General features: G+C 69.3%; 53 protein-coding genes and 2 pseudogenes (2 of these 55 only partly in view). 18 read left to right on the top strand and 37 right to left on the bottom strand.

The window, feature by feature from the left end; translation table 11 throughout:
* From OG507_RS34055 to OG507_RS34040, 4 genes are all read right to left on the bottom strand, one after another.
* Window positions 1-784 carry the 5' end (the start) of a KedN5 family methylcobalamin-dependent radical SAM C-methyltransferase gene (locus OG507_RS34055; RefSeq protein WP_327370948.1) on the bottom strand. The gene continues 1148 nt to the left of window position 1, outside the view, so 784 of the gene's 1932 nt are visible here — the first part of the coding sequence; it begins with the start codon at window positions 782-784; its stop codon lies beyond the left edge, outside the window.
* Window positions 785-1163: 379 nt separating this feature from the next.
* Window positions 1164-1859 carry an IS3 family transposase gene (locus OG507_RS34050; protein ID WP_327370947.1) on the bottom strand — a complete coding sequence of 232 codons (696 nt, stop codon included), beginning with the start codon at window positions 1857-1859 and terminating at the stop codon, window positions 1164-1166.
* Window positions 1810-2133, bottom strand: coding sequence for an IS3 family transposase (locus OG507_RS34045; RefSeq protein WP_327370946.1), 324 nt, complete (start codon window positions 2131-2133; stop codon window positions 1810-1812). Before OG507_RS34045 ends, OG507_RS34050 begins: the two co-directional genes overlap by 50 nt.
* A 13-nt stretch (window positions 2134-2146) precedes the next feature.
* The gene (locus OG507_RS34040) at window positions 2147-2914 is read right to left on the bottom strand and encodes a hypothetical protein (protein WP_327370945.1); all 768 of its coding nucleotides are present in this window, start codon (window positions 2912-2914) and stop codon (window positions 2147-2149) included.
* 454 nt (window positions 2915-3368) lie between these two features.
* Here OG507_RS34040 and OG507_RS34035 point away from each other — a divergent pair, with 454 nt between their 5' ends.
* The 3 genes and pseudogenes from OG507_RS34035 (at window position 3369) to OG507_RS34025 (ending at window position 6785) form a co-directional block, all read left to right on the top strand.
* Window positions 3369-4403: a hypothetical protein gene (locus tag OG507_RS34035; protein WP_327370944.1), complete on the top strand. Its 1035-nt coding sequence runs from the start codon at window positions 3369-3371 to the stop codon at window positions 4401-4403.
* A 461-nt stretch (window positions 4404-4864) separates the two neighbouring features.
* Window positions 4865-5973 (top strand): annotated as a pseudogene (locus OG507_RS34030) (histidinol-phosphate transaminase).
* A complete protein-coding gene (locus OG507_RS34025; RefSeq protein ID WP_327370943.1) occupies window positions 5970-6785 on the top strand; it encodes an alpha/beta fold hydrolase in 816 nt (271 codons plus the stop codon). The pseudogene OG507_RS34030 and the gene OG507_RS34025 overlap by 4 nt, the downstream one beginning before the upstream one ends.
* A gap of 15 nt (window positions 6786-6800) precedes the next feature.
* On the opposite strand, the gene OG507_RS34020 is transcribed toward OG507_RS34025, so the two are convergent.
* From OG507_RS34020 to OG507_RS33975, 10 genes are all read right to left on the bottom strand, one after another.
* Window positions 6801-7676 carry a fumarylacetoacetate hydrolase family protein gene (locus OG507_RS34020; RefSeq protein WP_327370942.1) on the bottom strand — a complete coding sequence of 292 codons (876 nt, stop codon included), beginning with the start codon at window positions 7674-7676 and terminating at the stop codon, window positions 6801-6803.
* A 27-nt stretch (window positions 7677-7703) separates the two neighbouring features.
* Window positions 7704-9134, bottom strand: a complete 1431-nt coding sequence (locus OG507_RS34015; protein ID WP_327370941.1) for a helix-turn-helix domain-containing protein — start codon at window positions 9132-9134, stop codon at window positions 7704-7706.
* A 92-nt stretch (window positions 9135-9226) separates the two neighbouring features.
* On the bottom strand, window positions 9227-9817 hold the full coding sequence (gene folE / locus OG507_RS34010) for a GTP cyclohydrolase I (RefSeq protein ID WP_327370940.1): 591 nt from the start codon (window positions 9815-9817) through the stop codon (window positions 9227-9229).
* Window positions 9818-9916: 99 nt separating this feature from the next.
* On the bottom strand, window positions 9917-10279 hold the full coding sequence (locus OG507_RS34005; RefSeq protein WP_327370939.1) for a 6-pyruvoyl trahydropterin synthase family protein: 363 nt from the start codon (window positions 10277-10279) through the stop codon (window positions 9917-9919).
* Window positions 10280-10318: 39 nt separating this feature from the next.
* Window positions 10319-11032, bottom strand: coding sequence for a 7-carboxy-7-deazaguanine synthase QueE (locus OG507_RS34000; protein ID WP_327370938.1), 714 nt, complete (start codon window positions 11030-11032; stop codon window positions 10319-10321).
* Window positions 11033-11081: 49 nt separating this feature from the next.
* A complete protein-coding gene (locus OG507_RS33995; protein ID WP_327370937.1) occupies window positions 11082-11762 on the bottom strand; it encodes a 7-cyano-7-deazaguanine synthase in 681 nt (226 codons plus the stop codon).
* Between the two features lie 3 nt (window positions 11763-11765).
* Window positions 11766-12761 (bottom strand): isopenicillin N synthase family dioxygenase, encoded by a 996-nt coding sequence (locus OG507_RS33990; RefSeq protein ID WP_327370936.1) that lies wholly within the window; start codon window positions 12759-12761, stop codon window positions 11766-11768.
* A gap of 12 nt (window positions 12762-12773) precedes the next feature.
* A complete protein-coding gene (ectB, locus tag OG507_RS33985) occupies window positions 12774-14033 on the bottom strand; it encodes a diaminobutyrate--2-oxoglutarate transaminase (protein WP_327370935.1) in 1260 nt (419 codons plus the stop codon).
* Between the two features lie 609 nt (window positions 14034-14642).
* Window positions 14643-14810 carry a hypothetical protein gene (locus tag OG507_RS33980; RefSeq protein WP_327370934.1) on the bottom strand — a complete coding sequence of 56 codons (168 nt, stop codon included), beginning with the start codon at window positions 14808-14810 and terminating at the stop codon, window positions 14643-14645.
* 223 nt (window positions 14811-15033) lie between these two features.
* A complete protein-coding gene (locus OG507_RS33975; protein ID WP_327370933.1) occupies window positions 15034-15306 on the bottom strand; it encodes a hypothetical protein in 273 nt (90 codons plus the stop codon).
* 11 nt (window positions 15307-15317) lie between these two features.
* Between OG507_RS33975 and OG507_RS33970 the strand changes: the two genes are divergently transcribed.
* The 3 genes from OG507_RS33970 to OG507_RS33960 all read left to right on the top strand — a co-directional run bounded on the left by OG507_RS33970 (window position 15318) and on the right by OG507_RS33960 (window position 17384).
* A protein-coding gene (locus OG507_RS33970) for an IS5 family transposase (RefSeq protein ID WP_442810986.1) occupies window positions 15318-16135 on the top strand; the annotation gives its coding sequence in 2 pieces (ribosomal slippage) (window positions 15318-15660 and window positions 15660-16135; 819 coding nt in all).
* Between the two features lie 23 nt (window positions 16136-16158).
* Window positions 16159-16476, top strand: coding sequence for a transposase (locus OG507_RS33965; protein WP_327370932.1), 318 nt, complete (start codon window positions 16159-16161; stop codon window positions 16474-16476).
* Complete coding sequence (locus tag OG507_RS33960) at window positions 16473-17384, top strand: IS3 family transposase (protein WP_327370931.1); 912 nt, start codon at window positions 16473-16475, stop codon at window positions 17382-17384. Before OG507_RS33965 ends, OG507_RS33960 begins: the two co-directional genes overlap by 4 nt.
* A gap of 427 nt (window positions 17385-17811) precedes the next feature.
* Here OG507_RS33960 and OG507_RS33955 read toward each other — a convergent pair.
* The 5 genes and pseudogenes from OG507_RS33955 to OG507_RS33935 form a co-directional block, all read right to left on the bottom strand.
* Window positions 17812-17952: pseudogene (locus tag OG507_RS33955) on the bottom strand (IS5/IS1182 family transposase); the annotation flags it as partial.
* A gap of 73 nt (window positions 17953-18025) precedes the next feature.
* On the bottom strand, window positions 18026-19435 hold the full coding sequence (locus tag OG507_RS33950; RefSeq protein WP_327370930.1) for an IS4 family transposase: 1410 nt from the start codon (window positions 19433-19435) through the stop codon (window positions 18026-18028).
* A 105-nt stretch (window positions 19436-19540) separates the two neighbouring features.
* Entirely contained in the window at window positions 19541-20380 is an 840-nt protein-coding gene (locus OG507_RS33945) for an IS5 family transposase (RefSeq protein WP_327370929.1), read from the bottom strand.
* Between the two features lie 322 nt (window positions 20381-20702).
* The gene (locus tag OG507_RS33940; protein WP_327372193.1) at window positions 20703-21446 is read right to left on the bottom strand and encodes a class I SAM-dependent methyltransferase; all 744 of its coding nucleotides are present in this window, start codon (window positions 21444-21446) and stop codon (window positions 20703-20705) included.
* Between the two features lie 73 nt (window positions 21447-21519).
* A complete protein-coding gene (locus tag OG507_RS33935; RefSeq protein ID WP_327370928.1) occupies window positions 21520-22320 on the bottom strand; it encodes a phytanoyl-CoA dioxygenase family protein in 801 nt (266 codons plus the stop codon).
* 377 nt (window positions 22321-22697) lie between these two features.
* On the opposite strand from OG507_RS33935, the gene OG507_RS33930 reads away from it, so the two are divergent.
* Entirely contained in the window at window positions 22698-23348 is a 651-nt protein-coding gene (locus tag OG507_RS33930) for a response regulator transcription factor (RefSeq protein ID WP_327370927.1), read from the top strand.
* Window positions 23349-23437: 89 nt separating this feature from the next.
* On the opposite strand, the gene OG507_RS33925 is transcribed toward OG507_RS33930, so the two are convergent.
* The 4 genes from OG507_RS33925 to OG507_RS33910 form a co-directional block, all read right to left on the bottom strand.
* Window positions 23438-25828, bottom strand: coding sequence for an excinuclease ABC subunit UvrA (locus OG507_RS33925; protein WP_327370926.1), 2391 nt, complete (start codon window positions 25826-25828; stop codon window positions 23438-23440).
* Between the two features lie 74 nt (window positions 25829-25902).
* Window positions 25903-26313 (bottom strand): VOC family protein, encoded by a 411-nt coding sequence (locus tag OG507_RS33920; protein WP_327370925.1) that lies wholly within the window; start codon window positions 26311-26313, stop codon window positions 25903-25905.
* Between the two features lie 10 nt (window positions 26314-26323).
* A complete protein-coding gene (locus OG507_RS33915) occupies window positions 26324-26767 on the bottom strand; it encodes a helix-turn-helix transcriptional regulator (RefSeq protein WP_327370924.1) in 444 nt (147 codons plus the stop codon).
* Window positions 26768-26839: 72 nt separating this feature from the next.
* Window positions 26840-27991 (bottom strand): winged helix DNA-binding domain-containing protein, encoded by a 1152-nt coding sequence (locus OG507_RS33910; RefSeq protein WP_327370923.1) that lies wholly within the window; start codon window positions 27989-27991, stop codon window positions 26840-26842.
* Between the two features lie 144 nt (window positions 27992-28135).
* Between OG507_RS33910 and OG507_RS33905 the strand changes: the two genes are divergently transcribed.
* Together OG507_RS33905 and OG507_RS33900 are read left to right on the top strand one after the other, a co-directional pair.
* A complete protein-coding gene (locus OG507_RS33905; RefSeq protein ID WP_327370922.1) occupies window positions 28136-29011 on the top strand; it encodes a DMT family transporter in 876 nt (291 codons plus the stop codon).
* A gap of 151 nt (window positions 29012-29162) precedes the next feature.
* Window positions 29163-29588: a cold-shock protein gene (locus OG507_RS33900; RefSeq protein ID WP_327370921.1), complete on the top strand. Its 426-nt coding sequence runs from the start codon at window positions 29163-29165 to the stop codon at window positions 29586-29588.
* 82 nt (window positions 29589-29670) lie between these two features.
* On the opposite strand, the gene OG507_RS33895 is transcribed toward OG507_RS33900, so the two are convergent.
* On the bottom strand, window positions 29671-29901 hold the full coding sequence (locus OG507_RS33895) for a DUF6296 family protein (protein WP_327370920.1): 231 nt from the start codon (window positions 29899-29901) through the stop codon (window positions 29671-29673).
* A gap of 243 nt (window positions 29902-30144) precedes the next feature.
* Here OG507_RS33895 and OG507_RS33890 point away from each other — a divergent pair, with 243 nt between their 5' ends.
* Together OG507_RS33890 and OG507_RS33885 are read left to right on the top strand one after the other, a co-directional pair.
* Window positions 30145-30600: a DUF5709 domain-containing protein gene (locus tag OG507_RS33890; RefSeq protein ID WP_327370919.1), complete on the top strand. Its 456-nt coding sequence runs from the start codon at window positions 30145-30147 to the stop codon at window positions 30598-30600.
* A gap of 180 nt (window positions 30601-30780) precedes the next feature.
* Window positions 30781-31149 carry a nuclear transport factor 2 family protein gene (locus OG507_RS33885; RefSeq protein WP_327370918.1) on the top strand — a complete coding sequence of 123 codons (369 nt, stop codon included), beginning with the start codon at window positions 30781-30783 and terminating at the stop codon, window positions 31147-31149.
* A 30-nt stretch (window positions 31150-31179) separates the two neighbouring features.
* Here the strand turns inward: OG507_RS33885 and OG507_RS33880 are convergent, their stop codons facing one another.
* A complete protein-coding gene (locus tag OG507_RS33880; protein ID WP_327370917.1) occupies window positions 31180-31680 on the bottom strand; it encodes an SRPBCC family protein in 501 nt (166 codons plus the stop codon).
* 188 nt (window positions 31681-31868) lie between these two features.
* Between OG507_RS33880 and OG507_RS33875 the strand changes: the two genes are divergently transcribed.
* Entirely contained in the window at window positions 31869-34289 is a 2421-nt protein-coding gene (locus OG507_RS33875) for an endonuclease/exonuclease/phosphatase family protein (RefSeq protein WP_327370916.1), read from the top strand.
* 89 nt (window positions 34290-34378) lie between these two features.
* Here the strand turns inward: OG507_RS33875 and OG507_RS33870 are convergent, their stop codons facing one another.
* Genes OG507_RS33870 through OG507_RS33860 form a run of 3 tightly spaced genes read right to left on the bottom strand, consistent with a single transcriptional unit; the run spans window position 34379 to window position 36778 of the window.
* Window positions 34379-35278, bottom strand: coding sequence for an alpha/beta fold hydrolase (locus tag OG507_RS33870; RefSeq protein ID WP_327370915.1), 900 nt, complete (start codon window positions 35276-35278; stop codon window positions 34379-34381).
* A 19-nt stretch (window positions 35279-35297) separates the two neighbouring features.
* Window positions 35298-36548, bottom strand: a complete 1251-nt coding sequence (locus OG507_RS33865; RefSeq protein ID WP_327370914.1) for a beta-ketoacyl-[acyl-carrier-protein] synthase family protein — start codon at window positions 36546-36548, stop codon at window positions 35298-35300.
* Window positions 36545-36778: an acyl carrier protein gene (locus OG507_RS33860; protein ID WP_327370913.1), complete on the bottom strand. Its 234-nt coding sequence runs from the start codon at window positions 36776-36778 to the stop codon at window positions 36545-36547. The genes OG507_RS33865 and OG507_RS33860 overlap by 4 nt, the downstream gene beginning before the upstream one ends.
* Before the next feature lie 297 nt (window positions 36779-37075).
* Between OG507_RS33860 and OG507_RS33855 the strand changes: the two genes are divergently transcribed.
* The 6 genes from OG507_RS33855 to OG507_RS33830 all read left to right on the top strand — a co-directional run bounded on the left by OG507_RS33855 (window position 37076) and on the right by OG507_RS33830 (window position 44940).
* Window positions 37076-37777 (top strand): IclR family transcriptional regulator, encoded by a 702-nt coding sequence (locus OG507_RS33855; protein WP_327370912.1) that lies wholly within the window; start codon window positions 37076-37078, stop codon window positions 37775-37777.
* A 183-nt stretch (window positions 37778-37960) separates the two neighbouring features.
* Window positions 37961-39703, top strand: a complete 1743-nt coding sequence (locus OG507_RS33850; RefSeq protein ID WP_327370911.1) for a bifunctional 3-(3-hydroxy-phenyl)propionate/3-hydroxycinnamic acid hydroxylase — start codon at window positions 37961-37963, stop codon at window positions 39701-39703.
* Complete coding sequence (locus tag OG507_RS33845) at window positions 39639-40604, top strand: 3-carboxyethylcatechol 2,3-dioxygenase (protein WP_327370910.1); 966 nt, start codon at window positions 39639-39641, stop codon at window positions 40602-40604. Before OG507_RS33850 ends, OG507_RS33845 begins: the two co-directional genes overlap by 65 nt.
* Window positions 40605-40616: 12 nt before the next feature.
* Window positions 40617-41495, top strand: coding sequence for an alpha/beta fold hydrolase (locus OG507_RS33840; protein WP_327370909.1), 879 nt, complete (start codon window positions 40617-40619; stop codon window positions 41493-41495).
* Between the two features lie 289 nt (window positions 41496-41784).
* On the top strand, window positions 41785-43338 hold the full coding sequence (locus OG507_RS33835; protein ID WP_327370908.1) for a peptidoglycan-binding protein: 1554 nt from the start codon (window positions 41785-41787) through the stop codon (window positions 43336-43338).
* Between the two features lie 237 nt (window positions 43339-43575).
* Window positions 43576-44940, top strand: coding sequence for an MFS transporter (locus OG507_RS33830; protein WP_327370907.1), 1365 nt, complete (start codon window positions 43576-43578; stop codon window positions 44938-44940).
* A 4-nt stretch (window positions 44941-44944) separates the two neighbouring features.
* Here OG507_RS33830 and OG507_RS33825 read toward each other — a convergent pair whose 3' ends face one another.
* From OG507_RS33825 to OG507_RS33785, 9 genes are all read right to left on the bottom strand, one after another.
* Window positions 44945-45361, bottom strand: coding sequence for a nuclear transport factor 2 family protein (locus OG507_RS33825; protein ID WP_327370906.1), 417 nt, complete (start codon window positions 45359-45361; stop codon window positions 44945-44947).
* 87 nt (window positions 45362-45448) lie between these two features.
* Entirely contained in the window at window positions 45449-46027 is a 579-nt protein-coding gene (locus tag OG507_RS33820; protein ID WP_327370905.1) for a dihydrofolate reductase family protein, read from the bottom strand.
* A 104-nt stretch (window positions 46028-46131) separates the two neighbouring features.
* Window positions 46132-46647, bottom strand: a complete 516-nt coding sequence (locus tag OG507_RS33815) for a DinB family protein (RefSeq protein ID WP_327370904.1) — start codon at window positions 46645-46647, stop codon at window positions 46132-46134.
* 97 nt (window positions 46648-46744) lie between these two features.
* Window positions 46745-50506, bottom strand: a complete 3762-nt coding sequence (locus tag OG507_RS33810; RefSeq protein WP_327370903.1) for a S8 family peptidase — start codon at window positions 50504-50506, stop codon at window positions 46745-46747.
* 105 nt (window positions 50507-50611) lie between these two features.
* Complete coding sequence (locus tag OG507_RS33805) at window positions 50612-51763, bottom strand: XdhC family protein (RefSeq protein WP_327370902.1); 1152 nt, start codon at window positions 51761-51763, stop codon at window positions 50612-50614.
* A gap of 57 nt (window positions 51764-51820) precedes the next feature.
* Window positions 51821-53272 (bottom strand): NCS2 family permease, encoded by a 1452-nt coding sequence (locus OG507_RS33800; protein ID WP_327370901.1) that lies wholly within the window; start codon window positions 53270-53272, stop codon window positions 51821-51823.
* Window positions 53273-53508: 236 nt separating this feature from the next.
* Window positions 53509-55893, bottom strand: a complete 2385-nt coding sequence (locus OG507_RS33795; protein ID WP_327370900.1) for a xanthine dehydrogenase family protein molybdopterin-binding subunit — start codon at window positions 55891-55893, stop codon at window positions 53509-53511.
* A 2-nt stretch (window positions 55894-55895) separates the two neighbouring features.
* Window positions 55896-56489 (bottom strand): (2Fe-2S)-binding protein, encoded by a 594-nt coding sequence (locus tag OG507_RS33790; protein WP_327370899.1) that lies wholly within the window; start codon window positions 56487-56489, stop codon window positions 55896-55898.
* A gap of 2 nt (window positions 56490-56491) precedes the next feature.
* On the bottom strand, window positions 56492-57077 hold the 3' portion of the coding sequence (locus tag OG507_RS33785) for an FAD binding domain-containing protein (RefSeq protein WP_327370898.1). The gene runs 305 nt beyond the window's last position; 586 of the gene's 891 nt are visible here — the last part of the coding sequence; its start codon lies off the right edge, out of view; the stop codon is at window positions 56492-56494.

Genomic DNA, 57077 nt, shown 5'->3' with positions numbered 1-57077 from the left:
CCTCCACCAGTTCCAGATCGATCGGCATCATCCCGAAGTTGGCATCGCAGGCGACGACGGTGTGGACCTTGAGCTCGGCGAAGAGCTCCAGTTCGGCGCGGAGCCGGGAGCGGGAGAAGGCGCGGACCCGCTGCCCCACCGCCCCTCCCCAGTAGCAGAAGGCACACTTGTAGGGGCAGCCACGGTTGGTCTCGACGAGCGCCACGTCGTAGAGGAACACACCGTTCTCGTCGACGAGGTCGATGGCCCCGGTCAGGAAAGGGGACGGGATGATGTCCAGGTCCTCGATACGGGGCCGGTCCGCCGTCGTGACCGGTGTGCCGCTGGGCGACCGGTAGGAGATCCCCTCGACATCGGCCAACGCGGTACGGTCGCAGCCGTTCACGTGCGCCCTGACCAGTTCCCGGAAGGTGATCTCGCCCTCGCCGTTGACGATGACGTCGACCGCCGGGTTCTCGCGGAACACCCGCTCCGCCTGCTGGGTGACATGCGTTCCGCCGAACACCACCCATCCTTCCGGGTTGAGCTGCTTGAAGGTCTCGGCGAGCGCGCCGAAGGCCCGCACGTTCCAGCCGAGCACCGAGAACGCCAGGACGTCGGGCAGCTGACCGGAGAAGAGTCTCCGGGCCATTTCACCTTGGGTTACACCACCACGGAAATTGACTATGTCGACCCTTGTCTGGGCGCTCAGCTCCGAATCATCGAGAATCATCGCCTTGAGATAGCCGGAGGCCAACGGCATGGATTCCAGCGGCATATCCCAGACACCCTGCTGAACCAGCATCACAGTAGCTTCTGACACGAGTTTTCATCCCTCTGCAAAGGTGGACTCGGTCTTCTCGTTCCGGGGTCCCGTTCACATTTCTCCCCCCACCCGTGAGTGTGGAATCGGAATGAGCGGCGACCAGCACCACGGACAGCAGTGCGTCGGCGGCTGCACCGAATGAACTCGACAGTGTCAACAGGGGCCGAACCGGCACTAGTAACGAGAAATGCCGAAAACGCCACCAGTCTGAGTTAGTTCAAGAATGAGCTTCGCAGTCAATGGCTCGGACGCACAAGTGAATGTGGGCGGCACTCGGAGGAGGTTTGATCTGCCGTTCGGCGCTTTCTTCTGCCGGTGCTCTGCCGCGCCGCCGGCCGGTTTTTCGCGCCCGATGATTCTATCCTCCGCGCGCGCAGGCCCGTTCGCGCGAATGCGGGGAAGACGGGCGCTGAAGTTTCCCCGTGATCTCGGACACGTGATCGTTATGCCGCGAGGGCGTGCTGCTGACGTTGCCTGGTCTCGGCCGGGTGAGGTAGCCGAACGCGCGGTGCTTGCGTAGGCGGCGGTTGTAGAAGGTCTCGATGAAGGAGAAGACCTCGGCGCGGGCGGTGGCCCGGTCGGGCCACGTACGGGTGCCGATCTCTTCCTTGAGCAGCGCCCAGAAGCTCTCCGCGGCGGCGTTGTCGAAACATGATCCGGTGCGTCCGCAGCTCTGCCGCAGCCCCAACTTCCCTATGCATTCACGGAATTGGGTCGAAATGTATTCGCTGCCGCGATCGCTGTGAACCACGCAGCCGGGCTCGAGGCCGCCCCGGCCGTGGGCCATGTCGAGAGCGTCGACCACCAGCTCGGCGCGGTGGTGGTCGGCCATGGCGTAGCCGACGACCTCGCGGGTGGCCAGGTCCAGCCAGCAGGCGAGGTAGAGCCAGCCCTCGGCGGTGGGCAGGTAAGTGATGTCACCGACCAGCTTGGTCCCGGGGCGTTCGGCATGGAAGTCGCGGCCGATCAGGTCCGGGACGGCCTTGCTTTCGCGTCCGGCCGGGTCAGCGAGCGCCTTGTCTGCGCCGGGTGACGCCGCGAATGTCGCGTTCACGCATCACGCGGGCGATGCGCTTGCGGTTCACGCGTCGGCCCAGGCGGCGCAGTTCGGCGTGGATGCGCGGGACGCCGTAGGTGTGCCGGGAAGCGATGTGCACCACGGTGATCTCGTGGGCGAGAGCGTCGTCGGCGGCCCGCCTGGCGTGGCGGGCCGCCTCGCCCTCGCACCAGGCGTAGTAGGAGGACCGGGCCACGCGCAGGACCCGGCACAGCAGGACGATCGAATAGTTCGCCTTCTCCGTGTGGATCAACCGGTACAGCTCGCTCACCGGTCGTTCTCCTTCACGAAGAAGGCGTGGTGGGATCAAGGGTCGGTGCAACATCCCAGGTAGACCGGTTGCTGGAGGTGTTGCCGGGTGGCGAGGGTCGGGCGTCCGGGGTTGTCGGACGAGCAGAAGCGCGAAGTGTGGCGGCGATGGCGGGACGGACAGTCGCTGAGTGAGATCGGGCGGGCGCTGGGCAAGGTGCCCGGCTCGATCCACGGGGTGATTGCGGCGAACGGCGGGTACGTCCCGGCGGTGAGACGATCCCGAGCAGCGCGTTGAGGCCCTTGACCTTGCTGTATCCGTAACCCGCTCCCTGCTTGGCGTAGCCGTAGGTGCGGCGGATCGTGTCATCGATGTCCACATAGGCGACCGATTCGGCGCCGGACAGCAGCCCGGCATGCGCGGCCAGTTCGGGCAGGAACCTCCGTGCCACCGCATGCAGTTGCTTCACGTGCCCGTGGGTGAAGGAACGCAGGAACGAGCCCAGCGTGGACGGCGCCCGCACCCCGACGAACAGGCGCGGCAGAGCGCCGTGCCGCAACCGGTCCATGTCATCGATGCTGTCCGCGCCCGCGACCATGCCGCCCACCAGCGACATCAGCTTCGCCGCGGGGAAAGCACCCGTGCCGTCCTTCGAGACCGGCAACCGGACGTGTTCGTTGGCCAGCGCGGGCAGTCCGCACCGCTCGGCCAGGCGCACCACCGGCTCCAGCCCGCCGTACCCGACCAGATTCGGATCATCGAACCGTGCGGAGACCTTCGCGGCGGCATGGGAAGATTGCATCTCGGAAGTGCCTTGTCGATCGTGCCTGATGTGGTCCTAGAGAAACCCCATCATCGCAGGTCACAAGGCACTTTCTCGTTTCCGCGAGAGTCATCACAGACATCAAGCCGGTGGATCCGGGTTGAGACCGCCCCGAAGTGCTCTTTTGCAGACCGAGGGAGACACTCCCGGGGTCCTGGCCCACGTCCCATGAAGCTCCTCCGTGCGGCTCATGGGTGTCTTCTATGGATCGACCTGCGGTTATTACTTTGCGCATTCGACATTACTAGGAGTTACCACCGGATGTGAGACAGAGCCGTTAGTTTTTACACTCCCCCTCTTCGCCGCCCCGGGAAGGCAGTGGGCCCACGAAACACCCGCTGTTCTGCCGGGTTTCTGCCGCTGGTGTGCGTGCATTTCCTGGCTAATGTCGAGACACCTGTTCACGCCCATACTCCGCCGCTTGAGGTGTTCAATGCCAAAGACAGCGCTGACGGTCGCCGAGGACCAGCGGTCACCCGACGTCGACATACTGGACTGCACACTCCGCGACGGCAGTTACTCCGTGGACTTCCAGTTCACCGAAGACACGATCAGGAAGGTCCTGAGCGGTCTCGAAGAATCAGGCGTCCGCTTCATCGAGTTGGGCCACGGCCTGGGCCTCAACGCCGCCGAACGCACGCCTCACCCCACCCTCGTCTCCGACGCCCGGTGCTTCGACATCGCCTCCCACACGCTGACCACCGCGAGCTGGGGCATGTTCTGCATCCCGGGCATCGCCGATCCGGATCACCTCCGGCAGGCCGTGGCCGCCGGCATGCAGTTCGTCCGCATCGGCGTGGACATCAACGCCGTCGCAGCCGCCAGGCAATTCGTCGCACTCGCCAAAGAGCTCGGCATCACCGCGTTCACCAACCTCATGAAAACGAACGTCCTCGACGCCGACGGCGTCGCGGAAGCGGTCCGACAGTGCGAGGAATACGGCGCCGACGTCGTCTACCTCGTGGACTCGGTCGGCGGCTACCTGCCCTCCCAGGTCACCGAACTGTTCGAGAAGGTCGGCCAGTCCGCGACGGCCCCCCTCGGCTTCCACGGACACGACAACCTTAGCCTGGCCAACGCCAACTCCCTCGCGGCGGCGACAAGCGGAGCACGCTTCGTGGACACCACGCTCGACGGCATCGGCCGCGGAGCCGGCAACACCGTCACCGAAGCGTTCGCGGCCACCCTCTACGCCCAGGGAGACCACAGCACGTACGACTTCCGCGCCCTCGCCGAACTGAGCGAGGCCGTCGTCCGCCCCCTGGAACGCCTGCACGACGACCGCACCTACCAGCTCGTCGGCGGCATCACCCGAACGCACTCAAGCTTCTTCCCCCTCATCAGCCGATGCGCCGAAACCGCCAACGTCGACGTCTTCGACCTCATGGCCGCGGTCGCCGACATCGACCGCGTCCACCCCGCCGAGGACACGGTGCTTCAAGCCGCCCACGCCATGACCGCACGCTGAACTGCCCGCCCTCACTCGCCCGCCCCACCGCTACCACGCCTGACAGGAGATAAGTTCCTGTGGAGCCAAGAGACCCCGTGATCCTGCTGATCGACCCAGCCAACAGCAGGAACGGACGCAGGTACAAGACCGCCGTACACGATCTGGGATTCGGTCACCACGAACCTGTCCCCCTGTTCTCCGGGCCGCCCGCCCATGCAAGGAAGGGTGCGGCTCCGGTCTCGTCCGCAACGACGACGCCCCGACACTCCGGCGGACCGCGGTCCGGCCATCCGCTGTGCCTCGACCGTTCCGGACAGCGCCCCGGAGCCCGGCTCCGAACGGGCGACCGCACTGCGTGCCACGGGCGAGGGGTTGTGCAAGGGCCGCCGCGACCGCTCGGGCACGGCCGGTGTTCGCCGGCCACACATGGACAATGCGGCGATCGAGGAGCGGTCCGGCTGGAAGGTACCGACGAGTAGGTGAACACGGGAATCGACGATCTCCCCGTCCGCCCCGAACTGCGTGGTAGGTCGCCCTACGGCGCGCCCCGTTTGGACGTGCCGGTGCGGCTCAACACCAACGAGAACCCCTACCCGCTGACTGGACCCCTGGTCGACAGGATCGCCGAACTGGTGCGGGAGACAGTCCCGGGCCTGAACCGCTACCCGGACCGGGATGCCGTGGCGCTGCGCACCGGGCTGGCCGCCTACCTGACCAGGATTGGGGGCCACCCGGTCGACACGGGGAACGTCTGGGCGGCCAACGGTCCAACGAGGTCATCCAGCAGGTGCTTCAGGCCTTCGGCGGTCCCGGCCGCACGGCGATCGGCTTCGAGCCCTCCTACTCGATGCACACCCTGATCGCCCGCAGTACCGGCACGGGCTGGATCTCCGGTCCGCGGGCCGAGGACTTCGCCATCGACCTGCCCGCGGCCGAGCGGGCGATCGCGGAGCACCGCCCGGAGGTCGTCTTTGTCACCACCCCCAACAACCCGACCGGCAACGCGGTTCCGCGCGAGACCGTCCTCGCCCTGTACGAGGCCGCGCAGGCGGCGAAACCCTCCATTGTCGTCGTGGACGAGGCCTACGTCGAGTTCTCCAAGGGCGCCTCGGTGCTGCCGCTGCTCGACGGCCGGCCGCATCTCGTCGTCTCGCGGACGATGTCGAAGGCCTTCGGCGTGGCCGGACTGCGCCTCGGCTACCTCGCCGCCCACACGGCGGTGGTGGACGCGGTCCAGCTCGTCCGACTGCCGTACCACCTCTCCGCGGTCACCCAGGCGATGGCTGTCGCCGCCCTGGAGCACACCGACGCCCTGCTGGAGAACGTCGAACGGCTGAAGGCGGAGCGTGACCGGCTGATGGACGAACTGCGGGCCGCCGGGTACGAGGTGGTCCCCTCGGATGCCAACTTCGTCCAGTTCGGTCGGTTTGCGGACGCGCACACGGTTTGGCGGAGCATCCTCGACCGGGGCGTCCAGGTGCGGGACAACGGCATTCCCGGGTGGTTGCGCGTCAGCGTTGGAACTCCCGAGGAGAACGACGCGTTCCTCGATGCGGTACGTGAGCTGAGGAAGGAGCGGAGCGCATGACGGTCTCCTCGACAGCGCAGGGCCGCGACGGCGTGCGCATCGCCTACCAGTGCACCGGGGTCGGCCCGCCGCTGGTGCTGCTGGCGGGCCAGGCCAACAACCACCACTGGTGGGACGCCGTCCGCGAGGACTTCTGCGACGTCCGCACGACGGTCACGATCGACTACCGGGGCACCGGGGACAGCGACCGGCCAGCCCGGGGCTACAGCACCAAGACGTTCGCCGAGGACGTCGTGGCGGTGCTGGACGACCTCGGAATCGACCGCGCCGACGTGTACGGCACCTCTATGGGCGGACGGGTCGCGCAGTGGCTAGCCGCACGGCACGCGCGGCGGGTGCGCGCGCTGGTGCTGGGCTGCACCTCGCCCGGCGGAGAGCACGGGATCGAGCGGGACGCCAACGTACGAAGGTCGCTGGCCCAGTCGGACCAGGCCGCCTCCCGGCGGGCCGTGGAGGAGCTGATGTACACGCCGGCCTATCTGGCCGCGCACCCCGGTCCGCACTCCACGCTGGGCGACCCGACGATGCCGGCGCACGCACGGCGAGGGCATCGTCGCGCCAGCGACGGCCACGACGGCTGGCCGCTGCTGCCGGCGATCACGGCGCCGACGCTGGTGATGCACGGCACGGACGACCGGCTGAACCCAACGGCCAACGCCCCGTTGCTCGCCGGCCGCATCCCGTTCGCGCGGATGCGGTTGATCTCGGGCGCCCGGCACGCCTACTTCGAGGAGTTCCGAGCCGTCGCTGGCCCGCTGGTGCTCGACTTCCTGACTGACCGTCCGGACGCGGTGGCCGCGTCCGCCGGTTGAGCCCGTCGGCCGTGCTCAGGAGTGGGCAACGGGGCGCGGCCGCGCGAGCCGGACGGTGTTGCGCAGGTCGCCGACGCCTTCGACGCGGGCTTCCACGGTGTCCCCGTCCTCGATGACGCCCGCACCGGGGGTTCCCGTGGCGATCACGGTGCCGGCTTCGAGGACCATGCCGCCGGAGAAGTAGCCGACCAGCCAGTAGGGGTCGTACATCATGGAGGATACCTGGTTGGAGGCGATCGTCTCCCCGTTGACGACGGTGGAGATGCGCACGGCCGACAGGTCCGGGATCTCGTCTGGGGTGACGACCCAGGGACCGATGCTGCAGAAGGTGTCGAAGGCCTTCGCCCAGGGGATGTGCCGGGGGTTGATGCGTATCACGTCTTCGGCGGTCATGTCCAGGACGGTCGTGTAGCCGAAGATGACGGACGGGGCGTTCTCGGGTGCCACGTCGCGGCAGGTCGTGCCGATGACCACGCCGAGTTCGGCTTCGGCCGTCACGCGCTGCGACTGGCTGGGCAGCAGGATGTCGTCGCCGTAGCCGATGACCGTGGACGGCGGACGCAGGTAGGACCCGGGGGCGTCGTTGGGCTGGCGCACTCCCAGGTCGTCGGCGTGGCGCCGGTAGTTCAGGCCGACGCCCCACAGCTTTGGCGGGTACTGGTACAGCGGTCCGAAGTCCGGGCCGGCCAGGACGTCCGGCACCTCAAGGTCGGGCAGGGAGGCGATCGTCGCCGCGAGGGCGGCGGCCTCGCCCTTTCGGATGACGTCCAGCAGGGTGGGGCCGTAGTGGGTGCCGGCAGTCGCGTTGACGAGGCTCAGTCCGGCGATCCCGCCGGGTACCGAAACGCCGACGTCTTCACCGGTCTCGGTGCGGAGAGTGCACAGTCGCACTGTTTCGTCCTTCCTGTGGTTGCCAGTTCAGGCGGCTGCCCGCTGTCCGGCGATGCTGACGATATTGAGCACCCGGAACATCGCCACGTCGTCATGTTCGACGCGGCGGAGGATGCCGAAGATGAGGAGGTGGTAGATGTCGTCGGCGCATTCCGCAGCGGTCAGGCCCATCGTGTCCGCCACCTCCTGCACCGACCAGTAACCGTCCCTGGTGCGGGACGTTCTCCCAGACATGACCGAGAGCAGTTCGCGCTGGCGGCTATTCAGCGTGGCGATCGTGTGGTGGATCGACGCGTAGGCATCGGACTGCTGGGGGCCGCTGCGGGGTCGGCGCGCGAGGGCGAGCGGCTCGGTGGTGAGTTGGTGGGCGAGCTGCCGCAGGGAGTAGATCAGACTCCAGTGGGCGGCGGACTCGAGTGCGGCGGGGAGGCCGTCGAGCGCGCGGCAGATCCGGGCCACGTTGGTGAGCACCTGGGGGTCGGGACGGAAGGACGGCTGGAACCGCTTGGCCTGGGTGAGCAACAGCGCCACCGACGCCACTTTCTCGAGGTCCGCCCACTCCGTGTCGTACGCGGGGACCTGGAGTGGTGCGAGGGGGAAGATCGTGTCGAGGGGCATGCCGACGTGGTTCCTCGTCGTGACGATGATCCGCAGCCGGGGGCACACGGCCAGAAGTTCGGCCGCGACGTCCGCCGCCTCGTCCTCGGGACACGCACCGTCGAGGACAAGCAGGCCGTCCGCCTCCCCGACGGTCTCGGCGAGGCGCCGGCGGCTGTCGGGTCCGAAGCGCGCGGCTCCACGCAACCACCTGGGCGGCGACGGCGTCCCCGTCGGTGCCCGTCCGTCGCTGCGCAGGTCGTCGTGGAGGGGCAGCCAGAAGACGGCCGTGTGCTCGGCAGTCTTGAGCGCGTGCGCCACCTCCCGCGCGAGCCGTGTCTTGCCGACGCCCTCGATGCCGGTGATCGTGACCAGGCGGTGGCGTTCGGCGCCGAGCATGGTCGTCAGCGCCGCCAACTCCTGGTCTCGGCCGAGGAACGGACCGCTCACGGCTGGCTCGGCCTCCTCCGCCGGGAAGCCGGGCGCATGGTCGTTCGCCAGCCGGCTCATCTGGAGGGTGCTGAGGCCGAGGGCGTCGGCGAGGAGGCGCAGGGAGTCCGCCCGCGGGTGCCGCACCCTCCCGTTCTCCAGGTCGCGTATGGCCCGTACGCTGAGCGTACTGGAGCGTGCCAGCTGCGTCTGGGACAGTCCGACCTGCAACCGCAGGTCGCGCAGTCGCCGACCGAAGGGCGCGACCCCTGTTCCCTCGCTGTCGGCCCAGCCCGGGCGGAAGCCCTCCGGGACGCCCTGTCCGATCGACTCACCGGCGGCGGTCGGCTGGCGGTGCAGGGTCACCGGCGTCTCCCGCTGCGAGGGCCGGGGGGAGATCCGGCTGATGCCTGACACCAAAGATGTTTTCATGGCACATGCTCCTCGGGGCCGCTGCCACGACACCGGATCGGCATGCGGGGCCGTGGCAGCGGCCTCGGATGGGTTTCGGGGGCGGGTCGGCTTCAGGAACGCAGCAGGTTGAACAGCTCGCCCCGCAGTTCGGCGTTCTCGCTGAAGGCGCCGCGGTACGCCGTCGAGGTCATCTCCGCCGCCGCCTTGATGCCGCGCATCGTCATGCACAGGTGCTCGCCCTTGGCGATGACGGCCACGTCCTCCGTCCCGCTGAGCATGGCGATGTCCTCGGCGATCTCGGAGACCAAGCGCTCCTGGACCTGGAGCTTGTGCGCGTGCCGGTGGGCAATCCGGGCGAACTTCGACAGACCGAGGAGCCGGTCGGTCGGCCGGTAAGCGATCGTCACCGAGCAGTTGAACGGCAGCAGGTGGTGTTCGCAGAGGGACCAGACCTGTATGTCCGAGACGACCACAAGCTGCTGGGTGCCGACCGACTCGAACAGAGTCCCGACCGACCCCGCTTCGTAGTTGATGAACTCACGCCACCAGCGGGCGAACCGCGTCGGCGTGTCGCGGAGCCCGTCGCGGTCGGGATCCTCTCCGATCTCCTTCAGGAGCTGCCGGGCGAGTCCCACCAGCGGGTCTTCCTCCTGCAGCTTCTCCGACTCGATGTCGCCTTCTTGCACCCATGTCGTAGCCATTGGGGCACCTCTCCAGTCCGACCGGCACGGCCTTTGCTCGATTGCGGTGTACGGGTGTGAGCCAGGCCGGCTGTCGTCGGCCGACGGCATGTCAGGGACTCAGGGCCGGTACTCGGCCCAGGTCTTGGGGGTCTCGGAGATGCGCACGGACGTCAGCTCCGGGAGTTCCTTGGTCCAGCGTTCGTAGAGCCACACCGCCAGGTTCTCGGCGGTCGGGTTGCTGTCCACCAGGTCGTTGAGGTGCCGGTGGTCGAGCGTCCGGTCGAGCCACGACTTGAAGGTGGACAGCTCGCCGTAGTCACGGACGAATCCCGTCGGCGTCAGCTCCGTCAGGTCGGCGCTCAGCTCCAGCTCCACCACGTAGTTATGGCCGTGCAGCCGAGCGCACTGATGGTCCTCGGCCAGGCCGGACAGCTGATGGCTGGCAGAGAACTCGAACTTCTTCGTAATGCGCAGCGTCATGTCTCCAATGCACCTTTCTCGGTCGGTCCAGTCACGCGATCAGACGCCTCGCGTGTCGCCCCACAACAAGGTGTGCAGGCGTGTGGTCAAGTTCCAGCCTCGTGCGATCACCGCGTCAACCAGTTCGGTCATGTGTCGGCTCACCTCGGCGCCGGTCTGCCCCTTCGGCATAATCCAGACCGAACGGAGCCCAAACTCCTCGACCAGCACTGCCACCTCGTCCAAATCGCCGACGTCACGGCAGACGAACTTGAACGTGGCGCCCTCCGTCGCTGCGAGGGCCTTCAGCGCGGCCGGCACGATCCGCCGGTGGGCGGGATCGCCGGAGTGGGCCAGCTTCGGCGAGACATTGAAGCGGACTCCGGCGGCCACCAGGGCCGGGTCGGCGGCGTGTGTGCCATTGGTCTCGATCTCGATCTCCAGGCCGTGCGCCGTGAGCAGCTCGACCAGGGGGACCAGCCGGTTCTGCTGGCCGAGTGGCTCTCCTCCGGAGATGACGATCAACTCGACGCCGAAGGCGAGGAGTTCCTGGGCCACCTCGCGGACGGGACGGCGGTGCAGCTCCTCACGGGGCTCGTACTTGATGCCGGAGTCACCCGCCCCCGTCCAGTCCCACGTGTACGGCGTGTCGCACCAGGTGCACGACAGGTTGCAGCCGCCAAGCCTCAGGAACGCGCACCTGCGCCCCAGGGACCGGCCTTCGCCCTGGACGGTAGGGCCGAAGATCTCGTTGACTACCAGTTCCGCTTCCACGCTGCGTCTCCTTCCCTGTCGAGGCCACCGGTGCGGCGGCCAGCGTCCGTCACCGCGGCGTGCACGGTTCGCGATAGGGCATCGGGTCCGTGATGCCCAGGTCAGCGAAGGCTCCGCGGCGCTCCACACACGCCGCACAGGCGCCGCAGTGGATGTCCTCGCCACGGAAGCAGGTCCACGTCTGCTCCCAGGGCACGCCGAGCTTCTGACCGAGGGCGACGACTCCGGTCTTCGGCAGCTCGATCAGCGGCGCGAGCAGCTCGACATCGGGCGCGAGCGACCCCTTGGTCGCCGCCCGCTCCATGTCGAGGAAGAGCCGTAGGAACTCCGGGGAGGTATCGGACGGGCCGACGTCCTCGGCCATGACGCCGAAGGCGACGGCGTCGGCCTGCACGCTGACGGCGAGCGCGAAGGCCACCGACAGCAGTACGGCATTCCGGTTCGGCACGATGTTCGGGTTGCCCCAGGCGGGGCGGCCCGGACGGGGCACGGCCACGGCCGGATCCGTCAGCGACGATCCGCGCATGACGTTTCGCACCGAGCCGAGATCGACCTCTTCGTACGTTGCGCCGAGCCGGTCCGCGGCAGCGGCGGCGAACACGAGTTCCTTGCGGTGGCGCTGACCGTAGTCGACGGCCAGCAAGTGGAGGTCGTGACCCTCGGCAGCGAGGTGGTGCGCCATAGTGACCGAGTCGATCCCACCGGACACCACACCAACGATTCTGCTCATGGTTCAGCCCACCGGGAGGGAGTCGGGAAAGACGCCGAGCTTTTCGAGCACCGACCGCCGCGCATACGCCGGCGGCAGCCCCCGGCCGCCGCCGACCGGGGCGGCCAGCGGCTCGATCAGCGTGTCGGGGTCGGTCTCGAAGAAGAAAACCAGCGACAGCAGTTCCTCGTCCGGAGCGTCCGGGCTGGGCGGCAGCACCCGGTGCTTCAGGGCCCGCCAGCGCCCGTCGGTCCACAGCTCCATCAGGTCACCGAGGTTGACGATCAGCGAGTCGGGGCTGTACGGCGGCGAGAACCAGCCGTCCTTCTCGTTCCACACCTGCAACCCGCCCACCCCCCGCTGGCGGCTCAGCAGCGTGACGGTGCCAAGGTCCGTGTGTGGCCCGTTGCGGAACTGCCCGCGAGCGACCTCCCCGACGGCCGCGTACGACGGGTACCAGCTCGCGTTCTGCGTCCACGTCGCCATCCGCGCCCGCGAGGTGAAGAAGTCCTCCGGCAGTCCCAGGGTGACGGCGAGCACCTCGTTGACGGCCTGCACCACGCGCAGCATGTGCGCCGTGTACGCGTCTGCGGCCGTCCGTAGTTCCGTCAGCTCAGCCGGCCAGCGGTTCGCCGGATAGTTGAACCGGTCCCGCTGTTCGTCGCCAGTGCGGTGACCGGGTCCCACGTAAAACGATTCGTGGAGGTCCGGTGCGCTCGACGCCTGCTCGCCCTCGTTCACCGGCACTCCGACCCCGCCGGGGGGATGCATCTCGAGCCACCCGCTGTCGTAGGCGGCTCCGATGGCGTACTGGGTCTTGACCACCTTGGGCAGGGCGAAGAACTGTTTGGCGGTGGCCCGGAAGTCGTCGTTGACGGCTTGCGGCACACCGTGTCCGGACACGAGAAACATACCGGTGTCGCGCAGCGCGGCGTCGAGTCGCGCGGCAATCGGGACCCGCTCGGCGTCGGACGCGTCACGCCACGCCTCAAGGTCGACCTCGGGTATTTTGCCTGGCACAGCAGTGACCTCTCACTTGCTCCGCGCGAGTACCTGGCCCACGCAGTGACGGATGGTGACGAGTCCCTCGCTCAGATCGTCGTCGCTGATGGTGAGCGGGGGCAGCAGCTTCACGACGTCGTCGGCCGCCCCGGACGTCTCCATGAGCAGCCCGTTGTCGAAGGCCGCGGCACACACCGCGCGGGCGGCGCCAGGCGCGGGGAGCCGCAGTCCGGCCGCGAACCCCCGGCCCCGAACCTCCAGACCCGCGTCGGGGTGCTCCTCGACGACGGCGGCCAAGGCCCCCGCGATCCGGTCCCCCTGCTCCCGAACGGACTTCTCGAGCGTCCCGTCGCTCCAGTAGGAGCGCAGTGCCTGCGCTCCGGTCACGAAGGACGCGCTGACCCCGCGGAATGTCCCGTTGTGGTCGCCCGGTTGCCAGACGTCGAGTTCCGGCCGGATGAGGGTGAGTGCCAGCGGCAGGCCGAACCCTCCGATGGACTTGGACAGACACACCATGTCGGGAGTGATCCCGGCGTCCTCGAAGCTGAAGAACGGTCCGGTGCGGCCGCAGCCCATCTGGACGTCGTCCACGATGAGCAGCACCTCGTGCCGTGCGCACACGTCGGCCAGTTCGCGCAGCCAGCCCGCGTCGGCGGCCCTGAGCCCGCCCTCGCCCTGAACAGTCTCCACGATGACGGCGGCGGGCCGGTCCAGCCCACTGCCCGCGTCCGACAGCAGCCGGTCGAGATGACACGGGCCGCTTTCCCTGATGCCCGGGTAGCCGTCGTAGGGCAGCGCGGACGCCAGGGTCAGGGCCACGCCAGCGGCCGCGCGTTTCCCCCTGTTGCCGCTGACCGAGAGGGCACCCAGGGTCATCCCGTGGAAGGAGTTGGTGAAGCTCACCACCGACTGCCGGCCGGTGACCCGCCGGGCGAGTTTCAGAGCGGCCTCGACCGCGTTCGCTCCGCCCGGGCCGGGGAACACCACCTTGTACTCGAGCCCTCGCGGAGCCAGGAGGACGTCCTGCAGGGCTTCCAGGAAGTCCCGCTTCGCCACGGTGAACATGTCCAGTGCGTGGGAGACGCCGTCCCGGACGATGTAGTCCAACAGGGCCTGCTTGAGGTGGGGGTCGTTGTGGCCGTAGTTGAGCGCACCAGCGCCGGTGAAGAAGTCCAGGTAGGGCCGGCCGTCCTCGGAGTACAGCCGGCTGCCTGCCGCTCGGTCGAACATGACCGGCCAAAGCCGGCTGTAGCTGCGGACCTCTGATTCGAGGTCGGCGAAAATCGTCATGTCGCCCGTCCCCGTGTCGGGCCGTCGGTATGCGAGCCCGCATGTGTACGCCCGCGGGGTTCGTCGGCGAACCGAAGGTGGCAATTCGGCTCCATCAACACGTACCTCGGTGTGATCGGTCCGGCTGACCCGGCGCACGCAAGCCGTTCGGCACGATGACCTCATCGCGTCCGACCGTCAAAGGACCGCGCGCAGGCGCCTGATGAACTGGCAAGGGAAGAAGCACAGCGTTCGAGGGGGGCGAAGGCATGGCGCCGTCGCCGGGACGGCGGGCGCCAGCTCTCGCGAAGGCCCGCACGACAGTTCCCGGCGGGGCTCAGCTCGGCATCGTCGCCGACCGGCGCCCTCGTCCGCCACTGCCAGGAAGGAAAGAATCAGTACAACGCCGATGGCATCACGGTGACGCGCACATCGGCCCGAGTGGTCGAATACGAGGAGAACATGGACACGCCCGTGGAGCGGTCGGCGACCTCATGGGTCCGCGCCAGCTGACCCAGGCCCCGACGGAGACTTCACCGCTTTCCGAGTACCGAAGATGACGGCGTCGGCCCACATCATGTCGTCTAGCTTGGCCACCGGGATGTGCTCGGTTGCCGCGGTGTGATCGGCCTACGGCTGGACGTTGACGATCACTTCCTTGGGCGCGAGCTCGGTGACGCGCAGCAGTCGCACGTCCGCCCCCGCCTCGGCCGCGCCAGTGGCGATGGTCTCCGGCAACTGGTGAATAGTGCCAGTGGAGGAGTAATAGGTGAAGGCGACATTAGGCGTGTGGGGCATGATCTGATCCATTTCTATGCGGAACGCCTGAGACCGAGAGCCTCGAAGCCAAGCCAGTCATCGGTCCTGACGGCTTTCACAGACCAGGCATAGCCGTAGCGTGGCCCGAGAGGCCGCCACTCGCGTTGGGTGCGTGCGCGAGCAATGAAACACAAGGTTCGTTCATTATGCAACTTGCAGCCCTGTCGGTGAGCAGGCCCCCGCCGGCCTGGACAGGGCTTGATCAAGTTCCGCGAGAGCCGGGGTTGTTGGTGATGCTCAGGAGTGGGAGGGCTCGTTCGGGCTGGTCGCGGATTGCCCGGGTGGTCTTGGCGATGTTGACGGCTCCGAAAGTTTTGATCAGGCCGATGACGAGGTTACGGAAGGTGGCCATGGCGCGGGGTGCGGTGCCGGCGTGGAGGGTGGAGGCGTCCTCGGCGTAGGTGAGGATCCCCTCGTATCGTGAAGGGAGGGACTTAGAGGATGTCTCACGTGGTGATGGTGTGAGCTGCGGCATGATGTCTCTTCGTGAGTGCCGATCTGTCGCAGCGGCTGGTTCCTGACGGTCTGTGGGAACTCGTCGCCCCGTTGTTGCCGTCGTTCAACTCCCGTCCGCAGGGTGGTGGGACTGCGCCGCTGGATGAGCGGGCTGTGTTCACGGCGGTGGTGTACGTGCTGACCAGCGGGTGCGCCTGGCGGCACCTGCCGGAGACGTTCGGGGTGTCGCCCGCGACGGCACACCGTCGGTTCACCGCGTGGACCCAGGCGGGGCTGTGGCGCCGATTGCACCGGGCGATCCTGGACGAACTCGGCGCCAGGGGCGAGCTCGACTGGACCTCCGCAATCGTTGACGCCGCGTCGGTGCGGGCGAAAAGGGGGGTTCGCTGACCGGGCCGAACCCGGTCGATCGCGGCAAGAAGGGCAGCAAACTGCACGTGCTGTCCGAGGCCCAGGGCATCCCACTCGCCATCGCCGTGTCCGGCGCAAACATGCACGACAGCCTCGCCCTCAAGCCGCTGATCCGTGGCATACCCGCCATCCGTTCCCGGCGCGGACCCCGTCGGCGCCGCCCAGTCAAACTCCGCGCCGATAAGGCGTACTTCTCCGCTGACCACCTCGCCTGGCTGCGTGAACGGGGGCTGATCCCGCGCATCGCCCGGCCGGGCATCGAATCCGGCGAACGGCTCGGCCGGCACCGCTGGAAGATCGAGCGGTCCATCGCCTGGTTGTTCGGCTACCGCCGCCTCACCGTCCGGTACGAACGAAAGGGCTCGCACTTCCTCGCCTTCCTCGGCCTGGCCGCCGTCCTGACCTGCTACAAGAAACTCGCGAAACTTGCCACGTGAGACACCCTCTTAAGGGGAGTCAGTTGCCTGAAAAGCGGCGGCAGTACGATGCGGAGTTCCGCGCCGGGGCGGTGAGGATCGTCCAGGAGACGGGTAAGCCGATGGCTCAGGTGGCCCGTGACCTGGGTGTGAACGAGGGCACATTGGTCAACTGGGTGACGCGAGCCCGGCGGGCAGCCGATGCGGCCGCCACCGGCAAGCTCTCGGAGCCGGAGCGTGAGGAGTTGCGCCGGCTGCGTGAAGAGAATGCCCGGTTGCGCAAGGACAACGTCGAGCTCGGGATGGAGCGTGAAGTCCTCAAGCGATCCGTGGTCCTCTGGGTGAAGGAGTCGATGAAGTGAGCGTGGCGGGCTTCATCGGCGACCAGCGGACCGAGCACGGCGTCCCGCACGCGGTGACCTGCCGGGCCTTGGAAGTGTCCGAGTCCTGGTTCTACAAGTGGAGGCGCCGACCTCAGGAGCCGACGAAACGCGAGGTCAGGCGGACTGTGCTGGCCGAACGGATCACGGTGCTGTTCGAGAACTCGAAGCGGACCTACGGCTCGCCGAGGATCACGCTGGACCTGTGGGCCGAGGGCTGGCAGGTCAGCAAAAACACGGTGGCGCAGATCATGGCCGAACTCGGTCTGGAGGGGCGCAAGCGCCGCAAGCCGCACTCACTGACGAAGCAGGGCAAACGGAAGGCCGCCCCTGACCTGGTAGGACGCCGCTTCAACGCGGTCGCACCGGACGTCTTGTGGTGTGGTGACATGACCGAGATCGAGACCGGCGAGGGCAAGCTGTACCTCTCCACGGTGCTGGACCTGTTCTCACGCCGGATGCTGGGTTACGCCATGAGCGACCACCACGACACCGAGCTGATCACGGGCTCGCTGCATATGGCCGTTGCCACCCGGGGTGGCAACGTAAACGGGGTGATCTTCCACAGCGACCGCGGCAGCGAGTACACCTCGGCCGCGTTCAACGAGAGTTGCCGCACTTTGGGTGTGGTCCAGTCGATGGGACGAGTGGGATCGGCCCTCGACAACGCCGCCGCGGAATCGGTCAACTCGACCCTCAAGGTCGAGTACGTGCACCGCCATACGTTCGCTACCCGGGCCGAGGCCCGCATCAAGATCGCGACCTGGATCACCGACTTCTACAACACCAAGCGCCGGCACACCTCCGCTGGAGGCCTGCCGCCCATCGAATTCGAACACAAGATCATGGAAGCGCGAGCCCGCCACCGCCAGGAGGACCGGGCCGCATAGACGAACCCTCCACGGTTACAGGGGATTGACACTGTGTAAGTCCTCCTTGTGATGGGGCGCCCTGTCGGGCGCCGCTTGAGCAGAGCTGCAACGGCAAGGTGAAGTCGCTTGCCGTGAGGGTCTTCGGGAAGTGGGGCGCGGTAGCGCCCCCCGGGATGTAAGCGGCATGCGCCAGGGGCGCCCGTAGGGCGCCGCAGGGTGAAGAGAGCAACGGCGAAACCGAGGCGCTTCGCCATCACCTCGCCGTTGCGATCTACGTCAGAGGGCGCCGACAGGCGCCCCGAGCTCGAAGCGTTCGAGCAGATGGCGAGTCGAGAGCTCTTCGTAGTGCTCTCGTTCGTAGTGCTCGGCCTCGACTTGAGCCCAGACGTCGTCAACGTTGGTGCGGCCCGTGAGGGCCGCATGCCCGCCAACTGCGGAAGTCAGGCTTGTCGAAAATGATCCGGTCACTGATGCGTCGGCGGTGGCAGCCGAGTGGATGGTCCGGGTGGAACTCCCGCCGTTCGGGAAGCAGGGCTGTGAATTGGTCCCAGAGCGGTTCGGTGAGCCATGATGGCAGCGCGGGCACAGGTTTTCCTCGTGATCACAGAGCGTCGCAACTCCATGATCACTGGGACCTGTGCCCGTCAACACCGTTGCGTTTAGCGGCGGGCGCGGGTTGCAAGTCCGTGTTTGAAGAACGTGATGGCGGTATGGATGGTGTAGTTCTGGCTGGTCGTGGGGTGTTGTCCGGCGTTCGGTCCGTATTTGCTGGTGGGGTTCTTGCGGGTGCGGGCCTTGACGCGGTGCCGGCGGCGGGCGGGGTGCAGGGCGTCGAGGACGGCCCGGCCGATGGTGCCGACGAGGTCGGCGGGTCCCGCCGGGGGCAGGATGCCGGTCGTGCTGATGACGGTGTCGGCGGCGGTGGCCAGCAGGACGGTGAAGCTGATGCGGTCCATGTCCAGGCCGGGACGCGTGCAGGCGGTGTCGGCGGCTGCGCGGATCAGGGCCTGGTAGGTGGTGAGCAGAGCGTAGACCTCCTGGTCGAGTCCGGACAGGCTGCGCGAGCGCAGGACGCGGCCGTCGAGCATCGTGGCCTTGATCGAGAAATACGGGGTCTCGGCCTGCCACCGCTCGTGATAGAGGGCGATCAACTCGGCGGCGGGGTAACGCGTGGCGTCCAGGAGGCTGGTCAGCAGCCGCCATTGCTCGTGGCGGACGGTGCCGTCGGCCAGAGTGAAGGTGACGTCGGCCTCGATGACGCGAACGGTCAGCAGGGCGGGCAGGACGCCGTAGCCGATCCGGGCCAGGTAGGAGCCGTCGGCGAGATGCCGGGCGGGGGTGGGAATCCGACGGGCGGAGGAGCGCACCAGGAACCGTGCGCCGGTGGCATGGACGTCGGCGGCGAAGGTGTTCGCGTCGAAACCGGCGTCGGCCAGCAGGAGCATCGTGCGGTCCAGGGTACTCAGCAGGCGCCCTGCGTAGGCGAGTTCGCCGTCAGCCTCGGGGCCGAACGCGGCGGCCAGGATTGCGCGGGTGCCGCACTCGACCAGGACCACGAGCCGCAACAGCGGGTAGCCGAACTCCAGCCGGTCACCGGCCCGTTTCGGGTGGCGCCAGGTGATCGCCGGCTCGTCGGGCGTGTGTAGCAGGATCCCGTCGACAGCCACGGTCCGCAGGCCCCGCCAGAAGGAGCCGGTCTGGCCGCGGTGGGCGACGGGCCCGGCAAGGACCTCGAACAGGCGCCGCAGCGGGGCTGTGCCTATCCGCCGCCGGGCCCTCGACAGCGAAGAGGCCGCCGGCCGCACCAGGTCCAGTCCTTCCAGCCCGGCCATCAGCTTGCCCCACACGCCCCGGTAGGAGCAGTCCTCGAACAGGGCCAACGCGAGGACGAAGTAGACCACCACTCTGGACGGCAGCAGCCGCAGCCGCCGCTGGACCGTCCCAGTCTCCTCCAGCACCGCGTCCACCAGCGCGAAATCCACGACCTGCGTCAGCTCGCCCAGGTGCCCGGGTGCGTACACACCCCCGGCTGTCTCGATCGTGCGCGTGATGACAGACTTCTCCCGCAACGGGACTCCCGGTGATCGCCTTGCCTCGACAACAAGTTGATCTATCAGGACGTCCCGTTGCGTCTTTCAGAGGGCGTTTGATCTAGCCGAATTGCCCTTTAAGCTCTAGTAAGTCCCTCGCCAGGTTGTTGTGGTCTCGTCCGTTATGCGCTTGGTGAGGTTGTCGATCGACGCGATGTGGATCATGGCCTCGGAGCTGGCTGTGAGGGTTTCGTAGTCGCGGGCGAGACGTCGGTGCATCATGATCCACCCGATACTTCGTTCCACTACCCAGCGCCTTTTTACGACGTGAAATCCGCGAACTCCGGGGTTTCTGTTGACGACTTCGACGTCGATTCCGAGCTGGGCCCCGTGCTCGACGACGGCGTTTTTGAAGCCGGTGTCAACCCAACTCTTGGAGATGGTCGGGTACGTCTCCTTCGCCTGGTCGAGGAGGCGTATTCCCAGGGCGTTCTCGGAAAGGCCGGCGGCGGTGACGGTCACGGCAAGGATGAGGCCGATCGTGTCGGTCAGGATGCCCCGCTTCCGGCCTGCGATCTTCTTGGCGGCGTCGGTTCCCTGGCTGGTCACGGGCACGTTGGTGGAGGTCTTCACGCTCTGGGTGTCGATGATGGAGGCGGTGGGTTCGGGCTTGCGGCCTTCCTTCACACGGGCCAGGCCCGTGAGGTCGTAGTTGAGTTGGGCGAAGATTCCCTCGTCGCGCCAGGCCGCGTAGTAGAAGTAGGCGGTGCCGTGGCCCGGGAAGTCGTGCGGAAGATATTTCCAGGGGATTCCCGTGCGGTTCACATAGAGAATCGCGTTGAACACATCACGGAGTTCGACTTTGGGCGGCTGACCGGTGGGCCTGCGGTCGAGCCGGGCTTTCCGCCAGGCCGTCAACGTCGGCTCGATCAAGGCCCATCGGGCGTCGGACAGGTCGCTGGGGTACGGCTTCCGTTGGCTCACGCCGTAGCGTGATCATGGGCCGCACCGGAAGGTGGCGTTCCGTCGCTGCTCGGGCGATTCCGTGATCTTTTCGAACCAGACGGACTTCAGGCCGCAACCTCGGATGAGACGGGCAGTCGAGTTCGCAGCCCTTGAGGGCGCGATAGCCGCTCACCCGTTCATACGCCTCAAAACGGGGCACGGATGAAAGACATTTACCGGACCTGACCTGCATAAACGCCCTCTCAGTAGGGCTTGACCTGCCGCTCAAGACCCAAACGCAACGGTGTTGCTGTGCCCGTTCTGCTGCCGGGGCCCCAACCGCACCTATCCGCGCTACCTCTTAATTTTGGGACCAGAGCCCGGCCGTGCCTCCCGTACCCGGTGCGTCGTGGCTGCCTCTCGTGTCCGCCTTAACAGCGCGCACCCACACCTCGTCCTCGGTCAGGTACTGGTCCACCCGCAGCCCAGTCCGCCCGAGTTCCTCCTCGAACTCCTTCTTGAGCAGGCGCTGGGACAGGAAGGTCCGGCTCCACGAGACGTCGGGGAACTCGTACTGGACGTGGACTCGCCGCACACCGTCCCCGAGCGGCTCCGCGGACAGCACTCGTCCCGTGTAGCCGCCGGGAGCGGCCCACTCACGCGGGACGTTCGCGAAGAAGTCTTCCTCGCCCTCCCGCTCGATGAGTACGAACCCGTCGTCTGCCACATGCCGGGCGCAGGTGCTGAGCAGCCCGTGCCGCACCTTCTCGTCTCCCGCGTTCACGAGGAATGACGCCAGCAGCACCACGTCAAACCTATCGTCCAGGTCGAGGGCCTCGATCGGGCTGCACACCGTGCGTGCTCCGCGCACGTGCTCCAGCATCTCGGCGGATTCGTCCACCGCGGTGACCCTGAACCCGCGCTCCAGCAGGGGGTTGGTGATCCGGCCGAGCCCGCTCCCCAGATCGAGGATGTGAGCACCCGGCGGCGCGGCTGCGGCCACGATGTCCGTCTCGTGGCCGGCAGGCAGCCGCAAGTACAGGTCGATCGAGGTCCCGTCCGGCGCGATGGCGCCGGGACCCGTGCCTTGGTACCCCTCCCGCATGTCCGTCATGTCTGCTGTTCCTTTCGTGAGGTCGGGAAGCTGGGTGTGATGGCTGGCAGTGCCGGCGAACGGCCTACTCCGCGGCGCGCTGTTCCAGCTCCTGCCGCCAACGCTTGTGCTCCTCGAGGTCCTTCAGGTACTCGGCATACGATTCCTCGTCGCGCTTGCACAGAGTGGAGCGGAAGAACATCGCGAACGCCCACCGGCGCCGGCCCGAGACGTTGGGGAGCGACCGATGGATCGTCCCCCCGTGGTGCGCGACGAGGTCACCCGGTTTGAGCTCGAAGGAGACCTCGGCGTTGCGGTCGTCGGGCCCGTAGTCGGCCACGGTCTGGGAGAATGCCTGGTGTTCGCTCAAGGTGTGGTGCCGCAGGCTCTTGAGGTGCGAACCACGGACGTAGCGCACACAGCCGTTGGCTTCGTCCACGGCGTCCAACGCCACCCAGAGCGAGAGCGTGTCGGCCGGAGCCCATCGGTAGTAGTAGTTGTCCTGGTGCGGAGGGGTGGACTCCGCGGCGCCGGGCGGGACCGCGAAGAAGGCCTGCCAGCCCCATTCGCTGTACTCGTCCCTGGCCGCGGGACACACCGGATGGCCGAGCAGTTCAGCGGCCAGCGACATCCACTTGGATGAATGGCCCAGCGCCTCGAAATAGGGATCGACCGTCAGGTTGTCGAGAGCCCTGATGCCCCCGGTCCCGCTGGTGACGACCGAGCCGTCCTTGAGCCCGGGCGCGGTTTCCCGGATGAATCGCTCAAGTGCGCCGGTCAGGTCGCCGACTTCGGCTTCCGTGAGGAAACCTCGGACGGGGACGACACCATCCCGCTGGAATACGGCGCGCTGTTCAGGTCGATGGGGTCGAGGTGATTCGGTCACGGCTGCCCTCTCTTCGTCAAGGTTTAGAGCCCGCACTCATCGATGGACGGGCCGGGAGTTCTGCCGCCGTCTCAACGGCTGTGGAGGAAGCGCAGATGGCGGTTTCCCACTGAACACCTCAATCAGAGAAGTGCGGGGTAGGCGTTGTTCCGACACTAGCCAAGCGACGTGTACGGCCGCCAGCAGCGGCAGCCCGGCAGAACCCCGGCAGATGAGCGCACGCTGAGCAGCCCAACTGCCCTTTCAGGAATAGGGACATGACTTACAGCGGAGGACGGTGACGTGACCAATTGGATCGTACGGTTCGTAGCGGGACAAATGAGGTTCTCTCGACGGTGATCATTTTCAGATTCCGTTGAGAACGTGCAGTGCGGGAGATGCGACTGGTGTCCCGGCCGTGCGCGGTGACCGACTACCGCTCCTCGCGCCACATCAGCCACGAGTACGACGTGGCGGTGGCGGCGGAGGGCCTGCGCTCGGTGGTCGCGGTGCCCGTCGTCGTACGGCGCAGGGTGCGCGGCGTGCTGTACGGGGCGCTGCGCGAGCCGGTCACGCTCGGGGACCGCACGTTCGACGCGGCGGTGGCCGCCGCCCGCGATGTGGAACAGGCCCTGGTCGTACGGGACGAGGTGCAGCAGCTCCTGACCGTGACCCGGGAACAGGTCACCGACCCGAGGACGGCGCTGGAGGCGTGGGAGGACGTCCGCGAGGCCCATCGCGAACTGCGCGCGCTGGTCCCGAAGGTCGTCGACCCGGTGTTGCGCGAGGAGTTGCTCGCGGTGTGCGGGCGGCTCGCATCGGCGGCCGGGGCCCGCACGCCGAAGCTCTGCGGGGTGCACCTGGCGCCGCGCGAGGTGGATGTGCTGGCCTGTGTGGCGTCGGGGACGACGAACGCGGTGGCGGCGGAGCGGCTGGGGCTGCGGCCGGAGACGGTGAAGGGGTATCTGCGTTCGGCGATGCGCAAACTGGGGGCGCACACCCGGCTGGAGGCGGTGGTGGCGGCACGGCGGGCGGGGCTGCTGCCGTAGGGGCCACGACGGTGCTTGAGGTAAGTGACGGTGTCGCGGTGGTGCGCCCGCGACACCGCACTCCATGGCCATGCGCCGGTCAGGCCCGGTCAGGTGCCGACGTAGGCCGCGAGGTGCTCGCCGGTGAGGGTGGTGCGGGCGGCGACGAGGTCGGCCGGGGTGCCCTCGAAGACGATCCGGCCGCCGTCGTGCCCGGCGCCGGGGCCGAGGTCGATGATCCAGTCGGCGTGTGCCATGACCGCCTGGTGGTGCTCGACGACGACGACCGACTTGCCGGAGTCGACGAGCCGGTCCAGCAGCCCGAGCAGGTGCTCGACGTCGGCGAGGTGAAGGCCGGTGGTCGGCTCGTCGAGGACGTAGACGCCACCCTTCTCGGCCATGTGCGTGGCCAGCTTGAGCCGCTGCCGCTCGCCGCCGGACAGCGTGGTGAGCGGCTGGCCGAGAGTGAGGTAGCCGAGCCCGACGTCGGCGAGCCGGTCGAGGATGCGGTGCGCGGCCGGTGTGTGCGCCTCGCCGGAGCCGAAGAACTCCTCGGCCTCGGTCACCGACATCGCGAGCACCTCGCTGATGTCGCGGCCACCGAGGTGGTGGTCGAGCACCGATGCGTGGAACCGCCTCCCCTCGCACTCCTCGCAGGTACTGGCGACACCGGCCATCATCGCCAGGTCGGTGTAGATGACACCGGCGCCGTTGCAGGTGGGGCAGGCGCCCTCGGAGTTGGCGCTGAACAGCGCCGGCTTCACGCCGTTGGCCTTCGCGAACGCCTTGCGGATCGGGTCGAGCAGTCCGGTGTACGTCGCCGGGTTGCTCCGCCGCGAGCCGCGGATGGGGCTCTGGTCGACCGACACCACGCCCTCGCCGGCCGGGATCGACCCGTGCACGAGCGAGCTCTTGCCGGAACCGGCGACGCCGGTGACGACGGTCAGCACCCCGAGGGGGATGTCGACGTCGACGTCGCGCAGATTGTGCGCCGTCGCGCCGCGGATCTCCAGCGTGCCGGTGGGCTTGCGCACCGTCTCCTTGAGCAGGGCACGGTCGTCGAAATGGCGGCCGGTGATGGTGCCACCTGCCCGCAGCCCCTCGACGGTGCCCTCGAAGCAGACGGTGCCGCCCCCCGTACCGGCGCCGGGACCGAGGTCGACGACGTGGTCGGCGATCGCGATCGTCTCCGGCTTGTGCTCCACGACGAGCACCGTGTTGCCCTTGTCCCGCAGCCGCAGCAGCAGGCCGTTCATCCGCTGGATGTCATGGGGGTGCAGGCCGATGGTGGGCTCGTCGAAGACATAGGTGGTGTCCGTGAGCGAGGAGCCGAGGTGGCGGATCATCTTGACGCGCTGTGCCTCGCCGCCCGACAGCGTGCCTGACGGCCGGTCGAGCGAGAGGTAGCCGAGGCCGATCTCCACGAAGGAGTCGAGAGTGTGGTGCAGCGCGGTGAGCAGTGGCGCAACCGAGGGCTCGTCGAGGCCGCGGACCCATTCGGCCAGGTCGCTGATCTGCATCGCGCAGGCGTCGGCGATGCTGATCCGCTCGATCTTCGACGAGCGGGCCCCCTCGCTGAGCCGCGTGCCGTCGCACTCGGGGCAGGTGGTGAAGGTGACCGCCCGCTCCACGAACGCCCGGATGTGCGGCTGCAGGGCTTCCTTGTCCTTGGACAGGAAGGACTTCTGGATCTTGGGGATCAGCCCCTCGTAGGTGAGGTTGACGCCCTCGACCTTCACCTTGGTCGGCTCCCGGTAGAGGAAGTCCTGCATCTCCTTCTTGGTGAACCTGCGGATCGGCTTGTCCGGGTCCAGGAGGCCCGACTCGGCGTAGACCCGCACGGTCCAGAAGCTGTCGGACTTCCAGCCGGGGATGGTGAACGCGCCCTCGGCGATCGACTTGGAGTCGTCGTAGAGCTGGGTGAGGTCGATGTCGGAGACCGAGCCGCGGCCTTCGCAGCGCGTACACATGCCGCCGGTGCGGTTGAAGGTCGCCTTCACCGTCTTCTTGGCGCCGCGCTCGACGGTGATCGCACCGCTCGCCCGGACCGAGGGAACGTTGAAGGCGTACGCGCTGGGCGGGCCGATGTGCGGCTTGCCGAGGCGGCTGAAGAGGATGCGCAGCATCGCGTTGGCGTCGGTGGCGGTGCCGACCGTGGAGCGGGGGTCGGCACCCATCCGCTGCTGGTCGACGGTGATCACGGTGGTCAGCCCTTCGAGGACGTCGACCTCGGGCCGTGCCAGCGTCGGCATGAAGCCCTGCACGAAGGCGCTGTACGTCTCGTTGATCAGCCGCTGCGACTCCACGGCGATCGTGTCGAACACCAGCGAGCTCTTGCCCGAACCGGAGACGCCGGTGAACACCGTCAGCCGGCGCTTCGGGATCTCGATGCTCACGTCCTTGAGGTTGTTCACGCGCGCGCCGTGAACGCGGATCAGGTCGTGGCTGTCGGCGACGTGCGGCTCGGGCGACTGCGAGTCCGTCCTCGTGGCCTTGCTCATCGTGTCTCCATCTGTGGGGCGGGGCATCTGTCGTGCGGGGCATGTGCGGGCCGGGCCTGCACATGCCGGACCGTTCAGCGGCGCTCGTTGATGCGGATCAGGTTGCCCGAGGGATCGCGGAAGGCGCAGTCGCGTACGCCGTAGGGCTGCTCGGTCGGCTCCTGGACGACTTCGGCGCCGTCGGCCTGCAGCCGCTCGAAGGTGCCGTCGAGGTCGGCGGTGGCCAGGATGACGCGGGCGTAGTTGCCCTTGGCCATCATCTCGACGATGGTGTTGCGCTCGTCGTCGGTGATGCCGGGGTCCGCGGCCGGCGGCTCCAGGACGATCGAGGTGCCGGGCTGGTCCGCGGGGCCGACCGTGATCCAGCGCATCCCGCCGTATCCGACGTCGTTGCGGACCTCGAAGCCGAGGATGTCGCGGTAGAAGGCCAGGGAGGCGTCCGGGTCGTGGTGCGGGAGGAAGGTCGTGTGAATCGTGATGTCCATGGCCGTCACGCTAGTTGCGCTTCGCCGGCCGCGCTTCTCGATTCCTGATCGGTCTGGTCACCTGTTTCGCCACGCATGACGGCATGCCCGCCGTCGCGCTCGCCGCCTGGCGCCGGTAGGTGCTTGGCGGCACCCCGACCAGCTCCGTGAAGCGAGTGCTGAAGGTGCCCAGCGACGAGCATCCGACCGCGAAACAGACCTCGGTGACGCTGAGGTCTCCCCGCCGCAGCAGCGCCATCGCCCGCTCGATGCGCCGCGTCATGAGGTAGCCGTACGGCGACTCACCGTAGGCGAGCCGGAACTCGCGGCTGAGGTGCCCCGCCGACATGTGCGCGCCACGGGCGAGCGCCTCGACGTCCAGCGGCTGTGCGTACTCCCGGTCGATCCGGTCGCGGACGCGGCGCAGCCGCGCGAGGTCGCGCAGGCGCTGCGCCGAGGGGGGTCCGCTGGTCACGTACGAAATCGTACGTCGCGCCGGAGAGTCGCGACGCGGAATTCGGATGCGGCCTGCCCCGGGACGCCTGCCTCACCCGAAGTCGACGAACGTCGCGAACCGGTTGTCGTATCCGTTCGTGTCGCTGACCGCCGTGGTCATGGTGGCGAGCATGCGCACGGCCTCTTCCGTGACGGCGTCGCGCTCGGCCGTGCTCAGTCTGCCGAGCGGCTGCACGGTGAGCGCCACCGCGCCCGAGCCCGCCCCGGCCCCGGTGCCGAGCCGCCAGATCGCGGCGAGGAATCCGTCGACGAGCACCGTGCCGTACGCCTGGTTGCCGTTCCCGTTGCGTCCCCGGTACCGGGGCGGGATGACGCGCGTACGGTCCGCGTGGCCGAGCAGCACATTGTCGAACTCGGGCAGGAAGCGCGGCGGGGCAGGGGTGTCCTCGTCGGGGCGCGGGGCGTCCGGCAGGTCGAAGAGTTCGACGCCGTTCTCGTCCCGGAAGGTGATGAGCCGCGGGCGCAGCCGGTCGAAGACCTCCCGCAGCCGGGTCAGTCCGGCCCATGCCTGCATGTCCTGCACGGATGCGGGACCGAAGGCGCCGAGATAGCGCAGCGCGGTGGCGTCGGGTGCGGGGACCGGCTCCGACGGGCCGGCGAGCCAGTGTTCGGCGGTGGTCAGTGCGACCCGGCCGCTCCTTCCCCACACTCCGCGCGGGGTGACCTGGACCAGCGGCAGCAGACAGCGGGCGGCGACGCCCAGGGCCTGCGGGTCGGCGTCGGGCCACTCGGCGAGCAGCGCCTCGCGGATCTCCCCGGGCGTACGGGGCCGCTCCTCGACCAGCTCCCTGCCGACCGCCCCGAGGCGCTCCAGGTCCACTCCGGCGAGCCCCTTGCGGAACATCCTGAGCTCACGGTCGCGCGCCGCCTGGACGAGCGGGCGCAGGGTGAGCGCGTCGGCCGCGGTGTGCAGGTGGATGGTGGAGCGCAGGGTGACGATACGGACCACCTCGCGGGACTCCATGAGCGCGGCCAGCTCGCCCGGGTCGAAGCCGTCGAGCCGGGCGAAGAGCTGGTAGTACGGCGGCTTGGTGTTCTGCGCCTGGAGCCCGACCAGATGCCCGACGGCGTCCTTCGCGGACATCGCGGTCCGACGCAGCAGCAGCTGGCGCTCCAGCGTGGCGCGGCCCAGCGCGCGCGGGGAGAGCACGGCGGGCGGGGCAGGGTTCTTCTTCGCGGCCATGGACGGCACGCTACGCGGACTTGCGGACAGCTTCGGTCCGCATCGGGAGCGCGCACCCGGCGGACTCCCCCGGTCCTTGCGCCCCGCCATGCCGCCGCCCCGCAGGACCCCGGATCGTGGGCGCGCCGCCCGCATCATGGGTGCGTGATCAGTGTCCTGTTCGCCATCCTGACCGCAATCAGCAACGGCGCCGCCTCCGTTCTGCAGCGGCGCGCCGCCCGCACCGTGCCCGACAGCGAGGCGATGCACCTCTCGCTGATCGGGCATCTGCTGCGCCAGCGGGTGTGGCTCGCCGGGATCGGCCTGGTGATCGTCGCGGCCGTCTGCCAGGCCGTGGCGCTGGCGACGGGGCCGATCGCCCTGGTCCAGCCGATCTTTGTGATCGAGCTGCCGGCCACCCTGCTGATGGCCGGGTTCGCCCTGCGGGTCCGGATTCCCCGGGAGATCTGGTACGCGGTGGCGGCCGTGACCCTGGGGCTGGCCCTGGGCATGGCCTCCGCGGCACCGGGCGGCGGCAGCACTTCCGTGCGCGGAGCGGCCTGGATCACGGCGCTGATCCTGACCGGAATCTTCGAGGCCGTGCTGATCGGTGCGGCCCTCAATACCCGCGGCAACACCCGGGGCGCGCTGCTCGGACTCGCCGCCGCCTGCGGGTACGCGCTCACCGCCGCGCTCATGAAGGACGCCATGGCCCGGCTGGAAGGGGGCGGCGGGGCGGTCGCGCTCCTGACGTCCTGGCAGCTGTACGCCACCGCTGCCGCCGGAGTGGGCTCGCTGTTCCTCCTCCAGAACGCCCTCCAGGCGGGCATGCTGGTCGCCGTCCAGCCGATGCTGACCCTCGGTGACGCTCTGATCAGCGTCCTGTACGGCGTGACACTGTTCGGCGAGGAGCTGCGCACCGGGTGGTGGGTGCTGCCCGAACTGGTCGCGCTCGCCCTGATCACGGTGGGCTGCGTCGAGCTGGCCCGCTCCCCGCTGGCGTCCGGAACCGCGCCCCCGCCCGCCCGCAAGCTCAGGTGAGCCGGCCGCCGCCCCCGTCCCGTACCTCGCACCGGTCCGGGCGTTTTACGCGCGATCGGGTCGCGCCGCCCGGCCGCGCAGGTCTATTCTCCGGGCAAGCCATGTGTGGCGCACGGGCAAGGGGCCCGGTTTTTCTTTCCTGGGGGTTGGTGTGGTTTCTGGTCGCGTGGTGCGGTTCGACAGCGCACGGGGTTATGGCTTCATCTCACCGGATCATGGTGGTGAGGATGTGTTTCTCCATGTGAACGACATGTTGATCCCGGAGTCCTACGTACACACGGGTACGGCGGTCGAGTTCGAGATCGAGGACGGTGACCGCGGGCTGAAGGCGTCGTCCGTACGGCTCGCCGAGGGGCCCGACGGGAAGCCGCTGACTCCTCCGAGGCCCGCCGCGGTCCACATCTCCGGGTCGGCGGACGACGACAATCTGTGTGATGTGCTCACCGCGGCTGAGTACACCAAGGAGGTGACCGACGTCCTGTTGGAGTCGGCACCGACGCTGACGGGTGCTCAGATCCTCCAGGTCCGGAGCGGGTTGCTGCAGTTCGCCAAGAACCACGGCTGGACCGAGGGCTGACGCGGGCGGCGCCGCACCGGCCCGCAGTCCCGCAGCGCCCGGGGTCCGTCCGGTCACACGCCGGACGGGCCCCGGGCTCATGTCATGTGCTCAGCTCCCGCACCACCAGGGGCGTGCCCAGCACCTGGTGTCCCCCGGTGGCCAGCATCCGCACCTCTCCCCGGTCGCTGATCTCCGCACGCACGATTCCGGTCTCGTCCTCGTAGATGGGGTATCCGCCCGCCCCCGACTGCGCCGTACGCCGGACGGTCACCGTGTCGTCCTCCACGGCGGACGCCTGAAATACCAACTGGTAGCTCTCCGGGTAATCCATGGCGGTTCTCCCGTATCGACGGGGCAGGACATCGCCCGCCCACACCTTCCATCGTCCCCCGGACGGGCCGACCGCGCCCGGGCAGCGGTTCACGGCTGCGGGCTCATACCCGGGCCACTTATCCTGAAGCCATACGGGTGGTTCGACGGCACTCGGGCGCATACCGGAGATTTGCCCCCTTTCCCCCGAGTCGCGTGTGCGGCATGCACGGCCGGGATCCCCGAAACCGGGAAGGGACACACCATGAAGGAAGCCGACATGGGAGACGATGTCTACCAGCCCCAACAGCCTGAGGCCTCCGACCTGACCGAGCAGCTCGACATCGAGGACACCCTGGAGAACCGGGCAGGGCTCAGCGACCTGCTCGACGAGGGCTACTCGCCGCCCGAGCGACCGTGGGCAGTGGAGGACCAGGGCACCACGGCCGCCGAACAGCACCGTGGCGAGCCGCTGAACGGCCGTCTGGCACGGGAACTGCCCGAGGTGACCGAAGCCGTCGGCGACGATCTGGGAGATCTGCCCGAGGGTGACGGCGAGCTCTGGGACGGGGAGGTCGGCATGGCACGCGCCGGCCGCCTCACCCGGCAGCTGGACATCAACGAGCCGGACACCATGGCGGGCGAGGACGTCGGGATCGACGGAGCGGCCGCATCCGCCGAGGAAGCGGCCATGCATGTCGTACCGGACGGCCAGTGGTGAGGAGGTGCCCGTTTCCGCTCTCGCCTTACTGCAATATGACCTCTCACCGGCGGCGCTCCGGCCATGACCACTCATGACCTCGGAGGTAATCGACGCCTTCCGCGCCATCGGACATCGTGTTCCTCACGAGCACACGGGAGCCCGGCCCCAGAGGCCGGGGCGCGAGGAGAGGACAGCACGATGACCGCATACGAGGACGCCGTCCAGCGCTATTTCACCGCCTGGAACGCGGCCACCCCCGAGGATCTGGAGAAGGCCGTGGCGGCCGCCTTCACCGAGACCGCCACCTACACCGACCCGCTCGCCGACGTGCGCGGCCACGAGGGGCTCGCGGCCACGATCAGCGGGGTCCACCAGCAGTTCCCCGGCTTCGAGTTCCGGCCGGCCGGCACCCCGGACGGACACCACGACATCGTCCGCTTCAGCTGGGAGCTGGTCTCCGCCGCCGACGGCTCGACGCCCGTCGCCGGGTCGGATGTGCTCACCCTCGCCGCCGACGGGCGCATCACCTCGGTCAGCGGCTTCCTCGACCGGGTACCGGAGGACTGAGCCGGGTGCAGAGGGCGGGCCGGCCCGCCGTCAGGCCGGCTCGTCCAGGAACTTTCCGCCCTCCAGGAGGGTCTTGAGCGACGAGAGGATCACGATCCAGCCGCCGCTGACGCCCTCCAGCATCTTGCTGTCCGGGCTGTCGAACCCGTCGTGGGTGATCGTCAGCTTGATGCCCATCTCGGGCGACTCGGCCGGCTCGATATCGAAGGCGACCTTCGACCGCTCCCGGACGGCCTGCTCCCACTCCTCGTCCGAGGCGAAGTCGAACATCTGGCGGTGCATGGGCTGCAGGGTGTGCCAGGTGTACGAGAGCCGCTTGCCGGGCTCCGCCTCCAGGACCCGCTGGCCGACCTCCTCGAACTCGCCGTCCGGGTCCATCTTCCAGCGGACCGGCGCGCCGGCCTCCCAGGTCGAATCGGGGCCGTAACCGCCCATGTAGATCTTGATGAACTCGGCGTCGGTCAGGGCCTGGTAGAGCTGCTCGGCCGTGGTCTGGATGTAGATGGCGTAGACGAACTCGGGCTTGCTCATGACCGTTCCTTCCACGGCCCCCCTTCACCTTAGGCAATCTTTTGGTTGCGCGCCCGGTCGGGGCCGGCCCGGAGATCCGGCGCCCGCAGGCCGCCCAAACGATTTGTGGAATTAACTTCTGATGTCTTGTCATGACCGGGTCTACGCGCATAGCTTTTGCCGTCACCACACTTCGGGAGCAGCCCACCGTGTACATATCCAGACCCCGTTCCGTCCTGCTGGCCGGCGCCGTCGCCGTAACGCTGTCGGCCACCGCGCTGCCCGCCGCCTTCGCGGCTCCGTCCTCGACCGCCGTGATCTCCGAGGCGTACGGCGGCGGGGGCAATTCGGGTGCGACGCTCACCCGCGACTTCATCGAGCTGGCCAACGCCGGTTCCGCCGCGTACGACCTGTCCGGCCTCAGCGTGCAGTACCTGCCGGCCTCGCCCTCCGCCGGTTCGCTGTGGCAGGTGTCCGCGCTGAGCGGGTCCGTCGCCCCCGGCGGCCGCTACCTCGTCGCCGAGGCCGCGGGCACCGGCGGCACCGTCGCCCTGCCGACGCCGGACGCCACCGGCACGGTCGCGATGGCGGCCGGCGGCGGAACCGTCGCGCTCGTCTCCGGCACGACCGCGCTGACCTGCAAGACGGCGGCCGACTGCGCTGCCGACACACGGATCGTGGACCTCGTCGGCTACGGCTCCGCGGTCGTACGGGAGGGCAGCGGCCCGGCGGCGGGGGCGTCGAACACCTCCTCGGTGGCGCGCGGTACGTCCCTCGCCGACACCGACGACAACGCCGCCGACCTCACCGCGGGCGCCCCGACGCCGGTCAACTCGGCCGGTGAGACATCCGGCGGCGGTTCCGGCCCCGAGGACCCCGGCGGCCCGACCGAACCCGGCACCGTCCGGATCCACGACATCCAGGGCACCACCCGTGTCTCGCCGCTGGACGGCCAGGCGGTCACCGGCGTCCCCGGCATCGTCACCGGCGTACGGACCTCCGGTTCGCGCGGCTTCTGGATCCAGGACAGCGCACCGGACGCGGACGCCCGTACCGCCGAGGGTGTGTTCGTCTACACCGGATCCGCCGCGCCGGCCGTCGCCGTCGGCGACTCGGTGCTGGTCAGCGGCAAGGTGGACGAGTACTACCCGTCGTCGACCACCCAGTCCATCACCGAGATCACCGCCCCGAAGACGACGGTCCTGTCCTCGGGCAACGCGCTGCCGGCCCCGGTCGTGCTCGACGCGGCCTCGGTGCCGGACGCGTACATCCCCTCGGCCGACGGCGGTTCGATCGACCCGCTGACGCTCGACCCGTCGGCGTACGCCCTCGACCGCTACGAGTCGCTCGAAGGCACGCGCGTCGAGATCGCCGACACCCGGGTGACGGGTGCGACGACCGCGTACAACGAGGTCTGGGTGACGGTGAAGCCGCGCGAGAACCCGACCCGGCGCGGCGGCACGCTGTACTCCTCGTACACCGACCAGAACACCGGCCGGATCAAGGTGATGTCGCTCGACACCACCCGCCCGTTCCCCGTCGCGAACGTCGGTGACGTGCTGTCCGGCGCCACCACCGGAGTCCTGGACTACGACTCCTACGGCGGCTACAACCTCCAGGCCACCGAGCTCGGCACGCTCACCGACCACCACCTGCGGCGTGAGGTCACCCGGAAGCAGAAGGGCAAGGAGCTCGCCGTCGCCACGTACAACGTGGAGAACCTGGACGCGCTCGACGAGCAGGGCAAGTTCGACACCCTCGCCGAGGGCGTCGCGGTCAACCTCTCGTCCCCGGACATCGTGTCGCTGGAGGAGATCCAGGACGACAACGGTGCGGTGAACGACGGCACGGTCGGCTCCGACGCGACGCTCAAGCGGTTCACCGACGCGATCGTCGCGGCGGGCGGCCCGCAGTACGCGTGGCGCTACATCGTCCCCGAGAACGGCAAGGACGGCGGCGAGCCCGGCGGCAACATCCGCAACGTCTTCCTCTTCAACCCCGAGCGGGTCGACTTCGTGGACCGCGCGGGCGGCGACGCGACCACCGCCGTGACGGCCGTGAAGACGAAGAAGGGCGTCACCCTGTCGGCCTCGCCCGGCCGGATCGCCCCGACCAGCGACGCGTGGGACGACAGCCGCAAGCCGCTCGTCGGTGAGTTCCGCTTCCACGGGAAGCCGGTCTTCGTCATCGGCAACCACTTCGCCTCCAAGGGCGGCGACCAGCCCCTGCACGGCCGGTACCAGGAGCCGACGCGCAGCTCGGAGACGAAGCGGGTGAAGCAGGCGACGGAGGTGAACACCTTCGTCAAGTCGCTGCTGGCAGTGGACAAGTCGGCGCGGGTCATCACACTCGGCGACCTCAACGACTTCGCGTTCTCGCCGACGGTGAACGCGCTGACCGGCGGCAAGGTGCTCAAGCCCCTGATCACCACGCTGCCCGCGAGCGAGCAGTACAGCTATGTGTACGAGGGCAACTCGCAGACGCTGGACCACATCCTGACCAGCCCCGGCATCCGCCGCTTCGACTACGACGTGGTGCACATCAACGCGGAGTTCGCCGACCAGGCGAGCGACCACGACCCGCAGATCGTGCGGGTGGACGTCAACGCCAAGGGCCACGGCGGGCACTGACCCCCGAGCCCGTGGGAGGGGCCGGCCGGGGAGCAATTCCACCGGCCGGCCCCTCCCGCGTCGCACCCCGACGGCCCCGGACCTGCCCCTCACACCCCGTGCACCGGACGCATCCCCGCCGACTGGCGCGGGAGCACGGCCGACCCCGGCGCCGCCTCCAGCGAGCAGTCCGTGAAGAAGCGGGCCACGAGGTCCGCGACATCGTCCGGGCGCTCCAGGACGACCCAGTGGTCGGACTCCCCGATCGTGACGAATCTGCTGCCCTCGATCGTGGCGGCGAAGGCACGCTGCCGCTCGGGCGAGGTCACCGTGTCGTGCTCGCCCGCGAAGACGAGCGCCGGTACGCCGGTCAGCCCGCCGGAGAAGTCCGGCCGGTGCCCCAGCGACCGGTGCAGCGACTGCGCGGCGTGCGGGGAGTGGGTGAGGGCGTGCAGGAACGAGCGCCGGACGTAGCGGCGGGCCAGCTCCCCGCGGTGGACCGGGCGTTCGGGGTCCAGACACATCAGCGCCGCGGCGGCCAGGGTGGCGAACCCCTCCGTGTCACCGGTCGCCAGCCGGTCCACGGCGCGGCCCCACCGGGTGCGCTGGGCGTCGCTGATGTGGGCCGGTACGCCGCCGAGGATCAGCCGGGCGATGCGGCCGGGGTACTGCCGGGCGCAGCCGAAGGCGATCGATGCGCCGTAGGAGAACCCGAAGAGGTTGACCCTGGGCACGTTCAGATCGTCGATGATGCCCGCGACGGCGGCGTGCAGGATGTCCTCCCCCGTGCCGGGCGGGAGCGGGTCCGCGCCGCCCATGCCGGGCAGGTCGGCGGTGACGACGGAGGCGAACGGCCCCAGGTGGTCGTCCATCTGGGGCCAGCCGTACATCCCCTGGAGCGCGCCGCCGAGCACGATGACCGGTTCGGTGCGCGGCACGGGCTGCCGCAGGACCCGGTAGCCGTAGCGCAGCCCGTGCACCGACAGGGTCCGGATTGTCTCCTCGGCCATGATGGTCCTCGCTTTTGGGTCAGGCCCTGGTGAGGACGAGTGCGGCGTTGTGGCCGCCGAAGCCGAGCGAGGTCTTGACGGCCGCGTCGAACGCCCCCGGCCGGGCCTCCTTGCGCACCACGTCGATGGGGATCTCGGGGTCGGGGGCGTCGAGATTCACGGTGGGCGGCACGAGCCGGTGCTGGAGCGCCAGCACGGTCAGTGCGGCTTCGATGCCGCCCGCCGCGCCGAGAGTGTGTCCGGTCATCGCCTTCGTCGAGGTGACCAGGGGATGCTCGCCGAGGACCCGGCGCAGCATGGTCGCCTCGATCAGGTCGTTGGAGACGGTGGAGGTGCCATGGGCGTTGACATGGCCGATGTCCTGGGCGCCGACCCCGGCGTCCGCGAGCGCGGTGCGCAGCGCCCGTTCGATGCCGAGGCCCTCGGGGTCCGGGGCGACGGCGGAGTGGGCGTCGCTGGAGGCCCCGTATCCGGCGATGTGCGCGCGGACGGCGGCGCCGCGGGCGCGGGCGTGTTCCAGCCGTTCGAGTACGAGGAGCCCGGCGCCCTCGCCGACGACGAAGCCGTCCCGGTGGGTGTCGAACGGGCGGCAGGCCGCCTCGGGGTCGTCGCGCCGGGTGGAGACGGCCTTCAGCTGGCAGGCGCTGGCGATCAGCAGCCGGGAGCAGACCGATTCGGCGCCGCCCGCGATGACGATGTCGCAGGCTCCGGTGCGGAGCATCTGGTGGGCGGTGCCGATGGCGACGGTGCCGGAGGAGCAGGCGGTGGAGACGGCCTGGCTCGGGCCGCGGGCGCCGAGGTCGGTGGCGACGCTGCTGGCCGCTGCGTTGACGACGGTGAGCGGGGCGAGTTTCGGGGAGACTCGGCGCGCGCCTCGCTCGACGAGGAGGGTGTGCTGTTCGTCGTAGAAGGGCAGTCCGCCGTGTGCGGAGCCGATGACGACGCCGACCCGTCCGCTGTCCCAGACCGAGGGGTCGAGACCGGCGTCGGCGACGGCCTCTCGGGCCGCGAGGACGGCCAGCTGTGAGAAGCGGTCCATCAGCCGCGCGGCGGCCACGCCGAGCAGGGCCCGCGTGTCGAGGCCGGTGATGGTGTACATGAAGTCGCAGGGCAGGTCGTGGAGTTCGGGCCGTCGCAGGACGGAGGGTGCGGTGACGGCCTCCGAGACCGTACGCCAGGTGGCTTCGGCCCCCGCCCCCGCCGCGGTGATGAGCCCGAGGCCGGTGACGGCGGCGGCGAACGGCGCGGGGCGCTGTGGACGGGCACTCATGCGGCGGCCTTGCGGTGCACTGCGGCGACGAGTTCCCCGACGGTGTCGCGCGAGGTCAGCTGGACGTCGTCGAGGTCGACGCCCATGCGGTCCTCGATGAGAAGCCTGAGTTCCTCCAACGCCAGTGAATCCAGCCTGAGTTGGCGGAGCGGTACCTCGGACCGGATGGCGAGGGGATCGGTTCCGAAGTTCGCCGCCAGCAAGGCGCTGATCTCTTCTGCCGTGCTCATGCGGCACTCCTGCGCTCTCGTACGCGGTGACGCCCTGCCGCGTGAGGTGTGAGTGCCGTTCGGGGGACGCCGGCTGGTCCGGAGGAACCCTTTATACGCCTTCGTGAAAGGGACGCCGGTACGCGTTCCCCCGTGCGGAGGGGGGACGTCCAGGTGTACGAATCCGCGGGCCCGTCGGGAAGGGCATGCACCCGGAGGCCGGGGCCCGTCCGACTCCCCCTAAGGGCCTTTCGTTTGGATCTCGCCGGGGCACGCGAGCCCAGCAAGATCCAAACGAAAGGCCCTTAGGATTGCCCGGTGAGCGAGAAGCCGGTTCCCGAGAAGACGTCGCCCCGCCCCAGCGGATCCCAGACCCTGGCCAGGGGCCTCTCCGCGCTCGGTCTTGTGGCCGGGACGCCGCAGGGGCTCGCGGTGCAGGATGTGGCGGACCGGCTGGGCGTGCACCGCACCATCGCGTACCGCATTCTCACCACCCTGGCGGAGTTCCGGCTGGTGTTCCGGGGGACGGACGGACGCTACCGGGCGGGTTCGGGTACGGCGGCGCTGGCGCGCGGTTATGCGGCCGGGATCAGGGAGGCCGCGCTTCCGGTGCTGCGGCGGACCGCCGACGAGCTCGGGGCCACGGTGGCGCTGATCGCTGCGGAGGGCGACGACGCGGTGGCGGTCGCGGTGGTGGAGCCGCAGTCGGTCGACTATCACCTCTCCTACCGGGTCGGCAGCCGCAACCCCATCGGGGTCGGCGCGGCCGGTCTGGCGCTGGCCTCGTTCCGGGCGCCGTCGGCGGATGATCCGGCGGAGCTGGTGGAAGTGCGCGAGCGGGGGTACGCGACGACGTTCGGGCAGGTGGAGCCGGGAGCCTTCGGGGTCGCCGTACCGCTGCGGCTGGCCGATCCGGCGATGCAGCTGTGCGTGAATCTGATCACCACCCGCGAGGACGTGGCGCGCGCCTCGGTCCCGGGCATGGTGGCGGCCGCCAAGGAGATCTCCGTAAACGCCTGACCTGCTCGTTCCCGATCGGCCTCGGCCCCTCGCGCAGTAGCGCGGGGGGTCTTTCTCATACCGCTTCCCCGCCGGGAGGGTCTTGACAGCGCCACCTCACACCCTCGACGATGCGAATAACGCACGGCCATGACCGTTAAATGAACACATCGGGTCGGCCCTGTTACGACAAGGGAGTCGCGTATGTCCCACCCCCACTCCGCGCCGAGCCGGAGACCAGCCCAGCCGGACGAGCCCGTCGACCCGGTCGACGTACTGATCGTCGGTGCCGGGCCCGTCGGGCTCACCCTCGCCAATCAGCTCGGCCTCTGCGGCATCCGTACGCTGCTGGTCGAGGCGGGCGATCAGCTCATCGACTATCCGCGCGGCGTCGGCATGGACGACGAATGCCTGCGCGCCTTCCAGCAGATAGCGCTCATCGACGAGATCCGCCGGCACACCACCCCGAACCAGATCATGCGGTTCGTGAACGGCAACGGCACTCTGCTGGCCGAACTCGACCCCCGCACCGACGAGTTCGGCTGGCCCCGCCGCAACGGCTTCATCCAGCCGCTCGTCGACGCCGAACTCCTCAAGGGCGCCCGCAGGTTCGACACCGTTGAGATCCGCTTCGGCCACCGCATGGAGGGCTTCGCCGAGCGCGCCGACGGTGTCGATGTCGACCTGATCGGCCCCGGGGGCGCCCCGCTCACCGTCCGCGCCCGTTACCTCGTGGGCGCGGACGGGGGCCGGTCGCAGACCCGCAAGCTGCTCGGCCTGCCCTTCGAGGGACGTACGGAACCCAGCCGCTGGCTCGTCGTCGACCTGCGCAACGACCCGCTCGGCAGCCCCAACGCGTACATGGGCTGCGATCCTTCGCGCCCCTATGTCTCCATCGGACTGCCGCACGGCATCCGGCGCTTCGAACTCATGCTGCGCCCCGAGGAGGACGAGGCCTTCATCGCGGACGAGAGCCGGCTGCACCGGATGCTCGCCCCGCTCATCCCCGACCCGGCCCGCGCCGACATCATCCGGCGCCGCGCCTACACCCACAACTCCCGGGTCGCGGGCGCCTTCCGCAAGGGCCGTGTCATGGTGGCGGGCGACGCCGCACATCTGATGCCGGTCTGGCAGGGGCAGGGCTTCAACAGCGGCATCCGCGACGCCGCGAACCTCGGCTGGAAGCTCGCCTGCGTGCTGCACGGCGGGGCGAGCGAACGCCTGCTGGACAGTTACGACACCGAGCGCCGCCCGCACGCCGCCGCGATGGTCGACCTCTCGGACAAGGTGGGCCGGGTCATCTCCCCCACCAACCGCTGGCTGGCCGGTGCCCGTGACGCGGTGCTGCGCGGACTCGGGGCCGTACCCGCGGCCAAGGACTACGTCACCCAGATGAAGTTCAAGCCGATGCCGTTCTACGAGCGCGGTGCGGTCGTCCACCCCACCGCGCTCGCCAAGAACGCCGCACCCTGCGTGGGACGGCTCTTCATCCAGCCGAAGGTCACCACCCGGGACGGCGCACAGCCGCTGCTCGACGAGGTGACCGGACCCTGGTTCACCGTCCTCGCCTGGAACAACGACCCGCTCGCACTGCTGGACGACGAGGCCCGCGAGACCTGGCAACGGCTCGGCGCCCGCTTCGTCGAGGCGCGGCCCATGGAGCAGCTCCACTGGGAGGGCCCCCGGGAGCAGCCGGACGCCGAAGGGCCCGTGGTCGTCGGTGACCACACCGGCCGGCTCAAGGCGTGGTTCGACCGGCGCCCCGAGTCGTTCGTCGTGCTCCGGCCCGACCGCTTCGTCGCCGGTGCCGCCCTCGCCCAGCAGGCCTCGGCCCTGACCCGCCGCCTCGCCGAGGCGCTCCACCTGATTCCCGGAGGCTTTGATGTCCCTCGCCCTGTGCTGCCTGTCGCACTCGCCGCTGATGGAGTTCGTACACCCGTCGCCTGAGGTACGGGCCCGGGTCGACGAAGCGCTCGCCGGTGCACGGGACTTCGTCACCGCGTACGACCCGGAACTGGTCGTGATCTTCGCGCCGGACCACTACAACGGCTTCTTCTACGACATGATGCCGCCGTTCTGCGTGGGCGGCCGGGCCGAGGCCGTCGGCGACTTCAGGACCCCCGCGGGGGCGCTCTCCGTCGACCACGACGCGGCGCTCGCCCTCACCCGCGCCGCGCTGGACGCCGGGATCGATGTGGCGCTCTCCGAGCGGATGATCGTCGACCACGGTTTCTCGCAGCCGCTGGACATCCTGTTCGGCGGCATCGGCAGGCGTCCGGTCGTGCCGGTGTTCATCAACTCCGTCGCCGCGCCGTTCGCGCCCGTCTCCCGGATCCGGGAGTTCGGCGAGGCCCTCGGCCGGGCGGCCCGCGATCTCGACAGGCGGGTGCTGTTCATCGGCTCGGGCGGCCTCTCGCACGATCCGCCGGTCCCGCGCATGGCGGACGCGGACACCGAGGAGGAGGTCGCGAGGCTGATCGACAACCGCAACCCCTCGCCGCAGGCGCGCGCCGCCCGCGAGGCCCGCACCATCGCCGCGGCCGAGGCGTTCGCCGCGGGCGGCGGCGGACTCCACCCGCTCAACCCGGCCTGGGACAACCTGGTGCTCGACACCCTCGGCGCGGGCGACCTCGGCAAGGTCGACGGGTGGAGCACCGACTGGTTCGCCGAGCAGGCGGGCAACTCCGCGCACGAGGTCCGTACCTGGATCGCCGCGTACGCCGCGCTGTCGGCCGCAGGCCCGTACCACATGGAAAGCCGCTACTACGAGGCGATCGAGGCCTGGATCGCGGGCTTCGCCGTGACCACCGCGCTCCCCCTCCCCCGCTCTCTCCCCCAAGACCGATAAGGACACCGCACCATGACTCTCCACCCCTCCGTCTGGCTCGGTTTCGCCGCCACCGGCTTTTGCCTCCAGCACCTGCGGGTCGGCGACTGGAACACCCGCGTGCTCACCGCGGGCCCCGAGGACGGCGAGGCGCTCGTCCTGATGCACGGCACCGGCGGACACCTGGAGGCGTACGCACAGAACGTCGCCGCCTTCGCCGAGGCCGGCTACCGCGTCATCGCGTACGACTTCCCCGGCCACGCGGGCACCACGCACGCCACCGAGGACGTCGAACTCCCCACCTACGTCGGCCACTTGCGCGATCTCCTGGACACCTTGGGCATCGAGAAGGCGCACCTCAACGGTGAGTCGCTCGGCGGCTGGGTGGCGGTCAAGTTCGCCGCGCGGTACCCGGACCGGGTGCTGAAGACCGTACTGAACACACCGGGCGGGACGATGGCCAGGCCCGAGGTGATGGAGCGGCTGCGTACGCTCTCGCAGGCCGCCGCCGACGACCCGTCCGCCGAGCGGGTGCGGGCCCGACTGGAGTGGCTGATGGCCGACAGGGCAACCGTCACCGATGAACTCGTCGCGATCCGCGCAGGTCACTACGGCCGCCCCGGATACGCCTCTTCGGCGCGCTTCATCCTCTGCCTCCAGGACCCGGAGATCCGACGACGCAACATGGTCACCGACGAGGACCTGGCGGCCGTCAAGGCCCCGACGCTCGTGGTGTGGACCTCCGACGACCCCTCGGGCCCCGCGAAGGCGGGCCTGGAGATGGCGGAGAAGATCGGCGGCGCCCGCTTCCAGCTGGTGACCGGCGCGGGCCACTGGCCGCAGTGGGAGCAGGCCGCCGTGTTCAACGAGCTGGTGCTGGACTTCCTCGCATCGGACGGGGAGCAGAAGTAGGCGCCGCCGCCCTGGACTACACCCGGCGCGCAGAGGCCGCCCGGCTGCTGCCTGCTCCATGCCGAGCGGGCCGGTGAGCGGTACGGCCCTGCCCGGTGACCGCCGATCAGGCCACCGGGCAGGGCTCCGACCTGCGCTTCAACTGCGTAGGGGTGAAAGAGGGTTCGACACGCGTTCAAGTGGTTGTCATGCCCTGAACACGCCGATAGCTTGAGCGGGCTTCGGCCCCTCGGCCCACCCCACTCGGGCCCGGGGGCCGTTCTCCTCCCCCCACCGAGCAGGAGCAGGTATGCCCAGACGAGCCGCCGCCCACACAAAGCTCCGCGCATCCGTCCTAGCGGCCCTCACCGCCACCGTCCTGGCCGCGACCGGCACCCCGGCCTTCGCCGCTCCGGCCGACGGCGACTCCATGAACCAGGCATTCGCACGGGCGGCCGCGAAGTTCGACGTACCGCGTGATCTGCTCGCCGCCGTCGGATACGGCGAAACCCGTCTCGACGGCCACTCCGGGCGCCCCAGCCAGGCGAACGGATACGGCGTGATGCACCTGGTGAGCAACCCCGCCAACCCGATGCTGGAGCGGGCGTCCGCCCTCACCGGCGAGCCCCTGGCCGATCTGCGCACCGACACCGCGGCCAACATCCTGGGCGGCGCGGCGGTGCTGCGCAGCTACGCCGACAAGCTCGGTCTGGACGACCGGGAGCGCGACGACGTCAACGCCTGGTACCCGGCCGTCGCCCGGTACAGCGGCTCGACGGGGAGCGCCGCCGCCCTCTACGCCGACACCGTGTACACCTTCCTGGCCCACGGGCTCTACGCCACCGTCTCCGGCGGTGAGCAGATCTCGGTGACGGCCCGTCCGGTCTCGCCGCAGAAGGGCTCGCTCGACACCGCCGAAGTAAGCGTCCAGAGCCCCGACTACCCGTCGGCGCTGTGGGTTGCGGCCAATGCGAACAACTTCACCGCAGGCCGGTCGGCAAAGATCGACAAGGTGATCATCCATGTCACACAGGGCTCGTACGCGGGCTCGATCAGCTGGTTCCAGAACCCGACGTCGGAGGTGAGCGCCCACTATGTGGTGCGTTCCTCCGACGGCCAGATCACCCAGATGGTGCGCGACGGCGACACCGCGTACCACGCGCGGAGCCAGAACGCCTCGGCGCTCGGCATCGAGCACGAGGGATTCATCGACGACCCGTCGTGGTTCACGGACACGATGTACCGCTCGTCGGCGGCCCTTACCCGCCACCTGTGCGACCGGTACGGGATCCCGAAGGACCGGGCGCACATCATCGGGCACAGCGAGGCGCCGGGCAACGACCACACGGACCCGGGCCCGTACTGGGACTGGACGCGCTACATGCAGCTGGTGGGCGGGAACACCGGTGGCGGCACCAGCGGTGACGGGCTGAGCTTCACCGCGTACGCGACCCAGCGGAGCGGCTCGACAGGCGCCCAGGTCAAGGCGGTTCAGCAGCTGCTGAGCCAGCAGGGCTACGCGGTGGGCGCGGTGGACGGCAACTTCGGCCAGGCCACGAAGAACGCGGTGATGGCGTATCAGGCGAACCACGGCCTGACGACCGACGGCGTCGTGGGAGACAGGACCTGGACCGCACTGCTGTCGGCCGGCCCGACGACGACCCTCAAGCAGGGCGCCTCGGGCGACGGGGTGAAGCGGCTCCAGCGCTCACTGACCGCGGCGCTCGGCTCGACGGTCACCATCGACGGAAACTTCGGCCCGGCGACGGCGACCGCGGTGCGCAGCTACCAGGCGAGCCGGGGCCTGACGGCCGACGGCGTCGTGGGGGCGAACACCTGGGCGGCACTGCAGGCGGGGCACTGACCAGGACCTCACAGGCAAAAGGCGGGGTGGTGCGGTTCGCGCACCACCCCGCCTTTCGCGTGCCGCTCGCGCCTCCCCGACTCCTGCCTCACATCGCTCTCGCACCTTCACAACTCTTGACAGGACACCGCGACGACCCGATGGTGTTCGTTATCTACATACCAACGTGCGAAATATGCACATCAGGCCATCAGGGGCCTCCCTCGCGATGTCCAGTCCATGATTCGGAGCCGCCAGATGTCCACCGACGATGCCGTGCGTCACTCCCAGGCCCGCAGAGTCGCGTTGTCGAGCTTTGTCGGCAGCGCCATCGAGTTCTATGACTTCCTGCTCTACGGAGCGGCGGCCTCGCTGGTCTTCAACGAACTGTTCTTCTCCAGCCTCGACCCGATGACCGGCACCATCGCCGCGTTCGGCACCCTCGCGGCCGGCTACGTCGCGCGCCCGCTGGGCGGCATCGTCTTCGGCCACTTCGGTGACCGGGTCGGCCGCAAGTCGATGTTGGTGCTCACCATGAGCCTGATGGGCCTGGCCAGCTTCATCATCGGTGTGCTGCCCACGTACGCCACGATCGGCATCTGGGCCCCCGTGCTGCTGGTCGCGGTGCGGCTCGTGCAGGGCATCGCGGTCGGCGGCGAGTGGGGCGGCGCCGCCCTGATGGCGATGGAGCACGCACCGGCGCACCGGCGGGGCCTCGCGGCGAGCTTCGCGAACATGGGCGGGCCGGCCGGCGCGGTCCTGGCCACCGTCGTCTTCGCCGCGTTCTCCGCGCTGCCGGAGGACCAGTTCCTCTCCTGGGGCTGGCGGGTACCGTTCCTGCTGAGCGTGCTGCTGCTGGCGCTGGGCCTCTTCATCCGGATGAAGGTCACCGAGAGCCCCGAGTTCATGGCCGCTCAGCGCGTGGCCACCGAGGAGGCGAGGACCGCGGGAAGGGCCGCCGAGGCTCCGCTGCTGACCGCGCTGCGCCGCTACCCGAAGAACATCCTGCTCGCCTGCTTCGGCGGCTGCGGCGCCCTGGTCCTGCAGTCCCTGCTGGCCACCTTCCTGCTCAGCCACGCCCTGGACATCGGCTTCGAGCGCTCCACCGTGCTGACCGTGCAGGCCGTCTCCTCGGCCGTGCACATCGCGACCATTCCGGCCTTCGCCGCGCTCTCCGACCGGATCGGCCGCAAGCCGGTCATGATCACCGGCGCCATCGCCTCGGCGCTCGCCGCGTACCCGCTGCTCTGGATGGTCAACTCCGGCTCCGTGGCCTGGCTCACGGCGGCCTATCTGATCGGCAACCCGCTGCTGCAGGCGTCGATGTACGGGCCGATGGCCGCCTTCATCAGCGAGATGTTCGGCACCCGGGCCCGCTACACGGGCGCCTCGCTCGGCTATCAGCTGGCCACCACGCTCGGTGCCGGGCTCGCCCCGCTGGTCGCCACCAGCCTGCTCTCCGCGGCGGGCGGCGGGACGAACACCGGCACCGTCTCCCTGTTCCTCGCGGTCGTCTGCGTGATCAGCGCCGTGGCCATCTCGCTGACGAGGGAGAGCCACCGGGACGACCTCTCCGGCCCGGAGCCAGCCGCCGCGCCGAAGCGGGCGGCCTCCGCGGCCTGACGGGTCACCCGGACCGCTTCTGCGTACCGGAAGGCGTGCCCCGTACGGCGACCTTGCGACGGCTGATGCGCCACCCCGTCCCGCCGCGCACGATCACGTCCTCGTACGACACGCTTCCGCTCGTGCCGTCCGCCTTGATCCCGAATCCCTTGGACCGGGCGTGCACCCGGCCCTCACCGGCCTCGGTGAGGACGATGTTGGTGACGTGATGGCTGACGGGGCCGTGTCCCCCCATCGACCGGGCCGTGTCACGCAGGGCCTCCAGCCCGTGCATCGATCCGTGCCCCAGGTCCGAGGCGTCGTAGACGACATCGGCGGTGAACAGCTCGTCCAGTCGGTCGAGTTCACCGTCGTCGACCAGGTGCCCGTGCAGGGCGATCAGTTCCATGACGGCCATGCGGTCCTCGGCGCCGAGTGTCATCGCCGGTCCTTTCGTTCGGTCTCGCGACGGTGCGGCCCCTCATTTAGCCCGGCGCGGCGGCGCGGACGCGTCCGCGACTCGGGGTGTTCATTCCGGTGGAGCAGCCGCGGGGCGCTCGTAGCGCAGCAGGACGACCCCATTGGTGAAGGTCCGGGTCTCGGCAAGGTGGAGGGAGGTGCGGGCATCGGATTCCGGGAACAGGGGTTTGCCCCGCCCGATGAGCACCGGATGGACGTAGATGCGGTACTCGTCGATCAGGTCGAGCCGCATGAAGGACGCGGCGAGCCCGGCGCCGCCGAGCGACAGATCCCCGCCGGGCCGGGCCTTGATAGCCATGATCTCGTCGACGTCGACCTGCTGCATGACGGTCGTGTTCCAGTCGGCCCGCTCCAGCGTCCGGGAGAACACGAACTTGGGCGTGTTCCGCCAGATGGCGGCAAACTCCGCCACGGGCCCGGCATTTGAGGGATCATCGTCGGCGGTCGGCCAGAACCCCGCCATGAGCTCATGGGTCACCCGGCCGTCCAGGAAGCCGCCCATGGTCCTGAGCTGCTCGTTGAAGTGACGGTGCAGTTCGTCGTCGACCAGGTGCCAGTCGATCTCACGGTCCGGTCCCTCGATGAAACCGTCGAGCGACATCGACATCATCAGAACGATCTTTCTCATGACAGTCCGTTCTCTCCGGAGCCGTTGCGAGTGTGTGGCGCCAGTACAGTCGATGCCCCGGCCGCGCACCCGGCAACGCGGCTGCGGCGCGGCAAGCCGCCGGGTCAGTAGTGGCCCTTCTCGCCGTCCAGGATCTCTCTGATCGCGTCCAGATGGCCCGCGTGGCGGGCGGTCTCCTCGATCATGTGGAACATGATCCAGCGCACGCTCGCGGCCGAGGCATCGAAGTCCGGGTGCCGGCCCACGTCGTCGAGCGACTTCGCCGCAACGATCTCGTTCGACACCACCGTCTGCCGGTCGTAGTCGTCGAGGAGCTCTGCGAGCGGGACACCTTCGACCATCATGTCGGCGTCCTCGGGCCCGTCGAACATGGGCCCGACGGCCGGACGGCCCAGCAGGACGACCTCGTACCAGAGGTGCTCGGCCCATCGAAGGTGTGACATGACACCCGCAACCGTCATGTGGGGCGAGGCGGGAAGGACGGGCCGGTGGGCGTCCGCCTCCGACAGCCCTTCGCACTTCCAGCGGGCGATCGCCCGCTGGAGGTCGAGCCAGCCGACCAGCTGAGTCCGCTCGTCCGCGTCGAAGGAAGGGCGATTACGGGAAGGGGAGGACGACATGGGCGCCGAGACTACCCGAGGCGATGTGACAGCTCACAGGCGGCCGCACACCCCGGTCAGGGGGTGTGCGGCCGCCTCAGGAGCCGAACTCAGCAGATCACTTCAGGCCGAAGGCCCGGATGATCTCCTGATCGATGCCGAGCCCGTTCCCGGCCTCGGCGTGTGCCTTGATCGAGACGAAGCCGCCCGCCTTCCTGGGCGTCTTGAACCGGGCGGTCCAGGCGCCCTCGGAGGTCCTGCGGAGCTCCGTGGCGCTCCAGGTCCTGCCGTCGTCGTAACTCACCGACAGCGAGGCCTTCTTCGCCTTCACCGCTCCGTCCAGCCACTCCTGCGTGCCGGAGGCCAGAGAGATCTCGGTCCACTCGTCGGCCTCGACGTCACCGGCGAGGTCGGTGTCGACCTTGTAGTCGAGCTGGAGCAACGGAAGGTCGGCCTGCCAGGGACCGTTCTGGTCCATCTGGCCCGAGACGAAGCTCCACTCGGTGTGCGTGCGGGTGGAGGTCTTCCACACGTCGCCGTCGCGGGTGGAGTCGAGGACGAAGCGGTACGGCAGCTTCTGCGCCGACAGGCCGCCGATGTACCCGGCCCGGCCCGCAACGTTCTGGATCAGGGTGTCGCCCTGGTAGAAGGCGGTGGTGGTGGTGTCGTACTCGTCCTCGGGCATGGAGCCCGAGTGGCCCGCGCCCGAGTCCGTCCACGGGGTGAAATTGAACTGCATGTCGTTGGTGACGGAACGGAACGGACCCCAGAAGCCGGTGCCCAGACGCGGGCGGCTGATCGGCGCGAACCAGTCGGCGGGATAGGTGCGACCCGCCGTGTAGTCCATCTCGCCGCTGCGCATCTCGTGCGCGAAACCGGTCTCCGTGGCGTTGAAGACCGAGTGGTCCTCGTACCAGAAGGAGGCGCCCGGAAGCGGGGTGACCCACTCGTCACGGGTGGCGGGGAACTTCTCGTACTCCGCGAAGCCGAGGCCGGGCCCGTAGTCCGGAATGTCGTAGCGGTAGCCACCGCCGAGCGTGGCCTTGTGACCGTAGAAGGTGTTCTCCACCTTCGCCAGCTCACGGGTCGACGGCGCGAACGCCAGCGAGCGGTCCGGGACGGTGCCGTTGTGGCGGTCGACCAGGTCGTACACGTACCGGGCGAACCTGCGCTGGGTCATGGTGAGCTTCTTGCCCCGCGTGGCCGCCTTGATCAGACTCTCACCGGCCAGCTGCTGAACCGAGGCGACCGGGATGGTGGTCGTGGTGCCGTACTCGGTGTACCACTCCGTCGCCACGCCGCGTCCGTCGTTGACGACGAAGAGCGCCTTGGCGCCCGCGGCAAGCGCGTTGGCCAGCCGTTCGGCCGGGGCGACCGCGTCGCTGCGGCGGACGACGACAGCCTTGCCCCTGACGTCCAGCCCCTGATAGTCGGCCGCTGCGCCGTCGCCCGCGAAGACAGCGGTCAGCTTCTGGCTGCTGTCCTCGGCAATGAGCGCACCGCCCTGCACTGCCACCGGCACATCACGGCCGTCGACCGACAGGTCGATCTGCTTCTCGCCCTGGCGCCAGCGGGTCAGGAAGCTGAAGCTGCCCTGGGTGACCTTCTTCGTGGGGCTTGCCCACAGCTGGTCGTACGTCACCGGGATCTGGTACGCGTCACGGAAGACCATGCCGCTCGGTGCGGTGCGTGCCATGTCGTAGCGCAGCTGCCGGGTCTCGGTCTCCTTCGGCGTCCGCACACTGATCTTGCGGGCCTTGGACGCGTCCAGGGTGACGGTGGTCGGCTTGTCGAGGACCGTCTCCGGCTCCATGAGGAAGGCGACGGCCTTGGAGTCCGGGCGGTCACCGTCGACGTCGACGGCGGCCCAGGAGGTGTAGGTCCCCGGGGGCAGCCGCAGCGTGGTGTCGCCGGAGACCGGGACGACGTTGAGGCCGGCGTACGGGTCGTTCAGTTCACCGAGGACGACATACCCGTCCATCGGCTCGCCCGCACGGTCGCGGAGCTTGTACGTGAGGTCGTAGAGCTCCCGCTCCTTGCTCAGTGCGAAGCCGGTGTGCGCGGCGGTCGCGCCGGACGCGTCCTTCGCGACGACCTGGCCGGAGGACGTGGTGCCGGCCTCGACCTTCGACGGGTCCAGCGACAGCACTGCGTCGGCGGTGGAACCGGCGGGGACGGTGAGCTTCGCCGTCGAGAGCGTGTACGCGGCCGAGTCCGTGTCGGTGGCCAGGTCCAGGGTGACGTTTTGCGTACCGGTGTTGCGGTACGTGATCGTCCGCCCGGCGACCGGGTCGGAGGCGCTGTGCGGCCAGTCGTACGAGGCGACCGCGACGGAGCCGGTGGCCTCGATCGTCGTGTCGATCGCCGCCTTCACGTCGAGCCGGCCGGTGCCCTGCTGGTAAGGCGTGTAGTCGGGCAGCTGCTTCGACGAGGACATCAGCGCGTCCTTGATTCGCTGACCGGACCAGTCGGGGTGACGCTGCTTCAGGATCGCCGCGGCGCCCGCGACGTGCGGTGTCGCCATCGACGTACCGGACATCTGCTGGTACATGCCGCTGATGCCGGGGATCGCCTGCGAGGCGGCGGCGTTGATGTCGACGCCGGGGGCGGACAGGTCGGGCTTCAGCCCGTTCGACCGGGTGAGCGGGCCCATCGAGGAGAAGTCCGCGCGGACGTCCTGCTTGTCGACGGCGGCGACGGTCAGCGCCTTGTCGGCCGAACCGGGCGAACCGATGGTGCCCTCGCCGTACGCGTTGCCCGCGGCGATCACGAACAGCGGACCGCCGTCGGCGGAGAGGGCGTCGACGGCCTGGGACATCGGGTCGGAGCCGTCGTCGGGGATGCTGGAGCCGAGGCTCATGGAGACCACGTCGGCGCCTTCTGCCTTCGCCCACTCCATGGCTTCGATGATGCCGGAGTCCGCGCCGGAGCCCTCGTTGCCGAGCACCTTGCCGATGATCAGGTCGGCGCCGGGGGCGACGCCCTTGTTGGCGCCTTCCGATGCGGCGCCGGAGCCGGCGATCGTGGAGGCGACGTGCGTGCCGTGGCCGTGCTTGTCGAGGACCTCCTCGCCCGGCACGAAGCTCTTGGATTCGAGGATGCGGTCCTTGACGTCCGGGTGGGTCGCGTCGATGCCGGTGTCCAGGACGGCGACTTTGGTGCCCTTGCCGTCGTAGCCCTCGGCCCATGCCTGCGGGGCGTTGACCTGCGGCACGGAGTCCTTGAGCGCGGCCTTCACCCGGCCGTCGAGCCAGAGCCTGGCGATGCCGTTGTCCAGCGAACGGGCCGTGGAGGTACGGGCGATGTCGTTCCAGAAGGCCCGGGTGGTGTCCTTGTCGGCCTTCAGCGCGGCGCCGTGGATGCTGTCCAGGGTGCTGGTCTTCTTCGCGCCCCGGGGGGCGACCGGCAGCGAACGGCCCTGGCTCGCCGGGTAGGTGGCGATCAGCGGGATGCCGCCCGACTTCTTGTCGTCGTACCCCATCTCGGCGAGGGTCGAGACATTGAACAGGCGGCGGTCCAGCTTCCCTGCCCCGAGCAGGGAGTTGGCCTCGTCGGGCAGGACGTAGAGGTCGTCACCGGCCTGCTGGACATGCACGCCTCCGACCGCGCCGTCAGGGCGGTCCACGGTGACGGTGTCCTGCTTGCCGACGCCGTCCGTGTAGTGCACCACATCGCCCGTGACCAGGGTGATGTCGTACTCCTTGACGGCGGCATCGGCGTGGCGGTCGGCGGTCCTTGACGGGCCGGCGGCGGAGGCGGAGCCCGCCGCGGGAAGCAGTGCGCCACTCAGCAGTGCGACGGAGGTCGCTATGAGCAGGGCCCTGCGTCCCGCACGCGCGGATCTCGCCCGGCCGGAGGCGGAGGAGAGTGTGAATGTCATGCAGCAGATCTAAAGGCAAATCCACGGCCACGGTTGAGTTCACACCTGGCGTGAAGCCGCCGTGGCGGTATTCCGCCCTCGGACCCGCATGGTTCGCCGGACGGTTCAGGCCACGGATGTGATCATTTCGGTCGGCGGCCTGCCGCCCTCGTGGTGGATCGGGGTGTGCGCCCCGGTGAGCGGTACGCCGCTGCCGCCGCGCCGGTCGGCGACGATCTCGGCGGCGATGGAGAGGGCCGTCTCCTCGGGCGTGCGTGCGCCGAGGTCGAGGCCGATGGGCGAGTGCAGCCGGGCCAGTTCGAGTTCGGTGACGCCGACCGCGCGCAGCCGGTCGTTGCGGTCCAGATGGGTGCGGCGCGAGCCCATCGCTCCGACGTACGCCACCGGCAGCCTCAACGCCAGTTCCAGGAGCGGGACATCGAACTTGGCGTCGTGGGTGAGGACGCACAGCACGGTGCGCGCGTCGACACCGGTCGTCGCGAGATAGCGGTGCGGCCAGTCGACGACCAGTTCGTCGGCCTCCGGGAAACGGGCCTTCGTGGCGAAGACGGGACGGGCATCGCACAGGGTCACGTGGTAGCCGAGGAACTTCCCCGCCCGGACCAGCGCGGAGGCGAAGTCGATGGCCCCGAAGACGATCATCCGGGGCGGCGGGACGCTCGATTCGACGAGCAGGGTGAGCGGTTGCCCGCAGCGCGAGCCCTCGGCGCCGATGGTGACGGAGCCGGTGCGACCCGCGTCCAGCATGGCGCGGGCATCGGCCGCCGCGGTGCGGTCGAGCTCCGGGTGGCCGCCGAGCCCGCCCTCGCACGAGCCGTCCGGGTGGACGAGCAGGGGGCGGCCGAGGAGTTCGGCGGGCCCTTCGGTGATTCTGGCGACCGCCGCCGCCTCCCCCCGTGCGGCGGCGGCGATCGCGGCGGCGAACACCGCCCGTGCGGGATCGTCCGCACGGACCGGTGTCACCAGGATGTCGATGACGCCGCCGCAGGTCAGCCCGACCGCGAAGGCGTCCTCGTCGCTGTAGCCGAACCGTTCGCGCACGGTGGCGCCGTCGTCCAGCGCCTGCTCGCACAGTTCGTACACCGCGCCCTCCACACACCCGCCGGAGACCGAGCCGATCGCCGTGCCCTCGCGGTCGACGGCGAGGGCGGCTCCCGGCTGCCGGGGCGCGCTGCCGCCGACGGCCACGACGGTGGCCACGGCGAAGTCACGTCCCTGCTCGACCCACCGGTGGAGCTCTTCGGCGATGTCCAGCATGGCGTTTCTCCTTCTGCTACGGGGGTGCGGAGGGGCGGAAAGGCCCTGGGGCCTTTCCTATTCGGCGCCGATCCAGCTCTCGATCGGGCTGAGCGCGAAGTACACGACGAACACGGCGGTCAGCACCCACATGAAGGCGCCGACCTCACGGAGTCTGCCCTGCGCCGCCTTGATCGCGGCGAAGGAGATCACTCCGGCGCCGACACCGGCGGTGATGGAGTACGTGAACGGCATCAGGGCCACGGTCAGGAAGACCGGCACCGCGACGGAGCGGTCGCTCCAGTCGACATGGCGGGCGTTCTGCATCATCATCGCACCGATGACGACCAGCGCGGCGGCGGCTATCGGCCCCGGCACGATCTGGGCGAGCGGGGTGAAGAACAGTCCGGCGGCGAAGAGCACCCCGGTGACGACGGAGGACAGGCCCGTGCGGGCCCCCTCGCCGACGCCGGTCGCCGACTCGATGAAGACGGTCTGGCCGGAGGCTCCGGAGACCCCGCCGATCGCCCCGCCCGCGCCGTCGATGAACAGCGCCTTGGACAGGCCCGGCATCCGGCCCCTGCTGTCGGCGAGCCCGGCCTCCGTACCGACGCCGATGATGGTCGCCATCGCGTCGAAGAAGCCGGCCAGCACCAGGGTGAAGACGATCATACCGACCGTCATGACGCCGATGTCGCCCCAGCCGCCGAACTCGACATGGCCGAAGAGCCCGAAGTCGGGCATCGAGACGGCGCTGCCCTGCAGTTCGGGTGCGCTGCCGCCCCAGGCCTTGGGGCTGATGTCGCCGACCGCGTTGACGACGACGGCGAGGATCGTGCCGACGACGATGCCGATCAGGATCGCGCCGGGCACATTGCGGGCCTGGAGCATGAAGATGAGCAGCAGCGTGACGCAGAAGAGCAGTACGGGCCAGCCGGTCAGCTGCCCGCCCGCACCGAGCGTGACCGGGGCGCCCTTGCCGACGAAGCCGGCGTTGACCAGTCCGATCAGGGCGATGAACAGGCCGATGCCGATGGTGACGCCGTGTTTCAGGGCCAGCGGTATCGCGTTCATGATGATCTCGCGCAGCCCGGTGACGACCAGCAGCACGATCACCGCGCCGTACATCACACACATGCCCATGGCCTGCGGCCAGGTCATATGGGGTGCCACCTGGGTGGCGAGGACGCCGGAGACGGAGAGTCCCGCGGCGAGGGCGAGGGGCACCTTGCCGATGAAGCCCATAAGCAGGGTGGATACGGCCGCGGCGAGCGCGGTCGCCGTGATCAGCCCGGCGTGGCTGAGGCGGTGGCCCGCCACGTCCGGCCCGGACAGCAGGAGCGGGTTGAGCAGAAGGATGTAACACATCGCCATGAAGGTGGTGATGCCGCCGCGCACTTCGCGTGTGACGGTGGTGCCACGGTCGGAGATGTGGAAGTAACGGTCGAGCCAGGACCTTCCGGCGGGGACGCGCGAGCCCGGGCCCACGTCCTTCGCACTGGTCCTGGGCTCCACTGACTGCTGGGTCATGATGCCTGACTCCCAAGGTTCACAGGGGCACCCGCGATGAAGAATCGATATGCGGGATTTGGGATGACTGTGCTGGCTGCACGACCCGGGGGACGGCCCGAGGCGAACTGTTCATGCTGAGTGGAACGTGACGCGTGATGTGCGAGGTGTTGCATACTCCGGGCGGTGCGGGCAGCGGAAGTGTGACGTTCCTGGGAGGCACGCACCGCCCGGAGAGTTGGGGAGGCAGCCCGGTCTCAGGTGCCGGTGAGGTGCTCGGGGCGCACCGGGGTCCTGTTGAGCTCCAGGCCCGTCGCGTTCCGGATCGCCGCGAGGACGGCCGGGGTGGACGACAGGGTGGGGGCCTCGCCGACGCCGCGGAGCCCGTACGGGGCGTGGTCGTCGGCGAGTTCGAGCACATCGACCGGGATGGTCGGCGTGTCGAGGATGGTGGGGATCAGATAGTCCGTGAAGGACGGATTGCGTACCTTCGCGGTCTTCGGGTCGACGATGATCTCCTCCATGACGGCGACGCCCAGTCCCTGGGTGGTGCCGCCCTGGATCTGCCCTTCGACGGAGAGCGGGTTGAGGGCCTTGCCGACGTCCTGGGCGCAGGCCAGTTCGATGACCTTGACCAGGCCGAGTTCGGTGTCGACCTCGACGACCGCCCGGTGGGCGGCGAAGGAGTACTGGACGTGGCCGTTGCCCTGTCCGGTGCGCAGGTCGAACGCCTCGGTGGGCCGGTGGCGCCACTCCAGCTCGATGTCGACCGCCTCGTCCTCCAGTACGTCGACCAGATCGGCGAGCACCTCGCCGCCGTCGGTGACGACCTTGCCGCCCTCCAGGAGCAGTTCGGCGGTGGCCCAGGCCGGGTGGTACGTACCGAACTTGCGGCGGCCGATCTCCAGGACCTTCTCGCGGACGGCCTCGCAGGAGTGCTTCACGGCGCCGCCGGTGACGTATGTCTGGCGGGAGGCGGAGGTGGAGCCGGCCGAGCCGACCCGGGTGTCGGCCGGGTGGATGGTGACCTGGGCGACGCCGAGTTCGGTGCGGGCGATCTGGGCGTGGACGGTGACACCGCCCTGCCCGACCTCCGCCATGGCGGTGTGGACGGTCGCGACGGGTTCCCCTCCGATGACCTCCATGCGCACCCGGGCGGTGGAGTAGTCGTCGAAGCCCTCGGAGAAGCCGACGTTCTTGAGGCCGACCGCGTAGCCGATGCCGCGTACGACGCCTTCGCCGTGGGTGGTGTTGGACAGTCCGCCGGGCAGGGCCCGTACATCGGCCGGCTCGCCGGCCACCTCCCACTGGCGCTCGGGCGGCAGCGGCCTGGCCTTGACCCGGCGCAGCAGCTCGGCGACCGGGGCGGGCGAGTCGACGACCTGCCCGGTCGGCAGGAGGGAGCCCTGCTCCATGGCGTTGAGCTGCCTGAACTCGACGGGGTCCATGCCCAGTTCGGCGGCGACCTTGTCCATCTGCGCCTCGTAGGCGAAGCATGCCTGGACCGCGCCGAAGCCGCGCATGGCGCCGCACGGCGGGTTGTTGGTGTAGAGCGCGATCGCCTCGATGTCGACGTCGTCGATGACGTACGGGCCGACGGAGAGCGAGGAGGCGTTGCCGACGACGGCCGGGGAGGCGGAGGCGTAGGCGCCGCCGTCCAGCACGATGCGGCACTTCATGTGGGTGAGCTTGCCGTCGCGGGTGGCGCCGTGCTCGTACCACAGCTTGGCGGGGTGGCGGTGGACGTGTCCGAAGAAGGACTCGAACCGGTTGTAGACGATCTTGACCGGTTTGCCGGTATGGAGCGCCAGCAGGCAGGCGTGGATCTGCATCGACAGGTCCTCGCGGCCCCCGAAGGCACCGCCGACGCCGGAGAGCGTCATGCGGACCTTGTCCTCGGGCAGGCCGAGGACGGGGGCGATCTGGCGCAGGTCGGAGTGGAGCCACTGGGTGGCGACGTACAGGTCCACACCACCGTCCTCGGCGGGCACGGCAAGACCGGACTCGGGGCCGAGGAAGGCCTGGTCCTGCATGCCGAAGACGTACTCGCCGCTCACGATGACATCGGCGCGGGCCGCCGCCGCGTCCGCGTCACCGCGGACGATGGGCTGGCGGTGGACGATGTTGGGATGCGCTACGTGCCCCGCGTGGTGGTCGTCGCGGCCCTCGTGGATGAGGGGCGCGCCGGGGGCGGTGGCGGAGGCCTCGTCGGTGACGACGGGCAGCTCGCGGTAGTCGATCCTGATCTTGGCGGCGGCGCGGCGGGCCGTCTCCGGGTGGTCGGCGGCGACGAGCGCCACCGGTTCGCCGTGGTGACGGACCTTGCCGTGGGCGAGGACTGGGGTGTCCTGGATCTCCAGACCGTAGTTCTTCACCGAGGTCGGCAGGTCTTCGTAGGTGAGTACGGCGTGGACGCCGGGGGTGGCGAGCGCCTGGGAGATGTCGATCGAGACGATCTCGGCGTGCGCGACCGTGGAGCGCAGGGTGTGGCCCCAGAGCATGTCCTCGTGCCACATGTCGGAGGAGTACGCGAACTCGCCGGTGACCTTCAGGATGCCGTCGGGGCGCAGCGTGGACTCGCCGATCCCGCCCTTGGTGCGGGTGCCCTGGTTGATGCTGGCGGGGTTGCCGGTAACGCCCATCGTCAGACCGTTTCTTCCGCGCGGGCGGCCGCGAGACGGACCGCGTCGAGGATCTTCTCGTAGCCGGTGCAGCGGCAGAGGTTGCCGGAGAGTGCCTCGCGGATGTCCGCGTCGGACGGCTCCGGGTTGCGCTCCAGCAGCTCATCGGCGGCGACCAGCAGACCGGGGGTGCAGAAGCCGCACTGGACGGCTCCGGCGTCGATGAACGCTTGCTGGATCGGGGAGAGTTCACCGGCGTCCCGGGACTGCTCACCGCTCGGCTTCGCCTCCCAGCGGCGGGCCTTGTCGAGCTCGGTCCCGCAGGCGCCGGAGGCGCAGCCACTACCGGGGTGTGCCTCGGAGCGGTGGGCGGCGAAGTCGGCGAGGCCCTCTACGGTGACGACCTCGCGGCCCTCGACCTGGCCCGCGGCGACCAGACAGGAGCAGACCGGGACACCGTCCAGCCGGACCGTGCACGACCCGCACTCGCCCTGCTCGCAGGCGTTCTTCGAGCCGGGCAGACCCATCCGCTCGCGCAGTACATAGAGGAGGGACTCGCCCTCCCAGACGTCGTCCGCCTCGTGCCTGCGGCCGTTGACCGTGAAATTGACGCGCATGATCAGGCAGCTCCTTCGGTGCTGCGGCCGTTGCCGCGGTACGACTCCCAGGTCCAGCCGAGGGTGCGGCGGGCCATGATTCCCACCGCGTGCCTGCGATAGCTCGCGGTGCCGCGCACATCGTCGATCGGGTTGCAGGCGCCGGCGGCGAGCATGGCGAACTGCGCGGCGATGGACGGTGTGATGATCGTGCGGCTGTCCCAGAACCCGCCCTCTTCGAGCGCGGCGTTCAGGAATTCCTCGGCCGCCTTCGCCCGTACGGGCGTGGGCGCGGCCGAGCCGATGCCCGTACGGACCGTGCGGGTCTCGGGGTGCAGGGCCAGGCCGAAGGCGCAGACCGCGATGACCATCGCGTTGCGGGTGCCGACCTTGGAGTACTGCTGCGGCCCGTCGGCCTTCTTGATGTGCACTGCCCGGATCAGCTCGTCCGGTTCGAGGGCGTTGCGCTTGACGCCGGTGTAGAAGGCGTCGATCGGGATCATCCGCGTGCCGCGTACGGACTCGGCCTCGACCTCGGCGCCAGCGGCGAGCAGCGCCGGGTGCGCGTCACCGGCGGGCGACGCGGTGCCCAGGTTCCCGCCGACGCCG

The sequence above is a fragment of the Streptomyces sp. NBC_01217 genome, from assembly GCF_035994185.1.
GTDB lineage: Bacteria > Actinomycetota > Actinomycetes > Streptomycetales > Streptomycetaceae > Streptomyces.
The sequence above is the reverse complement of the archived record's forward strand: the minus strand, read 5'-3'. Positions and strand labels throughout refer to the sequence as shown.

Bases quoted from the DNA above. Each gene is read 5' to 3' on its own strand.
- OG507_RS33880 (WP_327370917.1), bottom strand. From the start codon at position 31,680: ATGAGCAAGCCCGAGTTCGTCTACGCCATCTACATCCAGACCACGGCC.
- OG507_RS33890 (WP_327370919.1), top strand. From the start codon at position 30,145: ATGAAGGAAGCCGACATGGGAGACGATGTCTACCAGCCCCAACAGCCT.
- OG507_RS33800 (WP_327370901.1), bottom strand. From the start codon at position 53,272: ATGACCCAGCAGTCAGTGGAGCCCAGGACCAGTGCGAAGGACGTGGGC.
- OG507_RS33940 (WP_327372193.1), bottom strand. From the start codon at position 21,446: ATGCGGGAGGGGTACCAAGGCACGGGTCCCGGCGCCATCGCGCCGGAC.
- ectB (WP_327370935.1), bottom strand. From the start codon at position 14,033: ATGACGATTTTCGCCGACCTCGAATCAGAGGTCCGCAGCTACAGCCGG.
- OG507_RS33850 (WP_327370911.1), top strand. From the start codon at position 37,961: ATGTCCCACCCCCACTCCGCGCCGAGCCGGAGACCAGCCCAGCCGGAC.
- OG507_RS33920 (WP_327370925.1), bottom strand. From the start codon at position 26,313: ATGGACATCACGATTCACACGACCTTCCTCCCGCACCACGACCCGGAC.
- OG507_RS33975 (WP_327370933.1), bottom strand. From the start codon at position 15,306: ATGCCGCAGCTCACACCATCACCACGTGAGACATCCTCTAAGTCCCTC.
- OG507_RS33790 (WP_327370899.1), bottom strand. From the start codon at position 56,489: ATGCGCGTCAATTTCACGGTCAACGGCCGCAGGCACGAGGCGGACGAC.
- OG507_RS33860 (WP_327370913.1), bottom strand. From the start codon at position 36,778: ATGAGCACGGCAGAAGAGATCAGCGCCTTGCTGGCGGCGAACTTCGGA.
- OG507_RS33830 (WP_327370907.1), top strand. From the start codon at position 43,576: ATGTCCACCGACGATGCCGTGCGTCACTCCCAGGCCCGCAGAGTCGCG.
- OG507_RS33815 (WP_327370904.1), bottom strand. From the start codon at position 46,647: ATGTCGTCCTCCCCTTCCCGTAATCGCCCTTCCTTCGACGCGGACGAG.
- OG507_RS33825 (WP_327370906.1), bottom strand. From the start codon at position 45,361: ATGACACTCGGCGCCGAGGACCGCATGGCCGTCATGGAACTGATCGCC.
- OG507_RS33910 (WP_327370923.1), bottom strand. From the start codon at position 27,991: ATGGCCGCGAAGAAGAACCCTGCCCCGCCCGCCGTGCTCTCCCCGCGC.
- OG507_RS34035 (WP_327370944.1), top strand. From the start codon at position 3,369: ATGCCAAAGACAGCGCTGACGGTCGCCGAGGACCAGCGGTCACCCGAC.
- OG507_RS33870 (WP_327370915.1), bottom strand. From the start codon at position 35,278: ATGGCCGAGGAGACAATCCGGACCCTGTCGGTGCACGGGCTGCGCTAC.
- OG507_RS34015 (WP_327370941.1), bottom strand. From the start codon at position 9,134: ATGAAAACATCTTTGGTGTCAGGCATCAGCCGGATCTCCCCCCGGCCC.
- OG507_RS33820 (WP_327370905.1), bottom strand. From the start codon at position 46,027: ATGAGAAAGATCGTTCTGATGATGTCGATGTCGCTCGACGGTTTCATC.
- OG507_RS33835 (WP_327370908.1), top strand. From the start codon at position 41,785: ATGCCCAGACGAGCCGCCGCCCACACAAAGCTCCGCGCATCCGTCCTA.
- OG507_RS33840 (WP_327370909.1), top strand. From the start codon at position 40,617: ATGACTCTCCACCCCTCCGTCTGGCTCGGTTTCGCCGCCACCGGCTTT.
- OG507_RS33845 (WP_327370910.1), top strand. From the start codon at position 39,639: ATGTCCCTCGCCCTGTGCTGCCTGTCGCACTCGCCGCTGATGGAGTTC.
- OG507_RS33925 (WP_327370926.1), bottom strand. From the start codon at position 25,828: ATGAGCAAGGCCACGAGGACGGACTCGCAGTCGCCCGAGCCGCACGTC.
- OG507_RS34025 (WP_327370943.1), top strand. From the start codon at position 5,970: ATGACGGTCTCCTCGACAGCGCAGGGCCGCGACGGCGTGCGCATCGCC.
- OG507_RS33865 (WP_327370914.1), bottom strand. From the start codon at position 36,548: ATGAGTGCCCGTCCACAGCGCCCCGCGCCGTTCGCCGCCGCCGTCACC.
- OG507_RS33930 (WP_327370927.1), top strand. From the start codon at position 22,698: ATGCGACTGGTGTCCCGGCCGTGCGCGGTGACCGACTACCGCTCCTCG.
- OG507_RS33980 (WP_327370934.1), bottom strand. From the start codon at position 14,810: ATGCCCCACACGCCTAATGTCGCCTTCACCTATTACTCCTCCACTGGC.
- OG507_RS33895 (WP_327370920.1), bottom strand. From the start codon at position 29,901: ATGGATTACCCGGAGAGCTACCAGTTGGTATTTCAGGCGTCCGCCGTG.
- folE (WP_327370940.1), bottom strand. From the start codon at position 9,817: ATGGCTACGACATGGGTGCAAGAAGGCGACATCGAGTCGGAGAAGCTG.
- OG507_RS33810 (WP_327370903.1), bottom strand. From the start codon at position 50,506: ATGACATTCACACTCTCCTCCGCCTCCGGCCGGGCGAGATCCGCGCGT.
- OG507_RS33795 (WP_327370900.1), bottom strand. From the start codon at position 55,893: ATGGGCGTTACCGGCAACCCCGCCAGCATCAACCAGGGCACCCGCACC.
- OG507_RS34040 (WP_327370945.1), bottom strand. From the start codon at position 2,914: ATGCAATCTTCCCATGCCGCCGCGAAGGTCTCCGCACGGTTCGATGAT.
- OG507_RS33995 (WP_327370937.1), bottom strand. From the start codon at position 11,762: ATGAGCAGAATCGTTGGTGTGGTGTCCGGTGGGATCGACTCGGTCACT.
- OG507_RS33885 (WP_327370918.1), top strand. From the start codon at position 30,781: ATGACCGCATACGAGGACGCCGTCCAGCGCTATTTCACCGCCTGGAAC.
- OG507_RS34005 (WP_327370939.1), bottom strand. From the start codon at position 10,279: ATGACGCTGCGCATTACGAAGAAGTTCGAGTTCTCTGCCAGCCATCAG.
- OG507_RS33805 (WP_327370902.1), bottom strand. From the start codon at position 51,763: ATGCTGGACATCGCCGAAGAGCTCCACCGGTGGGTCGAGCAGGGACGT.